Annotated in this window: 54 protein-coding genes and 2 pseudogenes (2 of these 56 running past the window's edge); 18 read left to right on the top strand and 38 right to left on the bottom strand. The window is 68.2% G+C overall.

Annotation, left to right across the window (positions count from 1 at the left end; genetic code table 11):
• A protein-coding gene (locus UA74_RS32910; RefSeq protein ID WP_198042732.1) for a hypothetical protein crosses the window boundary here: on the bottom strand, positions 1-178 show its beginning. It extends 746 nt beyond the left edge of the window; the window shows 178 of its 924 coding nt (coding positions 1-178); the start codon lies at positions 176-178; the stop codon falls past the left edge of the window.
• 594 nt (positions 179-772) lie between these two features.
• Here UA74_RS32910 and UA74_RS16325 point away from each other — a divergent pair.
• The 9 genes from UA74_RS16325 (at position 773) to UA74_RS31895 (ending at position 13778) form a co-directional block, all read left to right on the top strand.
• Positions 773-1768, top strand: a complete 996-nt coding sequence (locus UA74_RS16325; protein WP_075764780.1) for a hypothetical protein — start codon at positions 773-775, stop codon at positions 1766-1768.
• 200 nt (positions 1769-1968) lie between these two features.
• Positions 1969-2268: a pilin gene (locus UA74_RS16320; RefSeq protein ID WP_157442364.1), complete on the top strand. Its 300-nt coding sequence runs from the start codon at positions 1969-1971 to the stop codon at positions 2266-2268.
• Positions 2269-2353: 85 nt separating this feature from the next.
• Positions 2354-4420, top strand: a complete 2067-nt coding sequence (locus tag UA74_RS16315; RefSeq protein WP_075764776.1) for a hypothetical protein — start codon at positions 2354-2356, stop codon at positions 4418-4420.
• Positions 4417-5547: a PrgI family protein gene (locus UA74_RS16310; protein ID WP_075764774.1), complete on the top strand. Its 1131-nt coding sequence runs from the start codon at positions 4417-4419 to the stop codon at positions 5545-5547. Before UA74_RS16315 ends, UA74_RS16310 begins: the two co-directional genes overlap by 4 nt.
• Positions 5544-7430 carry a VirB4 family type IV secretion system protein gene (locus tag UA74_RS16305; RefSeq protein ID WP_075766179.1) on the top strand — a complete coding sequence of 629 codons (1887 nt, stop codon included), beginning with the start codon at positions 5544-5546 and terminating at the stop codon, positions 7428-7430. Before UA74_RS16310 ends, UA74_RS16305 begins: the two co-directional genes overlap by 4 nt.
• 33 nt (positions 7431-7463) lie before the next feature.
• Complete coding sequence (locus UA74_RS16300; RefSeq protein WP_075764772.1) at positions 7464-9989, top strand: type IV secretory system conjugative DNA transfer family protein; 2526 nt, start codon at positions 7464-7466, stop codon at positions 9987-9989.
• Positions 9990-10104: 115 nt separating this feature from the next.
• The gene (locus UA74_RS16295; RefSeq protein WP_075764770.1) at positions 10105-11154 is read left to right on the top strand and encodes a replication-relaxation family protein; all 1050 of its coding nucleotides are present in this window, start codon (positions 10105-10107) and stop codon (positions 11152-11154) included.
• A 288-nt stretch (positions 11155-11442) separates the two neighbouring features.
• Entirely contained in the window at positions 11443-12072 is a 630-nt protein-coding gene (locus UA74_RS16290) for a C40 family peptidase (RefSeq protein ID WP_318533253.1), read from the top strand.
• 956 nt (positions 12073-13028) lie between these two features.
• Positions 13029-13778, top strand: coding sequence for a hypothetical protein (locus UA74_RS31895; protein ID WP_157442251.1), 750 nt, complete (start codon positions 13029-13031; stop codon positions 13776-13778).
• Positions 13779-13792: 14 nt separating this feature from the next.
• Here UA74_RS31895 and UA74_RS33630 read toward each other — a convergent pair.
• Both UA74_RS33630 and UA74_RS31890 read right to left on the bottom strand, forming a co-directional pair.
• A pseudogene (locus UA74_RS33630) lies at positions 13793-14020 on the bottom strand (transposase); the annotation flags it as partial.
• A 714-nt stretch (positions 14021-14734) separates the two neighbouring features.
• Positions 14735-15070 carry a hypothetical protein gene (locus tag UA74_RS31890; protein ID WP_157442250.1) on the bottom strand — a complete coding sequence of 112 codons (336 nt, stop codon included), beginning with the start codon at positions 15068-15070 and terminating at the stop codon, positions 14735-14737.
• A gap of 384 nt (positions 15071-15454) precedes the next feature.
• Between UA74_RS31890 and UA74_RS16280 the strand changes: the two genes are divergently transcribed.
• Together UA74_RS16280 and UA74_RS16275 are read left to right on the top strand one after the other, a co-directional pair.
• Positions 15455-16189: a MarR family transcriptional regulator gene (locus tag UA74_RS16280; protein WP_075743889.1), complete on the top strand. Its 735-nt coding sequence runs from the start codon at positions 15455-15457 to the stop codon at positions 16187-16189.
• A 92-nt stretch (positions 16190-16281) separates the two neighbouring features.
• Positions 16282-16743 carry a hypothetical protein gene (locus tag UA74_RS16275; RefSeq protein ID WP_075741030.1) on the top strand — a complete coding sequence of 154 codons (462 nt, stop codon included), beginning with the start codon at positions 16282-16284 and terminating at the stop codon, positions 16741-16743.
• Positions 16744-17560: 817 nt separating this feature from the next.
• Here UA74_RS16275 and UA74_RS16270 read toward each other — a convergent pair.
• From UA74_RS16270 to UA74_RS31880, 9 genes are all read right to left on the bottom strand, one after another.
• Complete coding sequence (locus UA74_RS16270) at positions 17561-18040, bottom strand: hypothetical protein (RefSeq protein ID WP_075741029.1); 480 nt, start codon at positions 18038-18040, stop codon at positions 17561-17563.
• A gap of 387 nt (positions 18041-18427) precedes the next feature.
• Entirely contained in the window at positions 18428-18751 is a 324-nt protein-coding gene (locus UA74_RS16265) for a hypothetical protein (RefSeq protein WP_157434243.1), read from the bottom strand.
• Between the two features lie 404 nt (positions 18752-19155).
• Positions 19156-19971: a hypothetical protein gene (locus tag UA74_RS16260; RefSeq protein WP_075741027.1), complete on the bottom strand. Its 816-nt coding sequence runs from the start codon at positions 19969-19971 to the stop codon at positions 19156-19158.
• 172 nt (positions 19972-20143) lie between these two features.
• Complete coding sequence (locus UA74_RS16255) at positions 20144-20467, bottom strand: hypothetical protein (protein WP_157442249.1); 324 nt, start codon at positions 20465-20467, stop codon at positions 20144-20146.
• A gap of 46 nt (positions 20468-20513) precedes the next feature.
• The gene (locus tag UA74_RS16250) at positions 20514-22304 is read right to left on the bottom strand and encodes a VWA domain-containing protein (RefSeq protein ID WP_075764766.1); all 1791 of its coding nucleotides are present in this window, start codon (positions 22302-22304) and stop codon (positions 20514-20516) included.
• 40 nt (positions 22305-22344) lie between these two features.
• On the bottom strand, positions 22345-23514 hold the full coding sequence (locus UA74_RS16245; protein WP_075741024.1) for an AAA family ATPase: 1170 nt from the start codon (positions 23512-23514) through the stop codon (positions 22345-22347).
• Positions 23515-23610: 96 nt separating this feature from the next.
• Complete coding sequence (locus UA74_RS16240) at positions 23611-23862, bottom strand: hypothetical protein (protein ID WP_075743888.1); 252 nt, start codon at positions 23860-23862, stop codon at positions 23611-23613.
• 58 nt (positions 23863-23920) lie between these two features.
• Positions 23921-24097, bottom strand: coding sequence for a hypothetical protein (locus UA74_RS31885; RefSeq protein WP_157434241.1), 177 nt, complete (start codon positions 24095-24097; stop codon positions 23921-23923).
• Positions 24098-24236: 139 nt separating this feature from the next.
• Positions 24237-24383 carry a hypothetical protein gene (locus tag UA74_RS31880; protein WP_157434240.1) on the bottom strand — a complete coding sequence of 49 codons (147 nt, stop codon included), beginning with the start codon at positions 24381-24383 and terminating at the stop codon, positions 24237-24239.
• Between the two features lie 686 nt (positions 24384-25069).
• Here UA74_RS31880 and UA74_RS32905 point away from each other — a divergent pair.
• A complete protein-coding gene (locus UA74_RS32905; protein WP_198042731.1) occupies positions 25070-25504 on the top strand; it encodes a winged helix-turn-helix transcriptional regulator in 435 nt (144 codons plus the stop codon).
• On the opposite strand, the gene UA74_RS16230 is transcribed toward UA74_RS32905, so the two are convergent.
• The 12 genes from UA74_RS16230 to UA74_RS16175 all read right to left on the bottom strand — a co-directional run bounded on the left by UA74_RS16230 (position 25493) and on the right by UA74_RS16175 (position 36386).
• The gene (locus UA74_RS16230) at positions 25493-28351 is read right to left on the bottom strand and encodes a BTAD domain-containing putative transcriptional regulator (RefSeq protein ID WP_075764764.1); all 2859 of its coding nucleotides are present in this window, start codon (positions 28349-28351) and stop codon (positions 25493-25495) included. The two genes, UA74_RS32905 and UA74_RS16230, sit on opposite strands and share 12 nt — an antisense overlap.
• Before the next feature lie 50 nt (positions 28352-28401).
• Positions 28402-28881: a Tad domain-containing protein gene (locus UA74_RS16225; protein WP_232237284.1), complete on the bottom strand. Its 480-nt coding sequence runs from the start codon at positions 28879-28881 to the stop codon at positions 28402-28404.
• Positions 28878-29252, bottom strand: a complete 375-nt coding sequence (locus tag UA74_RS16220) for a pilus assembly protein TadE (RefSeq protein WP_232237849.1) — start codon at positions 29250-29252, stop codon at positions 28878-28880. Before UA74_RS16220 ends, UA74_RS16225 begins: the two co-directional genes overlap by 4 nt.
• Before the next feature lie 125 nt (positions 29253-29377).
• Positions 29378-29782: a TadE/TadG family type IV pilus assembly protein gene (locus tag UA74_RS16215; RefSeq protein ID WP_232237283.1), complete on the bottom strand. Its 405-nt coding sequence runs from the start codon at positions 29780-29782 to the stop codon at positions 29378-29380.
• Between the two features lie 91 nt (positions 29783-29873).
• A complete protein-coding gene (locus tag UA74_RS16210; RefSeq protein ID WP_232237282.1) occupies positions 29874-30095 on the bottom strand; it encodes a hypothetical protein in 222 nt (73 codons plus the stop codon).
• Between the two features lie 25 nt (positions 30096-30120).
• A complete protein-coding gene (locus UA74_RS16205) occupies positions 30121-31014 on the bottom strand; it encodes a type II secretion system F family protein (RefSeq protein ID WP_075764760.1) in 894 nt (297 codons plus the stop codon).
• Complete coding sequence (locus UA74_RS16200; RefSeq protein ID WP_075766175.1) at positions 31011-31883, bottom strand: type II secretion system F family protein; 873 nt, start codon at positions 31881-31883, stop codon at positions 31011-31013. The genes UA74_RS16205 and UA74_RS16200 overlap by 4 nt, the downstream gene beginning before the upstream one ends.
• A gap of 5 nt (positions 31884-31888) precedes the next feature.
• On the bottom strand, positions 31889-33307 hold the full coding sequence (locus UA74_RS16195; RefSeq protein WP_083683251.1) for a CpaF family protein: 1419 nt from the start codon (positions 33305-33307) through the stop codon (positions 31889-31891).
• Complete coding sequence (locus tag UA74_RS16190; RefSeq protein WP_157442248.1) at positions 33304-34119, bottom strand: chromosome partitioning protein; 816 nt, start codon at positions 34117-34119, stop codon at positions 33304-33306. Before UA74_RS16190 ends, UA74_RS16195 begins: the two co-directional genes overlap by 4 nt.
• A gap of 38 nt (positions 34120-34157) precedes the next feature.
• Positions 34158-34715 (bottom strand): SAF domain-containing protein, encoded by a 558-nt coding sequence (locus tag UA74_RS16185; protein ID WP_157442247.1) that lies wholly within the window; start codon positions 34713-34715, stop codon positions 34158-34160.
• Between the two features lie 253 nt (positions 34716-34968).
• Complete coding sequence (locus UA74_RS32900) at positions 34969-36003, bottom strand: hypothetical protein (protein WP_075764755.1); 1035 nt, start codon at positions 36001-36003, stop codon at positions 34969-34971.
• The gene (locus UA74_RS16175) at positions 35997-36386 is read right to left on the bottom strand and encodes a hypothetical protein (RefSeq protein WP_232237280.1); all 390 of its coding nucleotides are present in this window, start codon (positions 36384-36386) and stop codon (positions 35997-35999) included. Before UA74_RS16175 ends, UA74_RS32900 begins: the two co-directional genes overlap by 7 nt.
• Positions 36387-36855: 469 nt before the next feature.
• Here UA74_RS16175 and UA74_RS16170 point away from each other — a divergent pair, with 469 nt between their 5' ends.
• A complete protein-coding gene (locus tag UA74_RS16170) occupies positions 36856-37494 on the top strand; it encodes a prepilin peptidase (RefSeq protein ID WP_232237848.1) in 639 nt (212 codons plus the stop codon).
• Here the strand turns inward: UA74_RS16170 and UA74_RS32895 are convergent.
• Entirely contained in the window at positions 37450-37884 is a 435-nt protein-coding gene (locus UA74_RS32895; protein ID WP_075764751.1) for a winged helix-turn-helix transcriptional regulator, read from the bottom strand. The two genes, UA74_RS16170 and UA74_RS32895, sit on opposite strands and share 45 nt — an antisense overlap.
• Before the next feature lie 235 nt (positions 37885-38119).
• The gene (locus UA74_RS16160) at positions 38120-38704 is read right to left on the bottom strand and encodes a GGDEF domain-containing protein (RefSeq protein ID WP_157434236.1); all 585 of its coding nucleotides are present in this window, start codon (positions 38702-38704) and stop codon (positions 38120-38122) included.
• A gap of 203 nt (positions 38705-38907) precedes the next feature.
• On the opposite strand from UA74_RS16160, the gene UA74_RS16155 reads away from it, so the two are divergent.
• From UA74_RS16155 to UA74_RS16145, 3 genes are read left to right on the top strand one after another with little or no spacing between them, the layout of a single operon-like run.
• Positions 38908-39264 carry a helix-turn-helix domain-containing protein gene (locus UA74_RS16155; RefSeq protein ID WP_075764749.1) on the top strand — a complete coding sequence of 119 codons (357 nt, stop codon included), beginning with the start codon at positions 38908-38910 and terminating at the stop codon, positions 39262-39264.
• Positions 39261-39776 carry a hypothetical protein gene (locus UA74_RS16150; RefSeq protein WP_075764747.1) on the top strand — a complete coding sequence of 172 codons (516 nt, stop codon included), beginning with the start codon at positions 39261-39263 and terminating at the stop codon, positions 39774-39776. The genes UA74_RS16155 and UA74_RS16150 overlap by 4 nt, the downstream gene beginning before the upstream one ends.
• Positions 39773-40969: an MAB_1171c family putative transporter gene (locus UA74_RS16145; protein ID WP_075764745.1), complete on the top strand. Its 1197-nt coding sequence runs from the start codon at positions 39773-39775 to the stop codon at positions 40967-40969. Before UA74_RS16150 ends, UA74_RS16145 begins: the two co-directional genes overlap by 4 nt.
• A gap of 414 nt (positions 40970-41383) precedes the next feature.
• On the opposite strand, the pseudogene UA74_RS34280 reads toward UA74_RS16145, so the two are convergent.
• From UA74_RS34280 to UA74_RS31870, 10 genes and pseudogenes are all read right to left on the bottom strand, one after another.
• Positions 41384-41569, bottom strand: a pseudogene (locus tag UA74_RS34280) (helix-turn-helix domain-containing protein); the annotation flags it as partial.
• Between the two features lie 1300 nt (positions 41570-42869).
• On the bottom strand, positions 42870-44642 hold the full coding sequence (argS, locus tag UA74_RS16130; protein ID WP_075764739.1) for an arginine--tRNA ligase: 1773 nt from the start codon (positions 44640-44642) through the stop codon (positions 42870-42872).
• 272 nt (positions 44643-44914) lie between these two features.
• Positions 44915-45313, bottom strand: a complete 399-nt coding sequence (locus UA74_RS16125) for a hypothetical protein (protein WP_075764737.1) — start codon at positions 45311-45313, stop codon at positions 44915-44917.
• Positions 45314-45552: 239 nt separating this feature from the next.
• Positions 45553-46455 carry a radical SAM protein gene (locus UA74_RS16120; protein ID WP_075764735.1) on the bottom strand — a complete coding sequence of 301 codons (903 nt, stop codon included), beginning with the start codon at positions 46453-46455 and terminating at the stop codon, positions 45553-45555.
• A 401-nt stretch (positions 46456-46856) separates the two neighbouring features.
• Entirely contained in the window at positions 46857-48122 is a 1266-nt protein-coding gene (locus UA74_RS16115) for an AMP-binding protein (protein ID WP_198042730.1), read from the bottom strand.
• The gene (locus tag UA74_RS16110; protein WP_198042729.1) at positions 48119-48778 is read right to left on the bottom strand and encodes an SDR family NAD(P)-dependent oxidoreductase; all 660 of its coding nucleotides are present in this window, start codon (positions 48776-48778) and stop codon (positions 48119-48121) included. Before UA74_RS16110 ends, UA74_RS16115 begins: the two co-directional genes overlap by 4 nt.
• A 10-nt stretch (positions 48779-48788) precedes the next feature.
• The gene (locus UA74_RS16105) at positions 48789-50654 is read right to left on the bottom strand and encodes a hypothetical protein (protein WP_157442246.1); all 1866 of its coding nucleotides are present in this window, start codon (positions 50652-50654) and stop codon (positions 48789-48791) included.
• 109 nt (positions 50655-50763) lie between these two features.
• Positions 50764-51456, bottom strand: coding sequence for a 7-cyano-7-deazaguanine synthase (locus UA74_RS16100; RefSeq protein ID WP_075764727.1), 693 nt, complete (start codon positions 51454-51456; stop codon positions 50764-50766).
• Positions 51450-51773 (bottom strand): hypothetical protein, encoded by a 324-nt coding sequence (locus tag UA74_RS16095; protein ID WP_157442245.1) that lies wholly within the window; start codon positions 51771-51773, stop codon positions 51450-51452. Before UA74_RS16095 ends, UA74_RS16100 begins: the two co-directional genes overlap by 7 nt.
• Before the next feature lie 309 nt (positions 51774-52082).
• A complete protein-coding gene (locus UA74_RS31870) occupies positions 52083-52493 on the bottom strand; it encodes a recombinase family protein (RefSeq protein ID WP_198042728.1) in 411 nt (136 codons plus the stop codon).
• 375 nt (positions 52494-52868) lie between these two features.
• Here UA74_RS31870 and UA74_RS16090 point away from each other — a divergent pair, with 375 nt between their 5' ends.
• Positions 52869-53651 carry an aminotransferase class IV family protein gene (locus UA74_RS16090; protein WP_075764723.1) on the top strand — a complete coding sequence of 261 codons (783 nt, stop codon included), beginning with the start codon at positions 52869-52871 and terminating at the stop codon, positions 53649-53651.
• A gap of 68 nt (positions 53652-53719) precedes the next feature.
• Positions 53720-54661, top strand: a complete 942-nt coding sequence (locus UA74_RS16085; protein ID WP_075766171.1) for an SUMF1/EgtB/PvdO family nonheme iron enzyme — start codon at positions 53720-53722, stop codon at positions 54659-54661.
• Positions 54662-55002: 341 nt separating this feature from the next.
• Here the strand turns inward: UA74_RS16085 and UA74_RS16080 are convergent, their stop codons facing one another.
• Both UA74_RS16080 and UA74_RS16075 read right to left on the bottom strand, forming a co-directional pair.
• Positions 55003-56049, bottom strand: coding sequence for a tetratricopeptide repeat protein (locus tag UA74_RS16080; RefSeq protein ID WP_157442243.1), 1047 nt, complete (start codon positions 56047-56049; stop codon positions 55003-55005).
• A gap of 86 nt (positions 56050-56135) precedes the next feature.
• Positions 56136-57180, bottom strand: the 3' portion of a protein-coding gene (locus tag UA74_RS16075; RefSeq protein ID WP_232237278.1) for a cytochrome P450 family protein. It continues 113 nt past the right edge of the window; the window shows 1045 of its 1158 coding nt (coding positions 114-1158); its start codon lies beyond the right edge, outside the window; the stop codon is at positions 56136-56138.

Genomic DNA, 57180 nt, shown 5'->3' with positions numbered 1-57180 from the left:
GATCCCGGGGCGCGCTGGGGTGAGTGGTCGAGGCGGACCAGACGGTCGGCGGGATCGCGGGCATCCGTGTCGGCCGGGCGGCCTGCGCCCGGCGGCCCGCCGCCGTCGGGTGGGACGTCCGGGGCGCCCGGGTCAGGCTGGCGTGTCGCGGGGTGGGCGGGTGATCGGGTGAGTTCATGGGCTGCCTTCCACGGTGCGGGAGTGGTGTTTCGCTGACATCCCTGAACTCCGTGATGTGGACCTGTTTTCGACAGCCGATCTACGGTTTTGTGTCTCCCACCGTGTTCCCTCGGACTTGTCTGCGGACCTGACGCAGATGCGAACTAGGTGGGGAATTCGACGGCATAGCGGGAGAGATGCTGGTCTTCGGAATTCCGTCGCCACTATGAGCATGCGACGTGGTTCAGCTGCGCGGGACCGCTCAGCTGACGAGTCGATTCCGTGCCGGTTCTCGACGATGAACCAGTCCGCGTGAATCTTGGTCGTAGTGCAGTCCGCATCTGCCTGCCACGGCACTACGACAGAGCTACTACCGATCTACTACTGGGCCAGCAAGTAGCAGGTCATACGGTACTACCGTCGATTCTGGTGACGTCGTTCGGCAGAGGCCGACTGATCTTTGCCAGAGGTGCATGGCGACCTTCGCGGAGCCGGATGGTGATCTTTTCTGTTGGGGCGGTAGTAGTCGTGTAGTAGTTCGGTAGTAGGGGTGTAGTACCCGCTGTGTCTTGCTGTCGACGTCCTCTTCTCGTCGTCGACAGGAGCGCATGTCATGTCTTCTCCTCACTCGTTTTCTGGTCGTCGGTCCGGTCATTCCCACGTGGCGATGCCGTTGGACGTCGCACGGACGGCCTTCGACTTGTTGGTCACCGGGCCGCACCCGTTGTCGCTGGACGGCCGTCTGTTTTCCGGCTTCCCGAACCGGCGGGTGCCGTTGAACGAGGTGCGGGATCGGCTGCTGGCACGACGGTGCCCGCAGTCGGTACGCGATGCGGTGTGGGCGCACCTGGTGCTGTTGGCGCGGACCGACGGCGCGGCGTGGACGGTGGGCTGCGTCGGGGTCGGCCTGCCGGCCTTGTTGGGTATCGCGAGCCGGTTGTCGGCGCGGTTCGCCGGTGATCCCGCCGACATCCACGCTGCGGTGTTGACCGGGTTCCTCGCGGAGTTGCCTCGGGTGGATCTGCGTCGTCCTCGGGTGATGCTGCGGCTGCGGTGGGCCGCCTACCGGGCCGGGCACGCCGCTGTGCGCGAGGCCTTGGACGCGCCGCAGCCCACTGGTCAGGCCGTGCGCTCGGCCGCGCCGGTCCCGCCGTGGGGGCACCCGGACTTCGTCCTGGCGCGCGCCGTCGCCGACAAGGTGATCACCGCCGCCGACGCGGAGTTGATCGCCGCGACCCGGCTGGAGGGCAGGCCGCTGGCCGCGGTCGTCGCCGAACGGGATGCCTCCTACGCGACGGTGCACCAGGCCCGTCGCCGCGCCGAGCACCGGCTCGCGGCCTACCTCCTCCAGGACATCGACGACGCGGACGACGGCGGCGATCCGGCACGTCGGGTGGCCGACACCCTGACCGTCACCACGGCCGCCACCACCCCCACATCGTCACCGTCGGTGACACGACCGCGTTGTGGCTCGTCGGAGAAAACCGAGGCCGTTCGGTCGAAACGACGGCGTGATTCCGGAGTTCAGGTGCACGGGAGGCCCTCGAGTTCTCCCGCTTCGTCTTCATCGCCGTCGTCTTCGACACCGGAGGTCCCCCGATGCCTGTGAACTCTGCTTCCCGCGACTCGTGCGCCCCGCACCCGCACTCCGAGACGGTCTTGTCCGATCACCCTCGCCAGCGTCCCTCGCCGCAGCGCGGCCCGTCCCCGGCATGCCCTTCCGGCACGGGACATCCGAGGTCTGGTCGTCGCGCCCGTCGGCGCCTCCAGCGGCGGACGGGCGTTCGGGTGGCGGTGGTCGTGGTGTTGATGGCGGCCGGGGTGTTGCTGTTGGCGTCGTCGGCGGGTGCACGGGCGGTGCTGGTGGTGGCGCAGGCCCAGTCGGTGGATGCGGTGTTGACCAACGTTCGCGACTGGTTGATGGGCATCCTCGCGGGGCTGGCGACGGTGTTTCTGTCCGTCGGCGGTGTCCGGTATGTGATGGCTGCCGGGGATCCGGGAGAGGTGGAGAAGGCCAAGGGGTCGTTCAAGTCCGCCGGATGGGGCTACGGCCTGGCGGCGTTGGCGCCGCTGGTCGTGGAGATCCTCCGTGGGATCGTCGGGGTCTGAGCCGATGAGCCCTCGCAGCGCGGAATCCGCGCGTCCCGCAGACTCCCGGTTCTCTTCTGTCGAGCCGTCCCTGCTGCCTCGTCGTGTGTTGAGCCGCCTGGTGGTGGTCGCCGCGCTGGTGCTGGCCGGTGTGGGGGTCGGCGGGGTTCCGGCCGCAGCGCAGCTGCCGTCTCCGGACCCGCCGCCTCCGCCGTCGTGCGAGCTGCCCGACTACGACCCCGTCCTGTGCCTGCCCGACCCCGGCGACCCCGGCCCGGAACTGCCCGAGGACTGCCAGGTTCAACCTCCGGCGGCCCTGCCGCCGGAGTGCGTGGCACCTCCGGCGCCGCCGGAGCCTTCCCCCGAACCCGAGCCGTCGCCCGAGCCGGAGACACCGCCGCAGGATTCGGGGCCAGGCGAGGCGCCGGAGGAGGAGTCGGCCTGTGGGCTGACCGACATCGGCGCCTGTGTCACCGAGGCCGTGGACGACTTCATCCGCAGCGTGGTCGTCGACGCGCTGAACCCGTTGTTGGACCTGCTGGGGCGGACACTGTTGACGACCCCGACACCGGACTCCCTGCCTCGGGTGGGGGAGTTGTGGGAGTCCTCCTGGCAGATCCTGCTCGCCTCCTACGGGCTGCTCGTGTTGATCGCCGGGATCCTCATCATGTCCTACGAGTCCCTGCAGACCCGCTACACGATCAAAGAACTCATCCCGCGCATCGCGGTGGGATTCCTCGCCGGGGCGCTGTCGCTGTTCGTGGCCACCCAGGCCATCACGGTCGCCAACGCGCTGTCGGCGGCGGTGATGGAGGGCGGCGTCGAGGCGACCTCGGCGGCGGAGAACCTCGAAGACCTGATCCTGGGATCGCTGGCTGGCGGGTTCTTCATCATCATCCTCGGGCTGGTCCTGGCCGGGCTGCTCCTCGCGCTGCTGGTGACCTACGTGGTGCGGGTCGCGATGACGATCATCCTGGTCGTCGGAGCACCGTTGGCCTTGATGTTCCACGCCCTTCCGCACACCGAGGGCATCGCCAAGTGGTGGTGGAAGGCCTTCGGCGGGTGTCTGGCGATCCAGGTGGTGCAGAGCCTCACCCTGATCACCGCGATGCGGGTGTTCCTGGGCCCCGGCGGGTTCACCCTGTTCGGCCCCGACGGCAGCAGCCTCGTCAACCTCGTCGTCGCCCTGGCGCTGATGTACATCCTGTTCAAGATCCCGTTCTGGGTGATGTCGTCGGTCTCCGGCGGCGGGCGGTCGTTGATCGGCTCGCTGGCGAAGGGATGGCTGGCGTACAAGACCTTCGGGCTCCTCGGCGGAGGCGGCCGAGGACGCGGTTCGGGCTCTGGCAAGACCGGCGGGGCTCCACCTCCCGCTGGCGGCGGCAACCCGGCCCAGGCGGGTGGCGGGGTGTCTCCACCACTGGCCGGCGGGAGGTCCTGGTCGACACGGACGGCGGCGAACGGGCAGTACGTCCTTCCGCTGCCTGGGGTGCGGAAGACTCGACGATCCTCGACCAGCACATCCGGCCATGGGACGCCGTCCCCGTCGAACGCGGCGGCGTCGTCTGCGGTGGGGCAGCAGCTGTCCTTGCCGTTGGGGAAGGACTGGCCGGAGAACCGCCCCGTCCTGGGCCGAGACGGCCAGTACCGACTGCCCCTCGACGTCGAGCGGCAACCCGCGCCGCAGCCGGGCCACCAGCCGGCTGGGCCTTCGCCACACGGGCACGGGCGGCGCGGCGGGCGGCAGTTGGAGCTGCCGTTGGATCCGTATCAGGGCAACCGTCCAGACCGCACCGGCCAGTACCGCCTGCCGTTGGAGGGCGTCCACCGCACGTCGCGCCCGGCGGCGTCGCCTCCGCCCCGCTCCGCGCCTCCGCCGCCGCGTCCGCCGTCGCGGTCTCGGGTGCGGCAGCCGCAGCTGCCCTTCGATCCCTATCAGGGCACCCGCGCGGATCGCACCGGCCAGTACCGGCTGCCGTTGGACGGCGTCCACCGCACGACATCCTCCCCACCACCGTCGCCCGGTGCTGTTGCGCCCGTCTCCCCGCCGCCTTCCGCGCCGCCGCCTCGTCGCGGCCGTCAACTGCGGCTGCCACTGGATCTGCCGCGTACTCCCCGTCCTCCCGCACCGCCGCCGCGGCGCACCGATCCGAAAGGAGAGAGGTCGTCATGACCAGTCCCGTGCGAATTCCCGCCGACGTCGACCGTCCGGATCAGGTGGTCGGCACCTTGACCGCCCGTCAGCTGGCGATCCTGGCGGTGACCGGCATCGTCCTCTACGGCACCTGGACGTCGACCCGCGAACTGGTGCCGCTGCCAGTGTTCCTCGCCCTCGGGATTCCGATCGGTGTCGCCGCCGCCGTCATCGCCCTCGGCCGACGTGACGGCATCACACTGGATCGGCTGTTGGTGGCAGCGTGGCGGCAGCGCCGGACTCCCGCTCTGCGTGTGGCGGCACCGGAGGGGATACGTCCGGCGCCGGACTGGCTCACCGCTCGTGCGTCCTCCGTGAGCGGAAGCGACGCGACCACCCAGCCTGCGGCACCTGCGGAGTTGCGGCTGCCCGCTCACGGGGTCACCGATGCCGGGGTGATCGATCTCGGCCGGGACGGCCTGGCGGCGGTGGCGACCTGCGGGGCGGTGAACTTCGCGTTGCGCACCCCGACCGAACAGGAGTCGCTGGTCGCGACGTTCGGCCGGTATCTGCACTCGCTGACCGCCCCGGTGCAGATTCTGATCCGCGCGGAGCACCTCGACTTGTCCCCGCAGATCAGCGAGCTGCGTGAGCGTGCTCCGACGCTGCCGCACCCGGCGTTGGAGGACGCCGCGCGGGAGCACGCCGACTACCTGGTCCACCTCGACACCCAGGCCGACCTGCTGCGCCGTCAGATCCTGCTCATCCTGCGCGAACCCGTCCACACCACGACCGACCCGGGCCTGGGCGGTGCGTCCCCGACGGCGACCCTCACCGGGCTCGTTCGGCGTCGCAGTCCGACCCTCGAGGCGACGGAGGCGGCACGGCGGGCGGCGGAGGCGCGGCTGTTGCGGCGGGTAAACGAGGCCGCTGAACTCTTCACCCCGGCCGGGATCGTGGTGACGCCGCTGGATGCCGGTCAGGCCACCGCCGTGCTCGCCGCTGCCTGCGATCCCGACTCGCTGATCCCCGCCTCGGCCTCGTTGGCCGGTGCTGACGACGTCATTACCAGCGAGCCCACCCCCGACGTCGCAGAACACGATCCCGCTGCGTACGGCGACGCCGTGTCCGCCGAGGTCGACGACGGGCCGAGGTGGGCGGGATGAGACGTCCTCGACGTTCGCGCCGTCCTCGAGCCGACGCCTCCGGGTCGAGTGCCGCTGCGGCGGCCTTCACTCCGGAGTCGCTGGTGGTCGGCACACGCCATCTTCAGATCGGGTCGCAGTGGGTGGCGTCCCTGGCGGTGGCCGGGTATCCCCGCGAGGTGCATCCCGGGTGGTTGCAGCCGCTGGTGACCTATCCGGGACGCATCGACGTGTCGCTGCACGTCGAGCCGGTCGATCCGGTGACGGCGGCGAACCGGCTGAAGCGGCAGCTGGCGAAGTTGGAGTCGGGACGGCGGCAGACGGCGGAGAAGGGCCGCCTAGTCGATCCGCACGTGGAGGCCGCGACCGAGGACGCCTACGACTTGTCGGCTCGCGTCGCCCGGGGCGAGGGGAAACTCTTTCGCGTCGGGCTCTACCTGACGATCCACGCCGCCTCCGAGACAGGGCTGGTCGAGGAGATCGCCGCGATCCGGTCGCTGGCCGCGTCGTTGCTGTTGGACGCCAAACCCACCACCTATCGGGCGTTGCAGGGGTGGGTGACGACGTTGCCGATGGGTCTGGACCTGGTCGGGATGCGCCGCACCTTCGACACCGCTGCCCTGTCGGCGGCCTTCCCCTTCACCAGCCCCGACCTGCCGCCCGCAGATCCGACGGCCCCGGCCGCGCCGGCGGGGGTGCTCTACGGCGTCAACCTCGGCTCCCAGGGCCTCGTGCACTGGGATCGTTTCGCCCTGGACAACCACAACTCGGTGATCCTCGGACGCAGCGGCTCGGGCAAGTCGTATCTGGTGAAGCTGGAGCTGCTGCGCAGTCTGTATCGGGGCATCGAGATCTGCGTCATCGACCCAGAGGACGAATACGCCCGCCTGGCCCAGGCCGTCGGCGGCACCTATCTGCACCTGGGCGCCGACGACGTCCGCCTCAACCCCTTCGACCTGCCCGTGCACACCCGCCCCGACGGCCGCCGCACCGCACCGAAAGACGCCCTGCTGCGCCGCAGCCTGTTCTTGCACACCGTGATCGCCGTCATCCTCGGCGGCGAGCTGTCGGCGGCGCAGCGGGCCGCATTGGACCGGGCGATCACCACCACCTACCGGCGGGTGGGCATCACCGCCGACGCCCGCACCTGGACCCGCCCCGCCCCGCTGCTGATCGATCTGCGCGACACCCTCGCCGCCACCGACGACCCGGCTGCTCGTGACCTGGCGGCCCGCCTGCACCCGTTCGTCGAGGGCGCGTTCAAGCGACTGTTCGACGGTCCCACCACCACCCGCCCCGAGGGCCACCTGGTGGTGTTCTCCCTGCGGGATGTGCCCGACGAGGTCAAGCCCATCGGGACGCTGCTCACCCTGGATGCGGTGTGGCGGCGGGTGTCCAACCCGGCCATCCGCCGCCCCCGCCTGGTCGTGGTCGACGAGGCCTGGCTGCTGATGAAGGAGCAGGCCGGCGCGGAGTTCCTCTTCCGCATGGCCAAGGCCTCCCGCAAACAATGGGCAGGGCTGACCGTGGCGACCCAGGACACCGCCGACGTCCTTGGTTCCGAGCTGGGCAAGGCGGTCGTCGCCAACGCTGGCACCCAGATCCTGCTGCGTCAGGCGCCGCAGGCGATCGATGAGATCACGCGCACCTTCGACCTCTCCGACGGTGAACGCCAGTTCCTCCTCACCGCCGACCGCGGCCAAGGACTGCTGTCCGCCGGGACGCAACGGGTCGCGTTCCAGAGCATCGCCTCCCCGACAGAGCACCAGTTGGCCACCAGCAGCCCCGCCGAACTCGCCGCCGACGACGGACAGACCGACGCCGCCGTCGACCTCGGACCCGCACCTCAGGAGTGGCGGGACGGCGACTCCGAGGGCGAGCACCTGCCCCTGGACATCGACTGATCCCGTTCGACACCGTGGAAAGGAGGCATCCCCATGTCCACGCCTGCGCACCTCCGCCCGCCGGTCCTGGCGGCCGGCTGGGTCGGCGACTACCTTCGCGACCCCGGCGGCACCCTGCACACCGTGGTGACTGCCCTCGGCCGATGGGCTCTGACTTGGGGACCGATCGTCGGCCCCACCGCGCTCGCAGCACTCGCCGTGTTGATCGCCGTCCGGGTGTGGTGGCAACGGCGTTGCCATCGGCGGCTGGTGGTCGATGCCCGTGTGGTGACGGTGCTCGCCCCGCCCACCGTCGATGCCGCCGGCGGGCCTGCGCTGTGGTCGAACCTCGTCGGCCTGCTGCGCCCGGCCCTCGCTCGCCTGGTCGGGAACCAGCCGCACCTCGCGTGGGAGTACCTGTTCTCCGACGCCGGGGTTGCCCTGCGGCTGTGGGTTCCGGGGACCGTCCCGCCCGGTCTGGTCGAGCGGGCCGTGGAGGCCGCGTGGCCCGGCGCGCACACCCGCACCGCACCCGCCGGCCCGCCCCTGCCCGCAGTCGAGGCGGGACGGCCTCGGGTGCTGATCGCCGGGCAGCTGCGCCTGGCCCGGTCGGAGGCCCTGCCGATCCGAGCCGACTTCGACACCGACCCCCTGCGGGCGTTGATCGGCGCCCCCGTCGGCCTCGGCCTCGGGGAACACGCGTGCGTGCAGGTGTTGGCCCGTCCGGTGACCGGCCGTCGCGTCGCCCGCGCCCGCCGCGCGGCCCGACGCCTGCACACCGGCCTGGCCACCCACCCGGTCGGCCTGGCCCTGGACCTGCTCACCCCCGGCGGAACCCCCCGACGGCGCGCCACCTCCGCGACACGGCCGGGAGGGGACCCGCAGACGGTGCTGGACTACGCCGCGCAGAACCGCGTGGTGGTCGCCAAACAACGCGGCTCCCAGTACGAGACCGTCCTGCGCTACGCCGTGACCACCGACCTACCTCCGGAAGCCTCTGAGGAGGAGGTGCGGCTCGCTCGGCAGACCGCGCGAGGTCGAGCCCACGCCCTGGCGGCGGCGTTCGCCTCGTACACCGAGCACAACCACTACACCCGCCGCCGCCTCCGCAACCCCGCCCGCGTCGTGTCCGATCGGCGCCTCGGCCGAGGCGACCTGCTGTCGGTGCCCGAGTTGGCCGCGCTGGCGCACCTGCCCGTCGACGAGGCCACTCCCGGTGTGCAACGCGCCGGAGCCAAGGCCCTGGCCCCGCCGCCGGGCATCCCCGTGCCCGGCCCGCAGACCAAACCCCTGGGACTCACCGACAGCGGCCACCGCAGGCCCGTCGCGCTACGCGTGCCCGATGCCCGGCATCACCTGCACGTCCTCGGCGCCACCGGGTCGGGCAAGTCCACCTTGTTGGCGAACATGATCCTCGCCGACGCCGAGGCCGGTCGCGGCCTGCTGGTGATCGATCCGAAAGGCGACCTGGTCACCGACGTCCTTTCCCGCCTGCCCGCCTCGGCGGCGGATCGACTGGTGGTGTTCGACGCCGACTCCCGGACGCCACCGCCGTGTCTGAACCCCCTCGACGGCGGAGAGACCGACCTGGTCGTGGACAACCTCGTCAGCGTGTTCCGCCGGGTGTACTCGGCGTTCTGGGGACCACGCACCGACGACGTGATGCGCGCAGCCTGCCTCACCCTGCGCACCCAGGAAGGCGTCACCACCCTCGCCGACCTCCCTCGCCTGCTGTCCGAGCCCGCATTCCGCTCCCGCGTCGTCGCCGGAGTCGTCGACCCCGTCCTGCGCGGCTTCTGGACCTGGTACGACGAACTCACCGACTCCGGCCGCTCCCAGGTCATCTCCCCGTTGATGAACAAACTCCGAGGATTCCTCCTGCGGCCCTTCGTTCGCCGGGCACTGACCGCCGGACACTCCACAGTGGACCTAAGCCGGGTGCTCGACGGCGGGATCTGCCTCGTGCGCATCCCCAAGGGCACGTTGGGGGAGGAGACGGCCCGGCTGGTCGGGTCGTTGATCGTGGCCCAGTCCTGGCAGGCCACCACCGGCCGCGCCCGCACTCCGCAACGGGATCGCCGTGATGCGGCGATGGTCATCGACGAGGCCCACAACTTCCTCAACCTGCCCTACCCGCTGGAGGACATGCTCGCCGAGGCCCGAGGTTTCCGGGTGTCGATGACTCTGGCCCACCAACACCTCGGCCAACTTCCCCGCGACCTGCGAGAGGGCATCTCCACCAACGCCCGCAGCAAGATCTTCTTCACCGCCTCCCCCGAAGACGCCCGCGAGCTGGCCCGCCACACCGCCCCGAGACTGACCGAACACGACCTCGCGCACCTGGGCGCCTATCACGCTGCCACCCGCCTGGTGCTGCACGGCGAGAACACCCCGCCGTTCACCCTCACCACCAGCCCGCTGCCCCCGGCGATCCCCGGCCGCGCCCGCGACCTCCGACGAGCCCTGCGTGACCGGCCCGCCACACCGGCGACGACTTCGGCGCCGACGACCGACCCGGCGGGGCCACCACCAACGAGCGGCCCTCGACCTCACAGCACCGACCCTCGCCGGACCGGCTGAACGGATCAGATCCCGACCACGCCCCGACCATGCCGCCCGCCGCCCCGCCTCAGGTACCGGCACCGCAGGCGACACCCGACCGGTATCCCCGTCCCGTCTTCTTCGGAGGTTCGCTATGCCCACCGTGCCCACACAACGATCCCTGCGCGGGTCTCAACCGACCCGTGCGCGTCCGAGGATCGCGAACTCGACCGAACACCAGGCTGCGCTTGCCGCCCGGCTCACCGCGCGGGATCGGTGGCTGCTGCGGATGCTGCACGAGCACCGGGTCCTGACCTCACAGCAGATCACCGACCTGGCCTTCCCCTCCGGTCGCGCGGCCCGCCAGCGCCTGTTGGAGCTGTACCAGTGGAGCGTCCTGGACCGCTTCCAACCGTTCACCACCCACGGGGCCGCCCCGATGCACTACGTCCTCGCACCCGCAGGCGCCAGTGTCCTGGCCGCCGAGGACGGCTTGGACGTCAAAGACCTCGGCTACCGGCGAGACCGGGCCTTCGGCATCGCCTACAGCCTGCACCTGGCCCACACCATCGGCATCAACCAGTGGTTCACCAGCCTGATCAGCCGCGCCCGCCACGACCCGACCACCGCGGTGACCGCGTGGTGGTCGGAGACCCGCGTGGCCGCCCACTTCGGCGACCTCGTCCGCCCCGACGCCTATGGCCGCTGGCAGGCTGATGACCGCGAGATCGAGTTCTTCCTCGAATACGACACCGGCACCGAAGCCCTGGCCGTCCTGACCCGCAAGCTCCACGGCTACGCCCGACTCGCCGAGGCCACCGGCATCACCACCCCGCTCCTGCTCTGGCTGCCCACCACCCGCCGCGAAGCCGGTGCCCGCCGCGCCCTGACCCGCGCCCGGGCCGACCTCGACCACCCGCACCGTCTCCCCATCGCGACCGCCACTGCCGACCATCCCGACGCGACCCCCGCCGACGCGATCTGGCTTCCCCTCGACGCCACCGGAGCCGGAGCGCGGCGGGCACTCCACCACCTGCCCGACTCACGACACCACCAGAACAGACCGACGCCGACGCCCGCCGCACCGGAGACGACCACCGCCCCGACCGCACCAGCCCTGGTACTGCCGCCGCCCGACCCGTGTCCCCCGGCGCCCGGCATCGGCACGGACACTGCACCCGACAGGGACCGCCATGGGCGGTAAGACCGCCCTCGCCGGACTTGGCGCGCTCCTGCTCATCCCCGTCCTCATCGCCGCACTCCTGCACGGCCTGGCCACCACGTTCCTCGGCAGCTCCGACACCACACCAAGCCAGGCTGCCTTGGATGACATCCCCGGCGACTACCTGACCCTCTACCTCCAAGCCGCCCCGACCTGCCCCGGCCTCGACTGGCCGTCCTCGCTGCCATCGGGAAAGTCGAGACCGACCACGGCCGCGTCCCACTCCCCGGTGTCAACGACGGCGAGAACTACGCTGGGGCCGGCGGGCCGATGCAGTTCCTTCAACCGACCTTCGACTCCGTCGCCAGCCGCATCCCACCCGGCGGCGCCGCCCCGCCGTCGCGATACGACCCGCACGACGCCGTCCACGCCGCCGCCCTCTACCTCTGCGACTCCGGCGCCCCCGACGACCTCTACGCCGCGATCTTCGCCTACAACCGCGCCGACTGGTACGTCGCGAAAGTCCTCGCCCAAGCCGACACCTACTCCACCGCCCACGGCAGCCCCGACCAGGCACCCACCGACGCGGCGCAGACAGCGATCAACTACGCCATGGGACAACTCGGCCTGCCCTACGTCTGGGGCGGCAACGGCCCCGACGGCGGACACGCAGGCTTCGACTGCTCCGGACTCACCACCGCCGCCTATGCCGCCGCCGGAGTCACCCTCCCCCGCACCGCCCACACCCAATACCACGCCGGACCCCGGCTCCCCGACGACACGGCACTGCTCCCCGGAGACCTCGTCTTCTACGGCAACCCGGCTACCAAGATCACCCACGTCGGCCTCTACCTCGGCAACGACCAGATGATCCACGCACCCACCTTCGGCCAACCCGTCCAAATCGGCGCGTACCGCTGGGACGATGACAGTTATGTCGGTGCTCGCCGCCTCTCTTGAATCCTTCGGGAGGCTGCGCCGACGCTGATCGGAGGCGATTCCTGTGCTCAACCTTCGCCAACAATTGGGCTCGTCCTTGGGCGAGTTGAACGCCACCTAGCTCAGGTGCCGCTCATGCATGTTGATTGGCGATTGTCAAGAATCGATCTGAGTGTGGGTAAACTTTCACCCAAATGGCAGATTTTCCGTTACGGCCTGTTTTGGGGTGGCCATCAAGTTCCCTCCATGTCGCAATGTTGTGTCGTTTTTCACCACTATTTAGTGGAGTGTGCTACGGGATGGGCTCGAGTAACATTTCTACCTGTTCAAGAAGTCTCGATCGAGGTATGTGCGGGATGAAAGCTCCCGTGCGGCTTATGCATTCAATTCGAATTCCTGCACCTATGAGTTAGGATTGTTGATGAAGACACGCCTCGGAAAGCTGCTCGGCCTGGTATTGGTGCCCCTTTCGGGACTTCTTCTGTTTGCTTCCGGCACTTCTGCCTCGGTGGCGGATAACGTCGAGATCCTGGAGAAGGTGTCGGACTGCAACTTCAACTTGGATTGGCCGCATAAATCGGGTCATAGGCCCGGTTACGTGACTAGTAACGGCGTGATGTCGTGCAACACTGCCAAGGCGTATCTGGGAGTTGAGACTCATCTCTATAGGGAAACTACGCCAGGTTATTTCAGCCTTGTCGCGTCTGCCGAAGATGTATCTAATAGTGGCAGGGGCGTATATGCCGGAGCAGCTGCAGCGGAGCCCTGTAGGAGTGTTCGCTATCTGGCGAGGGCAGAGTTTTTGATGGTGGACCACAACGGTGTCAGGTACGAGCGAAGCCACGTAACACCCGCTCGATCGATTAGTTGCTAAGCTCCTGTACTATCTGATGCCGAGGTAGCCCTTCAGTCTCGGAAGTGCGACCTTGTAGTGCAATATTACGGGGCGTATCTGATCGTGACTGAAGGGACTCTGCGTGAGGAGTCAAGATTTCATTTCGGGTGCTTTCAAAAGCCCTATTCTGGTGGAGCTGTGCAAGCAATTTTTGGATGATTTCGAAGGCCTGCGGCGGTTGGACGATGTGAATCTTTATCATCAGATAACCTTTGCTGCAAGCCTCCGGAATTCGCGCGATGTGTTCCTGCCGCAGATTGCTCCTGAATTGGACGACGTGGCCGAACGGATTATGGGCCGCATGAAGGCGGGTTGGTTTGCGCGGACGGAATTGAGTAGTCCGCAATCCTGGTTCTCGAAAACAGGCGAAATCCGATCCGTTGGCACTCTGGATTCCCGGCTTGGCTCTGTCATATCGGAGAAGCCTCAAGGGGCGCTTTGGACTTCTTCCTACCTGCCTAATGGTGAGAGTTCCTGGGCAAGGAAGGAGCGTGCGGAATTTTCGAGAGAGAATAGAACTCTGTGGTCCGTCTACTTTCATGAGAGTGATCATTCAATCTATCACATTGATGCTCTCAGGGATTTTCAATGGCTTGCCTCGCAATATCCAGGTGATTCTCGAGGTGGTCGTATTTGTGTCGAATGGCGGGACGTCTCCGTCGATTTCCGCGCTGTCCATCTCACTGCAAGAGGGCTCTTGGCTACGCAGAATTTTCCGGTAGTTACATCGCTTGGAGTTGCCGAGCTGCGGGGTTGGGATGCGGAATCTACTGTATGGCTTCGGGATCTAAAGGACATTCGAGTGGTGCCGGTGGACGATTTGACGGAATAAAGGCCCGGCTGGTGTCAAGCAGTGGGTGCACCACCGTCGTTAAGTAGGAGGTTTTTGAAGAATTCAATGGGTTCGAGCCAGTCGAGTGTCTGGCGTGGACGGTTGTTGAGTTCGTCGGCGATGGCGTCGAGTTCGGCGTGAGTGCGGGTGGAGAGGTTGGTTCCCTTGGGGAGATATTGTCGGAGGAGTCCGTTGGTATTTTCGTTGGTGCCCCGTTGCCAGAGTGCGTGCGGGTTGTAGAAGGGGCGTCGATTCCGGTTGAGTGATTGCGGGGAGTGTAGATGCGTTCGCGCGGTGCCTGGAATCGGAAGATTGCGGTCCCGGGGCGATTTCCGCACGGACATCACGTGCGTTTACCGAGGGGAATGGGCATCGAGACGTATCGGGCTCGCACTCGGATCCGACGCGGAACTATAGGCAACGAGTCCCACTCGGGGATAGGTGGCACAAACCCGGTGCGGAACTCCTCGGTGGATTCTTTATTTCCACAAGCGTTGCAGATCGGCAAGCAGCAGTCTGAGATGGTGTGAGAGGTGTCGGGCCACTCGGGCAATCGTCCGCAACACCGAGGACACTGCCCATTGCCCACCCTCGACTGGATGGTCTCTAGTCGTGCCTCCACCTCTGGGACAGTCAGCAGTCCGTAGCCGAAGAGCGCAGTCCGCACGCAGTTAGTATGCATCGGGTCACTCTCACACGGTGGCGAGGTCATCGCGGGCCCGACGTTTCGAGAGCGTTATGGATCTCCCTCGGACAGGTGATCTCCGAACGTGAATCGAGTCGCGTTCGTCAGGTTGGGCGGCGGTGTCGCGTGTAGGGGACGCCGTTCGGCCGGAACCCGCGTGTATCCGGGTTCCGGCCGAGGAGTCTGATCGGGTGTCAGGCGGTGAAGATCGGCTCCGGGCGGCTGGCAGGAATGGTCATGGGTGCGTTGACGGTGTAGTCGAGGCGCAAGATCATTGCGGCGGTGCGTGCCGATGTGTCGTGGCCAGGTGTCGTCGAGACCGTGCCACATTGCGGCCTGTTCCCATACGCCCTGGTGGCGACCAGCAGCTCGATGTCGACGTGTGTTTCGGATGTGGTGGTGTGCACGCGGACGACGACGTCGCCGTCGACATCCTCTGCCGGGGGAACGTCTTGTTCCAGGCCGCTTCGAACAGGATCGGGTTGGCGGTCAGGCCCGGCGGGGTGGTGGCCACGTCGATGCAGGTGATCATCAGGCGCTCGTAGTCGGCGGGCATCCCCATCGGCGTCGGGGACACCACGTCGGGGTCGGCGTCGAACAGGACCACTATGTCCGGGGTCCCTGTCCCAGTTCGACGGTGTGAGCTGGTCGGTGATGGGCGGGGTCGGTGTGGTGGTCATCGGGATCTCCGTTCGCGGTCGGTTGTGCTGGTCGAGGTCGTACGGCGATGTGTATGGACGCGTGGTCGTGGCGCGCCGTCGTCAAGCCCGATGCGGCCGGATGTGACGGGACGACCGGGATGGCGCAATCGGCTATAGCCGCTGATCACGGACGTCTACATGAGACGGTTGTGTTGTGGTGTGGGGCTTGACTCGTCGCGGTGATGGAAGCGTTCATAGACGCGTAGCCCGTTTCGACCGGTAGCGCGCCGGGGGCTGCACCGCCCCCGGGGGCATGACCCGTAACCCCTCTTTACGAAGGAGTGGCCGTCATGCCCGACACCACGAACACCACCCGCCTGCACGCCGTTCCCGGCGGTCGCCGCACCGATGCGGAGCACCGGTTGTGGCGGGCGTTGCACGACAATCCCGGATCGACCGCCGCCGACCTCGCGTTCACCGCCGGCATCGGCCGGTCGACCGCGACGAAGATCCTCGCCACGTGGGATACGGAGGGCAGCGCCACGAGGACGGCCGGCATCGCCACCGGCGGTCGGCGCCCCGCCGACCGGTGGAGCGTCATCGACGTCGACGGACCCGCCGACACCGACACCGACGTCGAGCCGGACACGAACACCGACAGCGGGTCGGATTCCGATTCCGACGGCGACGGGGCGACTCCGTCGGGCGAGGAGGTGATGTCAGTCCGGCTGGCCGTCGTGCCCGACGCGCCGACCGACACCGCCGCCGACCCGACCCCCGCCGAGGCCGACGTTCCGATCGAGGAGGCGCCGCCCGCGCCGTCGTCGACCGACACCGCCCCTACGCCTCGGACCGGACCGACGGGTCGACTGGCGAAGGGCGCCCTCCGGGGGATGGTCGAGGACTACCTGACCGCGCACCCCGGTGAGTCGTTCGGGCCGGCCCAGCTCGGCAAGCGGCTGGGTCGGTCGGGCGGGGCCGTCGCGAACGCACTGGAGAGGTTGGTCGCCGACGGCTACGCCAGGCGGGTCGCCGAATCCCCGAAGCGCTATCAGGCCGTCGAGGGCGACGCGCCGACGGCGTGACCCCGAACGGCATCGGTGATCACGGCGGGTGCCGCCTTGTGGTCGGCACCCGCCGCCTGTCGCGACCGACAGGAACGGGAACGGAAGGACGGATGATGGATCTCCAGGCCACCGAGGATCTCGCGTTGGCGTTGACACGTTTCGACCTGCGGCGCATGCCCGCCCGGGTGTTGGCAGGGTTGCTGCTCACGGACGAGGAGGCGATCACGGCCGTCCAGATAGCGGGAAATCTCCAGGTCGGAAGCGGGTCGGTGTGGGCGGCCGTCGACGTGCTCGCCCAGCGTGGCCTGATCGAGGAGGTTCCGACACCGGGGACCCGATCACGGCGGTACCGGTGTCCGGACCAGGTCGGCCTGCGCCTGATGGCGACGTTCAGTACGGCGTTGCGGGTCATGGGGGATGCGGCGCGGCGCGGCATCGAGCACGTCGGTGCCGACGGGGTGGCGGGGCGCCGACGAATGGAGGCGTTGCGGACGTTCTGCGAACACCTGACGAGGGACCTGCCCGAAGTCCTTGATCGCCTCGACGAGGTGGATCGATCGCGGGCAGGGTAATACGGCGGAGGGTGTTTCGGGCGTGATCCCGGCGGATGACAGCGAGCCGGGATCACGCCCGTCCGGCTGTCGGCGGTGTTCGTGACGGTGCCGGGTCCGGCGGACCGATGAGACGGATCACGTCGCGGGCATCGGGTGGAATCCGTCGGCGATCCCGGCGCGACCACACGCGCGGCGTCGCCGGCCCGCGCCGGTGCGCCGGGCGGCTCGACCGGACGGACGGCGCCGCCCGGTCATTCGGGGTTGGGTCGGGCCGTCGACGTGCGCGCTCGGTGCGGTCCGGTAGTGGTGTGGTGGGCGGGATCGCCTCGCCCTGCCGACGTCGACGGCGCGGTACTGGGGTTCGTGTCGCCCCGGTCGGGGTATCGGCCCAACGCCTACGACCGGGCCGTGGTGTGCGGCCCTGCCCCGGACGGCCCGTTCGCCGTACGCGGGTCGTGCGTGCGGTGGCGCCTCGTCGGGCGCCGTGTCGCGGCACGGATGCCGCGATGGCACGCGCCTCGCCCGGAACCGTCGCGTGGCGGTTCGGCGGCATCGGCGCACCTTCCGGTTCCCGCCGTGTTGCACCGGGTGCGGCCACCGTCACGGGGCGGGCACGGGGCACCGGGTGTCATTGCGATGTCCGGCCGCACGCCCCGGCGCCGGTGACGTGTGGTCCGGGCGTCGGCGGTGTCGGTGACGTGCCTGCGAATGTGGTGGTTGCGGGTGTTGTCGACGTGAGCGCCTTCGGGCGCGGTGTCGTTTCGATGCGATGCGGGACACCGTTCGGCCGGAACCCGGGTTCGTGTGCCCGGGTTCCGGCCGATGAGTTTGCGGCTCAGTTGGTGTCGGTGTGTCCCGGTCGGGTCGACCTCGGCATGGGCCTGGCGGCGTCGCCGTCGAGCCGCATGATCAGGGAGACGGTGCGGGCGACGTATACGGGCCAGGTCGTGTCGAGTCCGTTCCAGACCCCGGCCTGCTCCCACCGGCCCTGATAGGCGACGAGCAGCTCGATGTCCACGTGCGTGTCGGATGCGGTGGTGTGCACCCGGATCACGACGTCGCCCTCGACGTCCCGGGCCGGGCGCAGGGTGTGCAGCCAGTGGGCCTCGAACAGGATCGGCTCGACGGTCAGGTTCGTCGAGGTGGTGTCCACGTCGACACAGGTGATCAACAGGCCCTCGGCGTCGGCGGGCATGCCCATCGGCGGCGGGGATGGGGGAACGTCGGCCTCGGTGTCGATCAGGGTGACTAGGCGGGGGTTGCGCGTCGGTTCGTCGGTCGTGGCGGTCGGCGTGGGTGTGGGTGTGGTGGTCATCGGGTTCTCCGTTCGTGTTGGTGTGTGTTGGGTCGGTGCCGTACGGCGATGTGTATGGACGCTTGGTTGCCGCGCCGACGTCAACCCGATGTGGCCGTGGCTGGCGGGAACGGCCCGTATGGCGTAATCCGCTATTGCCGCTGATCAACAACGTCCACATGAGACGGCTGTGGTGTGCGCCGCTCACGTGGCGGTGGTGGCCACGGACGCCCGTGTTCCGGGCGGGTATGCCGGTGGCGGCGGTGTGTCGGCACCGGTCGATATGGGAACGCAACGGGGCGTCGTCGGCCGTTCGGCGTGGCGCCGTCGGCGGGTGGGCGCGGTCATCGGATCGGGCGCGGGTAGTGCCACGCCGGGCCGGCCGGCGGTCGGTGGTGTCGCGACCGGTCAGGCGGCGGTGATGTCGCGCCAGGTGCGGTCTCGCCAGAACAGGACCCGGTCGTCGTCGTAGGCGTAGACGAAGTCGAACTCGTCGTCGAACCCGGGATAGGCCGCACCCAGCTCGGCGTCCCGCCATGCCGGGAACAGGTTGACCACGGCGCGGGTGAATGCCTCGACGGTGGGGGCGGTGAGAACCGCCTGACCTTCGGGGAGGGTGTTCATAATGTCGGGCGTCGGGCCGGGGTTGTCACCGGTCGAGGTGTACAGGACGACCGCGCCGAGGGCGCGGGCGTGGTCGCCGCGTCCGACGACGAACAGCGCCATTCCCATGATCGATAATCCTTCGGTGTGGGGGCCGGGTTGGTGTGCCGGGGTTCAGCGGGTGGCGTGCAGGGCGGCGGTGGCGGCGCGTCCGACCGCGCGCGGTGGCGGTGAGGTCGGTCACGGTGTGGACGGTCACCCCGTTGAACGGGGTGGCGTAGTCGCCGGGGGACAGCCACAACACGCCGCACCCGGTGGCGCGCAACCGGTCGACGCGGTGCTGTCCTGCGGCATGGGGTTCGTCCCGGAAGTGGCCGTCGGAGATCACGACCAACAGGCGGGCGGCGTCGGGGTCGGGCGTGGGGTCGCTGTCTGTGCTGTCGGGGTCGGTGCCGGCCGCCACCACAGCTGGCCGGTGCCCAGGACCACACGTCCTTCCGGTGGCGGCGCGGGGTGTGGGCGGGGGCTTCGGGTCAGGTTTGTGCGATGGTGACGGTTCCGATCGTCTGGGCACGTGCTTGTTGGGTGGCTTCGTCGAGGCATCGGACGATGGGGTGCAGTCGCCGGTCGGTGGGGTCGTCGGGGTGGTGCCATCCGAATTCGGCGATGGCGCGGTGCACGTCTTCCTCGGCCTCGTGCGGGCGGACGAGGGTGTTTCCGTTGGTGTCGCGGAGGTCGGCGTCGGTGTAGCCGTGGCAGTCGACCTGGAGTACGCGGGTGTCGGGGTCGAGGGTCATGGCGTAGCGGAGACGGACGCGATCGTGGGCCACGGTGGGGTGGTGCGCGCGGAGGGTGAGCAGGGTGAGGATCGCGGCGGCGACCTCGGGCAGCGGCCAGTCGGCGGTCGGTGTGTAGGCCCAACCGTGTACCCGGCCGGGTCGCGCGGCGTCCAGGTAGGAGGTGGCGGGTGTCGTCGCGGGGAGCATCGTCGGGAACATCGGTTCGGCGGCACCGAACTCGGTGGGATCGCGGCTGATGCGGGTCCAGGCCGATCCGAGGCGGGACATCCAGAGTCCGCCGTCCCAGGCGTAGGTCCAGCCGGTGACCGCGCTGGTCTCGTAGGGCCACGGCCATCCCCAGCTCACGGGGTGGGCGCCGAAAGGCTCGTCGACCTCCCTGTCGTGGAGGAGCCGGGCGAGGGTCGCGAAGTAGTCGGAGGCGTCGCGGACGACGTCGAGTCCGTAGCCGGGCAGTATCGAGGCGGGGTCTCCGTCGGTCGCGAGTGATCCGAGCCAGCGGGCGTCGGTTCCCCGCCCGAGGTAGAAGTCCGCCGCGTCGTTGTCGATCACGAGTGTTGGTCCTTCCTGTTCTTGTCGGGTCGGTGCGGGTTCGGGGGCTGGATGGTGACCGTTCCGGATCACGGGTTCCCCTCGGTCGTGGTGCGGGTGTGGGTAGGTCGTGGAGGTGGTCACCAACCGTCGGGTCGCATCCCGTGTCGGGTGAGCCAGGTGTCGAGATTGGTCACGTGGCGGTGATGTCGTGCCAGGTGTGGTCTCGCCAGAACAGGATCCGGTCGTCGTCGTAGGCGTAGACGAAGTCGAACTCGTCGTCGAACCCTGGATAGGCTTCTCCCCGCCAGGCGTCTCGCCATGCCGGGAGCAGGTCGGTCACGGCGCGTTCGAATGCGTCGACGGTGGGGGCGGTGAGGACCGCCTGGCCTTCGGGGAGGGTGTTCATCACCTCGGGGGTCGGGCCGGGGTTTTCGCCGGTCGGGATGTACAGGACGACCGCGCCGAGGGCGCGGGCGTGGTCGCCGCGTCCGACGACGAACAGCGCCATTCCCATGATCGATAGTCCTTTCGGTGTGGTGGCCGGGTTGGTGTGCCGGAGTTCAGCGGGTGGCGTGCAGGGCGGCGGTGGCGGCGCGTCCGACCGCGCGCGCGGTGGCGGTGGGGTCGGTCACGGTGTGGACGGTCACCCCGTTGAACGGGGTGGCGTAGTTGTTGGGGGACAGCCACAACACGCCGCAGCCGGTGGCGCGCAGCCGGTCGACGCGGTGTTGCCCTGCGGCGCGGGGTTCGTCCTGGAAGTAGCCGTCGGAGATCACGACGAGCAGGCGGGCGGCGCCGGGGTGGGACAGGCCGAGGGCGCCGTCGAGTGCGTCGAGGGCCTTGTCGACGGCTTCCCAGTCGTCGTCGGCGTCGAACTCGGTGACCTTGGCGGGTGCGGTTCCCGGGTAGACGATGGGGCGCACGTGGTTGCCGAAGATCACCGTGGCGGTGTCGGCGGGCACCCGGGTGTGGCGGGCGGCGTGGGCGAGGATCCACGCCGTCGAGGCCACGGGCCCCGCGAACGTGTCCATTGATCCGGACACGTCGCACGCGATGCCCAGCCGCAGCGGTGGTGCGGGAACGGTGGTGCGGGTGGTGCGGGTGAACGGCTCGGCGGTGGGCAGCGCCCCGGCGGCGCGTTGTGCGTCGGCGGCCAGCGCCCCGCGCATCCGCAGCCGCCCGGGCGGGGTCGCCGAGGTCGTCTTCGTGGCCACCCATTCCCGAATCCCGGCGGTGTTCAGCGCGCGTGCCATGGTGCGGGCGGCGGTACGTTCGGCGGCGGTCGGCGACCGGGTACCGGTCGTGGCGGTGCGCCCGTCGCGCGGCCCGTCGGTGGCGAACACCCGCTGGGCGACCGTGTCGGCGAGCGGGTCGGCGGCGGGTGTCGCCGTCGCGTCGGCGGGATCGACGGGTCCAGCCTCGTCCGCTACCGCCCGCGCCACCGATGCCAGGCTGGTGGTGATCGCCCTGGTGAGCGGCGAGGGCACCGGGGCGGCATCCGGGTCGGTTGCCATGTCACTGCCGTTGCCGTTGCCGTTGCCGTTGCCGTCGGGGTCAGGGTCGCCGTCGGGGTCGGGGTCGGGGTCGCCGTCGGGGTCGCTGTCGGCGTCGGTGCCGATGATCTCGCACCATCGGCGGCCGAGGTCGAGCATGGCCTCGGCGTCGTCGTCGGCGACGCCGAACGCCTCACACCACACCGCGCGCAACGCCGCGAGGACGTCCTTCCCGAGGACGGACTCCACGGCCCGCGCGACCGGTGCGGTTTCGGTGGCGGTCAGGACCCCGGCGTCGGTGCGTGCCAGCAACAATGCGGCGGCCTGTGCCGCGTCGTGGGCGGTCATCGCGGGACCGTGGGCGGGGTCGGCGGCCGGGAGGTCGGCGAGGATCAGGTTGATCGTCGAGGCGCGCAGCCAGTGTCGGTCGTCGGGGCGGCGCCGTAGGTGGGCGGCCTCGATGCGCGACTCTTCCAGCAGGGTGGCGGCGGTGGCGGCATTCGGTTTGGCGCCGGGTGGCGGGTCCCATCGGCTGTGGGCGGCGTGGGCGCATTCGTGGGTGAGCAGCCCCCAGGCGGTCGCATAGCGGGCGCGGTCGCCGATCCGGTGGGGTGTGGCGGTGGCGGGGTCGACGGCGCCGAGGTGGGTGCCGTCGACCTCGATCACGGCGTGGGCGTGGAGGAAACACGCCGGTCCGCCGTGTCCGGCCCCGGGGGCGATGGTGACCAGCAGGTCGTCGCGGTCGGCGATCACCGGGACCTCCTCGGTCATCGCGGCTGACAGGGTGAGCCAGCCGGGGGCGGCGGGGAACACGGCGGTGCCAGGGACGGTGGGGTCGCTGATCAGGTGGGTGGTCATGGTGACGGGTGTCCTTCCTCGACGGGGTCGGCCGGGCGTGTCAGATGCGGGCACCGAGGGCGAGCGGCTCCAGCGGTTTGCCGAACACCCCGCGCACCACCAAGCCAACGGTGTCGCGGTCCTCCTCCGGTGCGGCGCCGATGAGGTTCCCGGCGGCGGCATCACTGCCCAACACGTCGGCGATCCGCTGAAACGCGATCAGTTCACGGAGTTGCGGCGCCCACCCGACCTCACCGCGTGCCTGACGGGCGGCGAGGTTGCGCGCGACGCGCACGGCGCGCCGGTCGATCTCGAGCTGGGTGGCGAGGTCGTAGTCGGTGGACACCTGGATCTGTACGGCGAACCGGGACGCCAACGCGTCGGACAACACCGCGCCGTGAACACCGGGGTTGTGGCCGGCGATCGTGTAGAACCCGGGGGCGGCGTGCACGACCTCGCCGCCGTAGGCCTTCACGACGATCTCGCGGCGTCCGTCCATCGCGGGGTAGACCACGGCCAACACGGTCGGCGGGATCAGGGTGGCGTCGTCGATGAACAGGGGAAGGCCCGCACGCATCGCGCGGATCAGGGGACCGTGGACGAACACGTACCGGCCGTCGGGCGTCTGCGTGTACTCGCCGACGAAGTCGGCCACCGTGGTGTCACCGTCACCCGCGACGGTGATCAGATCCGGGAACGCCGCCTCGACCACCGACGTCTTCCCGGTGCCGGGTGGGCCGTACAACAACGCAGGCACCCCGGCCTCACGCAACCGGCGTAGCGCCGTGACGTCGGGCATCCCCGCGACGGTGCGCGGGTGATAGGTCTGCCCGTTCGGCCGTGTCACCGGCCCCGACACCACCCCGGCACCCGTGGCCGGCGCGGGCGGCGCCGTCGCGCGGGACCGACGCGGCGACCCCGAGCCCCCGGTGTGCGCCGCCGTCGCGGCGGCTGCCGTGGCAGCGTTGGCCCGAAACCGTACCGGTGTCGTCGACGTCTGCGCGGCCTCACCCCGGTCCACCAACACGGCCAAGGCGTTCGCGACCGCGCCGGCCGACCGACCCAACGCGAGGGCGACGGTGCGCGGCGTGTGATCGACCTCGGTTTGGTCGGCGAGTACGGCGGCCACCTGTCGGCGGAGCTCACCGCTGCGCAACCGAGCACCCGCCGGCCGGGGAACGGTCGCGGCGGATGTCGCCGACGGAACCGGTGGCGGAGGTGCGGTGGTCATCGCGTGTCGTCCTTTCGATCTCGTGCGGTGGGATGGCGAACGGGCCGAGGTGCGGGCGCCGTTCGGCCGTTCGTTGACGGCCGAACGGCGGCCGGTTCAGTCCTGGTCGCGTTGCCACCCCATGGCGTCGGTGGCGGTTTCGGGCAGGTATCCGATGTGGTCGCCCTGTCCGATCCACACCACCCCGGGGGCGTCGTCGAGGTCGTCGTCGCCAGGCGGCGTGTGGGATCCGGTCACCCGTTCCACGTCGTACTCGAGGGGCCAGGCGGGTTGGAACGCCAGACGCACCGACGCCTCCGGGTCGAACGCCGTGAGCTGGTCGATCAACATGCCGACGGTGAGCTTCATGATCACGAAATCCCTTCGGTCGTGGTGCGGGGGCCTCGGGTGAGGTGCCGGCGGCGAATCAGGAACGGCGATCCATGCGCCGCCACTCCCAACTGCACGAGAAGTGGAAGCTGTTGACCGCTTCCAGCGCGCGCTTCGCCTCGGCGATCCAGAGCTGCGGGTCGTCGTCGGGCTCGGCGAGCAGGCACCAATTGGTGGCGTCACGCATCTCGTTGAAGGCCTCGTTCATATCCATGACGTCGATCTCCTTCGATGAATTCCGGCGGTCGGGATTCGGGCAGCGTTCAGCGCGGGGTGTGATACGGGCAGGGTCGAATGTGCGAGGCACGGTGGGGGCTGTGGCGATACGGGTGGCGGTCGAGGCCGGTATTCGGTTATTCCGTCGAGTTCTGGTGGGATTCGGCGGCGGCGTCAGCCGATTCCTGGGTGTGTCCGTATTCGACCCAACCGCAGTAGCAGTACGCGGTCACCGTGTCGTCGGTTTCGGTGAGGGTGTCGGCGAAACACATGGTTTCCCCCATTCAATAATTGGCGGATCGCGCCGAGTGTGCATTCGACGTGCCATGATTGCGCGCCATTCGTGGATTTTCGGTGCTCTCCGTTCCCGTTGTTGTGATTTAACGATAGCTCTGTTGGTCGGCGAATGCAACCGGACGAACCCCGATTTTCATGACTCTTTTCGAGATTTTTCCGCCGCAATTCGCCATGTGTCCGAATGGGGGCGTGTGGCATTGTCTCCGTTCCGTTGTTTGTATTACCCTTGGTCGGGGGCGGTTTCCTTTCGCGGCATTCGATCCGATGATTCAATTGGTTAATTCGAAGGAATGGGGAATGAAGGGAGTATTCGGTGAAGTGAGGGCATGAAAGGTGAGTAGTGTCAGAAGTCGTGGGGAGAAGGCCGGTGAGGGAGGGGCTGGTCCCGCGCGGCTGCCCCGATGTGTTCACCTTCCTGTGCGGGGAGGACTCTGGGATGGCCGTGGTACCCCCGGCACGGGGTGTGACCTGGTGGTGGAGTCGTGTCGGGTGGTGCCGGCTCAGCTGGCTTCCCTGCTGGCTTCCCTGGTGGTATCCCGATCGGCATCCCTGCTGGTCTGGGCTGGTCATGATCGTGTGGCGGCGGGCTGTGCTCGCCGGGAGGATGACTCGTTCGGCCGAGGGGCGAGGATGTGGGTTCCCCGCAGGGGGTGGGCACGGGACGGGAGTGGCGATGAACGAGGCGGACGAGCTCTTCCTGTCGCGGTGGTATGCGGTGCGTTCGTTGCTGGGAGACAAGTGGGTGCCGGCCGTGCTGATGGCGGTGTCGGCTGGCCCTCTGCGGCGGGTGGAGATACTGTCCACGATTCGTTCGTATTCGCTGAGTGTGGAATGGTCTAATCGATTGGATGTCTTGCACGATAGCATTCTGACGAAAGTCTTGAAAAAGTTGACTGACGAGGGGTTGTTGACTCGAAGTCAGAAGTCTGAGGTTTTCCCTCCGCATGTCAGCTACGGGTTGACTCCGGCGGCTCGGGACTTCGTGTCGGCGATGAGTGCGGTCGTGGACTGGGCTGGTCGGCATGAGCAGGTCATCGTGCGGGCCCGCGCCGTCCGCGACGGTGTCGCCGACGTCGATTGGCATGGCGAGGCTGAGTCACAACGGTGACTCTCTGGTGCCGTCACCGCGTTGTGCCCGGTGAACGACTCTCTCCGTCCGCGTCATCTCGGCGATGGAATCGGGTGGCGTCGTGTCGCGGTGGTGTTGAAGTCGGGCGGCGAGATCGCGGGTCTCGGGGCTGGGGGTCTCGCCGATCTCGGCGAGGCGGGTCGTGAGTAATTGGAGTGTGCGGGCTATTGCCTCGGGGCGGTCGAGGCGGTGTTGTAGTCGCATGATGTCGCGGTAGAGCAGGTCATTGTGCGGATCGATGGTGCGGGCGTTCTCGAGGAGGTCGAGAGTCTCTTCGGGGTCGTGTGCGACGGTGGCGCGGGCCATTGCGGCGACTGCGTCCAGCGCGTCGCGGCGCGCGGCCTCGCGCACGGGTTCGACCCAGTCACCGACGAGGTCCTCGGCGAGTGGACCCGCATAACACGCCAGGATGCGGCGATCGGCGTCCACCCGGTCGCGGTCGGTGGCGGCCACACGTCGAGCCGCCACGGCTTCGCTGAACGTCCAGTAGTCGACGTCGATGCTTCTCGGGTCGAGGTGGTAGCGGTCGCCGCGCAGGACGACGACCTCGGTGATCGACCCGTGGGTGGCCTCACCGAGCGTTGTGCGCAGTCGGGTCAGTGCCGTGTTCAGGGCGTTGGTCGGCCTGCGCGGGGGACCTGCGGTCCAGAGTGTCGAGACGAGGAGCTCGCGGGAGACTCCCTGCGGGTGCACGGCGAGGAACACCAGGAGTTCTCGCTGTCGGGGTGACAGGTCCGCGAGGATCTCGCGGCCGGCCTGCTCGTCGGTCGCGTCGGGACGCCAGTGCAGGCGCAGCGCGCCCAGGACGACCAGGCGCAGGGGAACGACGGTCTCCTCGGCGGGGTCCGACGCCGCCGAGGTGGAGGTCGAGGGCTCCCGGGACGTCGACTCCGGTGCCGCATCGGCGTCGCTCGAAGGTGCCGGGTCGAGCGCGGCGGGCGGTGGTGCGGTGACCTCGAGCGCATCGACGTCCCGTAGACGGGAATCGTCGTCGGGGTCGTCGTGCTCGGGACACCGGTCGACCCAGGACGTCTCGGGGTCGGGGTCGGCGGGGTGGAACAGGGCGAGCAGGTCGGTGGCGTCCGACTCGGTGGTCAGGCGGAACATCCGGGTGCCGAGTAGTCGTCTGCCGGGCCCGGGGTTGGTCGCCGAGACGATGCCGTCGGTGGTGAGCGACGCGGTGATCCCGGCCGGCCACGACCCGAGGATGATCCCGACGATCCCGAGGTGACCGCCGTTGTCCAACGCGGCCTGCACCCGGCCGACAGCACGGTCCGGCACGCGCACCAGGAGCGCCAGCAGCGGCCAGCCGGTGGGCGGCGGCTCGCTGCGCAGACGCCGCAGGATCTCGGTGTCGACCTCGTCCAGCACCGCGTCCAGATCGGAGACCACCCTGAGACCCCCGTGGTGCCGACGGTGCCCGGGGTGGTGGTCGAGGAGCGCGGCCAAGTCGGGTGCGGCCAAGAGGACGCGGGTCGGCTCCTGGCGGACGTCCTGCGGCGCATGGTCGGTGAGCAGGGTGAGCAGCAGGGCGCGTGCGGCGGCGGGCGCGCCGACGCCGATCAGGCCGAGTCCTCGGGTGCGGGCCAGGTCCACGGCGATCTCGTGGCCGTCGCGCATTCCCAGCGGCGTGCCGTGGACATCGCCCGGCGGGTGAGTCTGTCCGGCTGCGGAGCCGAGGGCGACCTCCTGGCCGCCGAACAGCTTGTCGAGGTCGCTGCCCGCGGCGTCATCCGGGGTGTCGGTACGCAGGTGGGCGAGGTGCAGCTGGTAGACGACGGGAGCGACGGGCAGGACCTCACGACGGCCGCTGCCGGGCCGGTACGACCGACGGTGCCGACGCCGAGCGAGCAGCAACGCCGTGCTGACCGCCGCGGCCAGGCCGAGTCCGACGAACACCGCTGGCGGAGGCGCCGACGGTTGATCACGCGCCGATGGTTCCGGAGGGTGGTCGGTCGGCGGAGGCACGATGCCGGGTGGTGCTGTCGGGGGTAAGGGAGAGTCTGCCGAGTCCCGGTCCCGGTCTGGTTCTGCGTCGAGATGTGGCGGTGAGGGCGGCGCCGGCGGTGGTGCCGGGGTGTGGTCGGGGCTTTCCGGTGGGTGGCTGTCGGGTCGAGGGTGGTCGGACGCGGTGTGGTGGGGAAGGAGGAGTTCCTGTCCGGGATGGATCAGGGCCGGGTTGGTCAGGGCTCGCCCGCCGGGTTGACTGGTCCCTTCGTTGAGGGCGTAGATGTCGGGCCAGCGGGTCCCGTCTCCGAGGGTGCGTTGGGCGATGCGCCAGAGCGAGTCGTGTACGCCGTCCTGTGGTGCCCGCACGATCACGGTGGTGGGCCGGGCCTGTTCGTCCGCTGAGGAGGCAGCGTCCTGCATTCCGACGAGGGTCACCGAAGGCTTACCTCGGAGGTCGTCATCGTGCAGAGCTGCCACGACAGGAGCTGCGGGCGTCGAGGTCGGCGGTGCTCGTCCGCCGAGGACCGCGACGATCAGCACGCCGACCAGGACGGCGGCCACGGTGTGTCTCGGCCCGCCCCGTCCGGGGCGGCGGTGGACGCCGCCCACGGCGTGGACGGCGCTGCGGGCGACGTCGAGGAGGAAGACGCCCCAGGCCAGCCAGCACAGACAGGCCAGGACATCGAGGAGTAGTCCGGTGGTCATCGGGCTCAGCAGCATGTCCGGAATCTCGGCGAGGCTGGGCAGGCGGTCGGGCAGGGGCCAGCCGATGTAGCGAACCAGGGCCCACGGCACCCCGCAGAGCAGCGCGATCAACGCGGCCAGGGCGCCTGTCGCGGCGAGCAGCCTTCTGAGTTCGTTGCCGAGTCTGATCACATCGTGCCTCCGCCGCCTGACCTGGTGCGGGATGGACGGGTGGTCTGTTGTTAGGGCTGGGGGGCGGTGTCGCCGCGTTCGGGGAGTGCTGTTCCTTCGCCGCGCACAGGCAGCTCGGAGATCCCGATCAGGTTCAGCAACTGCGTGCGATGGGAGTCCGTGACGGTGACGGTGACCTCCGCCTCGGATGCGGAGACGACTCCGGTCGTTCCGACGCGGTCGAGGTGATCGTGGGCGTCGGCGGCGGCGCGGGCGGGTACGAGCCGCAGCGTCCCGCTGTCGCGGAAGGCCGCGAGGTCCAGTGCTTGCGCGCCGGCACGGGCAGCGGACTGGGCCTGACCGGCGGCGCGGACACTGGCGGCCAAGGCCAGGCCGCCGTCCAACGCCAGCCCGGCCAGGGTGAGGACGGCAAGAACGAGGGTGACGACGAAGGCGGTCACCCGGCCCTCCTCTCGTGTCCACCAGCCTCGCCACCAGGTGCGGACGCGGTCCCACCAGGTCGGGCGGGCATGTCGGGCACGTCGGCTCATCGTCTGTCTCCTGTCGTCTCGGTGGTGTCGGCGGCTCGCCAGGTGTCGACGACCTCGGTGGCCGACGCTGAGAGCGTTCGTGTCGGAACTCCCAGGAGGAGGGCGTCGCCGAGGTCGAGGGTGCAGGTCACCGTCGCCGTCACGGCACCGCCGGCGGTCAGCCCCGTGGTGTCGAGGTCGACGTTCGGCGACTGGCAGACCACGTCACCGGAGCCGAGGGTCTCTGTCACAGCGGTGCGCGCTGCTGTTCGCGCGCCAGCAGCCGACCGTTCGATGCTGGCTGCCCGCGCGGCTTGGTGGGCGGCGTCGTCGAGACGCAGACGGGCGGTGACGCCGCGGTGGATCACCACGGCGACGAACACGAGCAGCATGATCAGAACGGGTGTCAGCAGTGTGACCTCCACGGCCGCCGACCCTCGATCAGATCGCCACCAAGGGCCGGTCCTGGTGAGGCGTGGTGGTGGAGGTGTCCGGTCGAAGACCCGATCGTGGCGTGTCATCGGCTCGCCCCGCCGTTCCGCGCTCCCGGGACGGCGGGGACGACTCGTTCGACCGGGCCGCTGGCGGCGGCGCGGACGGGCAGGTGCAGGCCGGGGACGACGCTGGTGGCCCGACCGGTGATGCGTGCGGAGGCGAGGTCGGTGTCGCGGTCGACGTCGATGCTGATCTCGGTCAGGGTGGCGGTGCCGAGGGAGTCCAGGAGGCTGCTGGCGGCGTGGTGGCCCTCGGCGGCGGTGGCCTCGTGGATGCGAGCGGCGGCCAGGCCTCGGGAGGCGGCGGCCTGAGCGAGGTGGGTGGCATGCGACCACAGGGTGAACTGCACGATCAGCAGCAGCACGAGTAGCAGCAGCGGGGTTGCGATGACCAGCTCCACCGACACCGCGCCGGACTCACCGGACAAGACGTCGCGGACCCGTCGGCGGATCGGCCGTGGGGTCGAATTCGAAGCCGGGGCACAGTGCGCGTCGGCGTGTGGGGAGGTGTGCACGGGGTCACACGCCGAGGTCGATGCTGGTGGCACGGTTCATGACGGCGATGGCCAGGACGGCCAGGACGGCGATGGCCAGGGCCACCAGCAGCGCGGTCACGACGACGGTCTCGGTGGAATACCCGGCATCCGGGTCGCGGTGCAGCGCCTGCCACCGATCGCGCAGGCCCTCGGTGAACAGGTTGAGATAGGTGAGCATCGGTGTGTCTCCGTTTCTGCTGGTCACGGTTTCGGATAACAGCGGGAATCGGTCAGAGTCCGGTCAGGACGTGGGCGAGCGCGGGATAGCCGATGAACACCAGGAATCCCAGGAACAGGCACATCACGGGCAGGGACATGCGTTCGGTGGCGGCCTGGGCCGCGCCTTCGGCGGTGGTGAGTTGCCGGGTGCGCAGTGCCTGGGCTTTCGCCGCGAGGGAGGTGCGCACCCGGGCGCCTTCATGACCTGCCAGGGAGATGGTGGCGGCGAGTTCGGTCAGCTCGGTGATGTCGAGGTGCTCCCCGAGGCGTCGTAGCGTCGCCCAGGGGGTGCTGCGGATGAGGTGGGCGTCGGCCAGTGCCCGGCGGAGACGGGTGAAGGCGAAGCCGTGGCCGATGGCTGCGCACTGGTGCAGGGCGCTGTCGACGCCGGCTCCCCCGGCGAGGGTGATCCAGACCAGGTCCAGGTAGACCGACAGCGCGTGGCGGAACTCCTCGCGTCGTGCGGCGGCCTCCCGACCGACGCGCAGGTCGGGTACGACGAATCCGATCCCGGCGAGCACGACGGCCGCCACGATCGGCACCGGCCACGGCGGGGCCGCTCCGAGCAGGGCCAGCAGGAGATGCCCGAGCCCCGGGGTGAGCAACCCGAGCGCGGCCAGGACCGCCTTCTCCGCGAGGTGCCCGGCGACCGGCGTGTCCAGAACGGCCAGGTCACGGTGGAGCCGGGCTCCGGGCAGCCCGATGCCCCGCAGCACGCGCGCCGCCAGACGGCCGACGAGCCCGGCCCATCCCAGCCCGCCGTCGCCTCCGACATTCGGGTCGACCGGACCGCCGTCCGGGCGGTGCAGGAGTGTCCCCAGCGCCGGGCGTGGCGGGACGAGCCACAGGGCTATCAGCCAGAGCCCTAGGCCCAGGCCGATACCCAGGAACAGTGCCGCGGTCACGGGAGCACCCCGTGTTCGGACCGGGTGTGATCTGCGGTCGCGGTGAGGACGCGAGCAGGTTCGATGACGGTGGCGATCCGGGCCAGCCAGGCGAACCCGGCGCCGAAGAGCCCGCCGACGCCGAGGAGGACCAGCTGTCCGGTGGTGGTGTCGTAGGCGGTGAGGTAGTCGCGGTTGAGCACGACCAGGCCGATGGCGAAGGCCAGCGTGGTGCCGACGATGACGCGGATCGAGGTGCGAGTCCGGGCGCGTCCGGCGTCGATGCGCAGCCGCATCGACACCTGCTCCCGCGCCGCCAGCGCCAAGGACCCGAGGAGGTCGGCGAGTCGGCGGGCCTGCTGCTGTGACGCGGAGATCAGCGCGGCGATCACCAGGTCGGCGGTCGGGTCGGCGAGGTCGCCGGCCAGGTGCCGCAGGGCCGGTGCCAGTCGCTCTCCCGCGCGCAGCCGGGCGGTGAGCGCGGCGATCTGTGGTCGGATGGCGACGGGGGCGAGGTCGGCGGTGGCCAGGATCGCCTGTTCCAACCCGGCGGCGGCCGAGAGGGTGTCGCGCAGCTGCTCGGTCCAGGTCGCGATGCTCTCGACGCGGGCGACTCGCCGCTGGTGGTCGGGGTCGCGGCCGAGCAGTCGGGGCAGTGCGTAGCAGGCCAGCCCGGCCAGGACTCCGCCGACGACCCACCCGGTAAGCACCGACCCCGCGAGGGCGACGCCGACCGCAGGCACCGCGCGCCGCACCGTCGGCCCACGGTGTTCCCGTGCGGGTCGCGACGACCGGGGCGCCCGGTCGGGGGCAGGGGCGTGCCAGCCGGTGACGAGGAGAAGCACACCGAGGCCGAGGCCGATGCCGAGGAGCGCGGCCCAGGTGGTCATGCCGGTCACGACGTCCACGTCCCGCCGCGAGTGAGAACGTCGGGGTCCATGCCGACGGCGATCAGGTCTTCCAGGGTGTCGGTGGACAGTGCCCCGGCGACCGGTCGGGCGCGGCGGTCGGGTCCGGGCCGGTAGACCTCGTTGGAGATCACCTGGGCGCCGTCGGCGCCGACGACCTCGCGGATCGAGGACACCACCCGTGTCCGGCGGTCTGCGGCGTGGGCGAGGTGCACCACGACGTGCACGGCGGAAGCGACGAGCAGGTTTGTCGCCTCCACTGGCAGTCGTTCGGCGCCTTGGGCGGCGTAGGAGGCCAACCGGGCGAAGGCGATCTTCGAACTGGAGGCGTGCAGGGTGGCCATGCTGCCGTCGTTGCCCTGCGACATGGCGTTGCACATCGGGATCACCTCGGGGCCGCGGATCTCCCCGACGATCACCCGGTCCGGAGACATCCGCAGTCCCCACCGCACCAGCTCGGCCTGGGACACGGTGCCTTCGCCTTCGATGTTGGCCTCGCGGGCCTGCAACGCGGTGACATCCGGGTGCCGATCGCCGTCGGCGTCGAGACCGAGCTCGAAGGCGTCCTCGATGGTGACCAGGCGCTCGCGGGGGTCCATCTCGGAGGCCAGCGCCCGCAGCAGCGTGGTCTTGCCGATGCCCGTGCCACCGGTGATCAGGATGTTCTTCCGCGCCCGAACCAGCGCTCGGAGGAACTCGACGAGCCCGTCGTCGAGGGTGCCGCTCCTCCGGAGTTGGCCGAGGGTGGCGTGGCGATGCCGGTGGCGGCGGATCGACAGCGACGTCACCCCACCGGCGGTCAGCCCGGTCACCGCGAACAGCCGCTGACCGCCGGGCAACTGCACGTTGACCGACGGGGAACCCCGGTCGAAGCGGCGCTCCTCCGCACCCGAGCGGGCGGAGAGCAGCCGGACGAGGTCGGTCAGCTCCTCATCGGACCCGGCGATCGGACGGACTCGCTCCCGGCTCCCGTCGGAGTACTGGACGAACACCCGATCCCACGAATTGGCGTTGATCGTCTCGATGGACGGGTCGTCCAACAGCGGCTGCAACCCGGCCATCCCGAACACCTCGTCGAGGGCCTCCGCGACGACCCGCGCCTCGACGTCGCCCGGGGCGAGTGCCCGGTTGGCCATCAGCTCGGCTTCGCTGTGCGCCTGGACGGACTCGGCGAGGATCGCCTGAGCCAGCACCCGCCGCCCCTCGGGGGTGGACGGCACACCGGAGCGTTGCTGCTGGGCCGCGACTCGCTCAGGGAGCACCGTCGTCAGATCAGTACGCAGCCGACGACGCAGCCTGTCCACGACGCCACCACCAGGCGGTTCGTCGACGAACCCTGATGCGCGAGGGGAGGTCTCCTGTCGTCGGCGCTGTGACAGTGGCGGTCGGGAGTCGAAGGAGGTCATCGGGTCGTCCTTGTCGTCGTCAGATCCTCGGCGGCAGCCGCCAGCGGCGCGACCGCCTTTTCTGCGAGCGCGATCGGATGTCGCACTCCGGCCTGAACAGGTGCGGCATCGGGCCCGGAAGTTCGAGGGACGTCGGCGTCTCGGGTCGTCAAGGCTCGGGCGACCTGGTGGGCGACGCGAGCGAGCCCGGAACGGGTCACCGTCCTGCGGCTGGTGGGGCGTCCGCTGAGCGCTGCGGCGCTGCGCGGGTCGTGTGGAACCTGAGCCAGCACCGGGACGCCCAGCTCGCGGGTGACCTCGCTGCTGGAATGCCCCTCGCCGACGAGGACCAGCGCGGGGTGTCGGGACCATCGGCCCACGGTGGTCAGCCGCGCCGCGAGGTGGGCCAGCTCATCGGCATGGGCTCCGCTCATCAACAGCAACGCATCCGCCGCCGCCACCAGCGGCCACGCAGGCGACGCGGGATCCAGACGCCCGCAGTCGACGAGCACCACCCCGCCCGCCCGTCCCGCAGCGACCAGCACACCGGCCCGATCACGTGCGGGGGCCAGCGCGGTGACGGCCGCCCTAGCCTGCGCCGCGCCCGGCGGAGCAGCGACGACGGGCACTTCCGAGGGCAACGGCCACGCGTGCCGCCACACCAGCTCGGGATCGTCGTGGGTGCGCCCCGCCGCGGCGAGGCTGACCAACCCGGGTGAGGTCGGTAGTCCGAACCGCACCCCGAGGTCCCCGCCCGAGGGATCGCACTCGACGAGGACCCGCCGACACCCGCCAGGCCAGGTCGCTGCCAGCGCCACGGCGAACGTGGTCACCCCGGGAGACCCTTTGAGACTGGCCAGGGCGATCAGCATCACCGATCACCGCCCAGGACGACCACCGAGATCTGCCCGTCGGCCACGGCCGCGACCTCCCGTGCGTCATCGGACGCCAGTTCGACGCTGAGGACCGTCGTCGACGTCGTCTCCCGTGTGGTGACGCCGACGACCGTCGCCGCCCACGTCTCGGCGGCCCCGACGCCTTCAAGAGCCGACTCGTCGGGGGCTGCGACCAGGGACACCGCCGCCCCGGCGGCGACCTCCGGGGGAACGCGCCCGTCGGGCACCGCCACCGCCGTCATGGCTCGATCCGCCGCAGGCACCAGGACGGTGCCCACCGCGTCGCGGTGGAGCAGAGCACCCGCCGGGAGGCTGGTGCCCATCGGACGGCCGAGGACGCCGTCGACGGCGACGGCCTCGACCACCGGAAGATCGGGGTCCGCCCCGACTTGTACCTCGCGCAGGTCGGCGGCCGTAAGCACATGGCCCACCGACACCGGACGCGCCACCGCGAGCACCGCACGCCGCTCGCCGGCCGTGGTCCACATCCACACCGAACCGGCCGCGCACGCCAGGACCAGCACACCACCCACAGCCAGATGCGGCACACGCCGTCGACTTCTGCCCGGCGGCCGAGATCGCGGCCCCTTCCCTCCACTGGCCCAGTGCTCCGCCGATGCTGCGGCCGTCGAGGCCGATTCTTGCGTCGTGACGTTCACGAACTACCTCCAGAGGAGTGGAGTGAGGGACCCGTCGTCCGCCCGAGCAGCGACGACGAGAACGAGTAGAGGAGAGAACCGAGAAGTTGAAGCCAGCTCGGGGAAGCGACCACCGGCGAAAGGTCGCTCAGCCGGTGTTGAGGGCCTGGGACTCGGCGACGCGCACCGTGGTGGTCGCCTCGGTCGTCAGGTCGGGGAACGTCCCTCCGGCGCCGCCGCCGGACCAGGTGATCTCCCACCGCACGGTCGCGGTCAGGGGGAATTCCCGGTCGGGCTGGTGGTCGGAGGAGCTGCGGTAGACGTGCCCGCAGTCCGGTGAGGGGGCTTCGGGATCGCCGTCGGCGGGGAACGGGGTGCCGGGGCCGGTGCAGGTCACCGAAGCTCCGTCCCCGGTGGACCAGGTCGTCGACACCGGGCGGGCTGTCGCGGTGACCGACACGCCGGGAACCGACGCCGTCGCCGACCGCGCACCCCAGCTGGTCTCCTCCAGCCACAGCCACGTCGGCAGGTGCACGAGCTGGTCCCCGGTCGGGGACGTCGCGATGCTCGGCTGCGGCAGCCGCAGCTGGTCCCGCGCCAGCGCGGCCAACTCCTCCGGTGAGGGCAACAGCTCAGCGCCTGGTTCCTCGCCGTCGGGAATCCACACGGGCGGCCGGTACAGGGCGTCGCGGTAGCCCTCCGTGGAGCACTGCCACACATACCAGGCACCCGGCTCCTCCCCGTCCTGCACCGGAACCGCAGAGTCCGGAGCCCGGCTCGACACAGCGGCCCGCGAACGGTGTGCAGCCGGCACCACCGCCGGAAGCGTCGGGGACGCCGACGGGAAGACCGAGGCCGGGATCGCACCCGGGGGTGACTGGTAGTCGCTACGGACGTACTCGCACTCGGCCAGTCCGTCGTCCTCGCCGTCGCCACCGGGTGCGGGCGCCTGCTCGCCGCCGCCCTGTCTGTCCTGGGCCGGAGGCCGGGGCGATCCGGGCGAGGGGATGCCGGGAGCCGGGCCGTGTCCGTCTGACCCGGCACCGAGATCGCAGCCGGGCCGGGGGATCTGCCAGCAGTCGACGTCACGCCAGCCGTCAGCGGCGGAGGTGTGCGCCGCGCCGGTGAGCAGCAAGAGGGCAGCGGAACCGACGGTCACACCGAGGCGGGTCAGGTTCAGCATGTTCCCACCTCGTGAACGCCGAAGTCGGTGACCATCCAGTCGTGGTTCGGCTGGCGCTCGACGATCGCGTTGATCCGCCGTCGTCCACCGGGTTCGTCGTCGGCCAGCTGCCCCTCGGCGGTGTACTTCAGCCAGTTCGACCCGTCACCACAGTCGGTCACGATCACCGTCGTCGGATCGCCTGCGGGTTCGGCTGAGGAGACCGTCGGGTCGAGGATCGGTTCTCCTCGGGTGACCAGGCCGTTGTAGGCATCGGCGTAGAGGCCGCGGGTCAAGGTCGACAATGCCTGGCCGGTGGCGTGCGTGGCCAGGGCAGGGTCCTGCCAGTGCGCCGTCGTTCCCGCGGCGACGAAGGCAGCCCACATTCCTTCATACGCAGCCACCGCCGCTGCTTCAGCGTCGTCGTGAGGAGAAGGCGACGGGCTGCTCGTGGCAGAGGACTCCGGTGACGTGTTCGGGACCGTCGAGGATCGCGCCGGCGAATCAGCGGAATCAGTTGTGGTGCAGGCGGTCGCGGTGGCGACGGATAACACCGCCACCGCCAGGGCGGCCCAGCTCCGTGAATCGGGGACGAATCGGGGCTTCACTCTGACCTCCAGATCCGGGGGTATCGGGGATGGCATATCTCTACCGCCCGACCTGGCACTCACCGCAAGGTGAGTAAGAACGCGTATTGATGCGCGTATGGGCACCAGCCTCGACAATCACCCGAACGGAGTACACAATCGGTGACTGGTCACGGAATGCGTCGATCACTGATCTCTGCATTGTTGAACAAGTGCCCGAGAGGATCTTTTTCTTTTGTTCAGTGCGTGATGGAAAGTATGATCGAAAGGAATTGATCTCGTGCTGATGTGGTGGGGCCTCTGTGGCTGGACGCTGCTCGGCGCCGCCTGCGGAGTGGGCGGCAGCGCGGTGATACGACGGTTCTCGAACACCCGGCCGCCGACACGGCGTCACGGCTCGACCGGGCCGCTGGCCGTCGGGACGGCCCTGCTGTTCGGACTGTTGGCCTGGCGCGTCGGGGTCAGACCCGAGTTGCTCGCCTACAGCGCCCTGGTCGCCGTCGGGATGCCGTTAGCCGTGATCGACTGGCGGGAGCGACGCCTGCCGACGGCACTCCTGCTGCCCGCCTACCCGGTCCACGTTCTGCTGCTCGGTCTCGCCGCACTCGTCAGTGATGACCTGACGTCGTTCTTGCGCGCAGTGTCGGGGATGGTCGTCCTGTTCAGCGGGTATCTGGCCGTGGCCTTGTGCGCCCGAGGAGGGCTGGGAGCAGGTGACGTCCGGCTGGCCGGTCTCCTCGGCCTCGTGATGGGCTGGGCAGGATGGCCGGTGCTGCTGGCCGGAACCGTGCTGGGGCTCGTCTTCGCCACCGTCCAGGGCGCCGTCCTGATCCTGCTGCGTGGTGCCTCCCCGCAGTCGGCGATGCCGCTGGGACCTGCCTTACTCGCAGGGGCGGTCACCGTGCTGCTCATGGCAGGCGGGTGACAGGACGCAAGGCTGATCCGAGTGAGTCGGAGCAGCGTTCGCTGCGGTCCGGTGCGCGATCCACGCGGCGAGCGGCTGCATGACGACGATCAGGTCCTCGCCGAGCGGTGTCAGGCGGTACTCGACCGACGGCGGGAACACCCCGGTCTGCGCCCGGCGTTCGACCAGCCCGTCGTGTTCCATCCGCTGCAGGGTCCGGGACAGGATCCCGTCGTGCAACACGCCGGAACCGGTGGAGCGCCGGGCGACCTGGAGACTGTTGACCCGGCTCCGTAGTTCGCTGAAGTGCTGCGACTCACCGCGCAGGGCGACGAGGATGTCCGGCACCCACTCGCCCTTGATCAGGCTGCGGATGTTTCGAAGCGCTTGAAGTTGAAGCGGGGCATACACGAGGTCACCTTCATTGATCGAATGATGTGAGGAAGAGGCCGTGGCGTGCCCGACCGGGGGGTGTTTCCGGTCGGACACGCCACGAACAGGAGACCGACGTGGGGGTCGTCGCCGTCTCCTAAGGACCCGGCGGCGTCGCTGCGCCTGGAATTCGCGCGGCGCCGGGCGGACGTCGGGGTCGTCTGCCGGACCGGGTGGTGCAGGCGGCTGCGCCACGCGCACCGGAAGACTCAGATCAGCAGGTACGAATCCGGCAGCTACCCCGTCCGGCGGTCTTCGCCTCGTACAGGGCGTCGTCGGCCGTCGCCAACAAGTCGGCCAGCAGGGGCGCCGGAGCGCAGGCCGGTCGCACAGCCGCGCCGACCGACGCCGACACGGGCACCGCTCGCCCGAGGATCTCGACCGGGCGCGCGAGTACTTGAACGAGATTCTGGAGATCGACAGCGTCCCGTTCGGTCAGCGCCAAGAACTCGTCGCCACCGTCACCTCCCAGACGGCCGAGCACCGCCGTGGAGGGAAGCGATTCACGCAGGCGATGGGCCTGGGTACGGAGGACCACATCTCCGCCGCGATGGCCGAACCTGTCGTTGATTCGTTTGAAACGGTCCAGATCTGTGATCAACAGGAGGGCGTCGCTGCCGAGGTGCAGCAGCGCCTCGGCGGCCTGCTGGCCCCACGGGCCGCGCCGCAGGAAGCCGGTGAGATCGTCCCGGCTGAGTCGATGCACTTCTGCTTCCAGCGCCGCCTCGCGGGCGTGGGCGGCGGCGAGTGGGTCGTCGGGGGGTGTGTCCCGGGAATTGCGAGCCTCGACAGCGGTCATGATCCATCCCAACGGTTATGTACGGTTCAACGAAAATGGGTCCTCTTTCGTCGAGCGGCGTGTTCGCCTACTCTGTGGGTGTTGAGTGTTTAACGTGGTGAACACGCTGACAGGACCATAGGCATAACTCGCAACGCTGTTCAACGCATTGAACAGGAAGTCTGCGTGGATGTCACCCAGGTGGGTGATGCGAGGGTGGAGACATGACCACAGAGGAGCAGCTGGCCAACAAGTTCGAGCGACTGATCAAGGATCACATGCGGCGGGAGAAACTATCCGCACTGAGCATGCGAGAGCTGGCGAGACGGATGACCGACGCCGGGTATCCGATCTCCCACGGAACGCTGACCGGTATCCGTAACGGCCGCTCGACCATTGATCAACGGACCATGGATTCCCTGTGCGCGTTCTTCGGCGTGCCGGAGTCCTACTTCTGGTTGCCGCGTCGCCAGGCGTTGCTACTCGGGCGCCTGGCCGACCTCGACGACGCCGACCTCGCCGCGGTGGATCAGCTGATCAGCGATCTGCACTCGCGGCGGACGGGCCGGGCGGAGCGGTGAGGCCGCTGAGCCTGCCTGCCGCTCGGCGTCGTGCCGCCGACGTCCTGCGGCGGGTGACGCTGCCGTCACCGTGGTCGCTCGAGGACTTCATCAGCGGCATTGCCGCAGCGAGAGGCAGACCGATCGTCGTCGAGCCAGCCACCATGAGCCATCACGCGGTCCGAGCCACCGCGCTCTGGGTCGCACAGCCCGAGCTCGATCTCATCGTCGTCGACGACACCGCTTCCGAACTTTATTGTGAGAACGCGACGCTCCACGAACTGGCGCACATGCTGCTGGGCCATGAGGGCCTCCCCGTCCCACAGCAGGCGGGCGCACCCGCTCAACCGACCGAACCCACTCGCGTGCTGCATCGTCGGCATCACACCGACCAGCGAGAGCTGGAGGCCGAGACTCTCGCCTACGCCATCTGGCGAGCCGCCGGCCGCCGCCGCGCGCTCACCACCGCGCACACCGGGTCGAACCGGTTGCTCACCAGCGCGTTCGAATTCCCGGGAAAGGCTCACCGATGAGGGACCTGATCCAGCTCGCGGTCATCGCGGTGGTCCTGATCGCCGTCACGGCCAAGGCACTCCACCTGGGCCGTGACGGAACCAACAAACCCGCGGCCACCTTCATGCTCGCCTGTGCCGCCGTCCTCGCCTTCGGCCTCGTGCTCGAACTGCAGGCCGTCACCCCGCACCTCGACATGGCACTGGGAGATCGCTGGTCCTACGCCCTGCGTCACACCGTCGCCATCAGCTGCGCCTTCTTGTTGCGCTCGGCATTCCTCTGCTGGGTCTGGCTTCCCGGCGACTCACGAGATCGTCGTCTGCGCATCCACACCGCGATCCTGGTCGGCGTCCTCACCCTGCGTTGGGTTCTGGCCGGGCTCGGCACCGACGCGGACGCCGCCGCCGCACTCCAAGACTCGGCATGGACCGCCGCCCCCTACTCGGCTGCGGCGGTGCTGCTCTACATCGCCTACATGCTCTACTGCGCGGTCAGCGTCACCATCCTGGTGGGGATCTGGGCTCGCGATCCCGCCACCCGACCCTGGACTCGTCGAGGCCTGAGGCTCGTCGGCGTCGGCGTCGGCTTCATCGGCCTCTACCTGCTCCACCGCCTCACCTACCTGGTCCTAGCGCTGCTCGACGCGGCACCCGGGTACGACCAGTACCTGGCCGAGTGGGCGCTCATCGCCCTAGGCGCGGTGTTCACCAGCCTCGGACTGGCCACACCCCTGGTCGCCACCACCGTCCCGACCGCCATCCGGCTCCTGCGGGACCGCTCCGCCTACGGCCGACTCGCACCCCTATGGGCCGCCCTCGTCACCGTCCGCCCCGACGTGATCATGAACCTTCGGCCGAACTGGTGGCCCCCACAGCTCCACCAGATCTGGGACCGACTGTCCCTGGCCGGACTCGACCAACGACTGCATCACCGCGTCATCGAATGCTGGGACATCATCGTCTTCCTGCACCCGCACCTCGACGCCCGCATCCGAACACACACCTACCACCAGGCCCTCGCCGACGGACACGACCACGACACCGCCGACGCCCTCGCCCACACCGCCATGATCCACACCGCCCTCGAGCACTACCGCACCAACGCCGACCCGATCCCCACCGAACACCGCGCCCGCACCCTCGACACCCAGACCACCCTCGCCGCCAACGTCACCTGGTGGACCCGCATCAGCCGACACTGGACAACCGTCTGACCCTGAACCTCGAACGGACCCTTATCGACGCAGAGAAAACAAGGCTCCTGTCGACGGGCACCGGGGCTGGGCTGCGACGCGCTCCTGTCCGACCGGATGCGGTGCCCTTCGTAGTCGGGATCGATCGCAGCGGCCATCATCGTTCCGAACAGGGGGACTGAGTGATTCTCGTTGTCGGTAGCGGATGTTGTTCCGGTGCTTTCCGTGTCTCTTCGCGCCTGTGCCGTCTGTGCGGTGCTCAAGGGGCGAGTTCCTCTGTGATGCCTTCCCCTAGGGCCATACGGCGCGCATCGCGGACGCGCCGGTCGTTCTCGAGCGCAGAGATCTTGGATGCGGAGACGCGCAGCTCTCGTCCCGCCGAAGACATCTGTAGCAGTTCCGCAATCCGTTCCAAGGTCAGCCCTGCCGCATATCTCAGATCGACGAGGCTCTCCTGCCCATGAGTGGCCCCGTCAGGACGTCAGCTTCGCAGTCGAGCGCCGCAGCCAATCGTTCAAGACACGGCGGTGTGGGCCGGTGTCTGCCCTCCTCGTAGAAGAAGATCATCCTGGCTGAGGCCCCGACTCGCGCGGCCAACGCTCTGCGGGTGAACCCCAATTCGACACGTCGAGCCGAGAGTCATGACGGGTCGATCCCACGGAAAGGAAGAGGCATGTCTTCATAGAAGGTGAATGAAGAGTTCATTGCAAATGAAGCGTCCTGAACTGTGCGCATACGGTTGTATGGGTACGTTCGTTCGGGCGGTTTCATGCAGCCCGCGCTGCTGTGCAGCGCTGTTCTGACGTGGCGTAGATGCGCACGAGGGCGGTAGCTGGCAGGTGCGTCCAGGTGACGTAGTCCTTGGCCTCAGTAGCTTCGCCGACGCACTCTCAGTGCCACCGGACCCTCTCAACCGTTGGGGCGCCTCCAATCGAAAAGACGGAGCCGAATCACCCCAGAAGGTCGACCTACCGGTGTGCCTCATCGGAGCCCGCCATGTCCGTCGACTCCTGCTCGCCTCACCGGTCCTGGACCAAACGCAATTGGAAGCGATCCAGTCGGTTGCGGTTCTGCACGTGACATGGCGGACCAAAGCTTTTTCAGCATGTCATCGAGCGTGCCAGCTTCGTCCGGCGAGAGGTTTCCATCGTGTTCGTTCAACCAATCCGAGATTCGCTTGCGTCTGATTCTTACCTCAACCGCAGGAGGTACGGGAGTCCAGCGATCTCTCAATGGCTTTTCCCAATAGGACCAATCGATTGGCGTGCCTTTCCTTCCCTGTGAGTCGTGGAGCGACCGCAGACTCGAGACTGCGGACTTCAGCCTGCCGGTGTCGGCGAGCCGCAATGTAGGGTGCGAACCGTGTGATGACGTCACTGTCGCCTCCTCCGACTCTGCGTTCCTGAACTTCGCGCGCGCCCCCCACAGGTCGAGCTGGGTGGTCCGCTTCAACAGGCGTGAGATGTCGTGACGGAAGCTGACCAGCGCTGCCGACGCGACTAACGGCCAGGAACCAACCAAAGCTTGCGCAAATTCCAGTACCAGCTTCGTGATCTCCACGAGGACGATCGTAGAGATGATCTCGTGCAGGCCTGTGTATTGACGACTCATGTCACCTGATCGGGTCGTCTGTTGTTGACCCGGGTTGAGGAGGCCAACGTCGCCTTGCGGCTGCGGGATTGGTGGCCGGGTCAGCAGGACTCGCTCAAGACCGAACGGATCTGCGGAGGAGGGTGCGCGTGCAGTCCCTTCGGGCGCTCCAAACAAAGTTCGACGCTGCGATCGGTTCCTCAGGCGGCCGATGACACCGTCGTGCCGAGCTGGTACTACGGCCAGCAGCCAGCTCTGCACGATCTCGGGTTTCGTAGTCGGCAATCCGAGCCACTCGGAGTCGAGCCTGTCGATTCCGGACGAGGGAAGCTCAGAGGCGGTCCGGTGCGGCTATCCCGAGCAGGCCCAACCCTAGTTTCAGGGTGTCGCCGGTCGCTTGGGCGATGGCGAGACGGTTGGCCCTGATGGTGTCGTTCGGTGCCCGCAACACGGGGCATGCCTCGTAGAAGGTGGTGAACGCCTGGGCGAGGGCGTACAGGTACGCACACAGTCGGTGCGGTTCGTAGGTCTCTACGACCGTGTCCAGGACGCTGCTCAACTCGTCGAGGTGGATGAGGAGAGCTCGCTCGGCGGGTTCCAACGCCACATCGGTGTCCAGGACCGCGGACGCGCTGTGCTGAGCCTCGCCCCGGCGGAGCAGCGACCGGATGCGGGCGTGGGCGTACTGGAGGTACACGCCGGTGTTGCCGTTGAGCGACACCATCCGGTCGATGTCGAACACGTAGTCCCTGGTGCGGCTGGTGGACAGGTCCGCGTACTTCACCGCGCCGATCCCGATCTCGCGGGACAGCTGGTCCAGCGCCTCGGCGTCGAGGCCGGAGTCGCGTTCCTGGACGGTCGCCTTGGCGTGGGTGACCGCCTCGTCCAGCAGGGAGATCAGTCGGACTGTCTCGCCGGCGCGTGTCTTGAACGGCTTGCCGTCCTTGCCCAGCACCGAACCGAAGGAGACGTGCACCGCCTCCACACCGTCGGTGAGGTACCCGGCCCGGCGGGCTGCTTCGAAGACCATGCGGAAGTGCAGCGCCTGTCGCGAGTCCACCACGTAAAGGACCCGATCCGCGTCGAGGGTGCCTACCCGATAACGGATCGCCGCCAGGTCGGTGGTGGCGTAGCCGAACCCGCCGTCGGACTTCTGGATGATCAGGGGGACCGGTTTGTCGTCCGGGCTGCGGATGTCGTCGAAGAAGACGCACAGCGCGCCGTCGCTGCGCACCGCGATCCCGCGCTGCTCCATGTCCGTGACGACGTCGCTGAGGAAGGGGTTGTAGAAGCTCTCCCCGACCGCATCGTCGTCGGTCAGCAATACGTCCAGCCGGTCGTAGACCTCGTTGAAGTAAACCTTCGACTCGCGGACGATCTCCTGCCACCCGGCCAGAGTCCGCTCGTCGCCCGCCTGCAACTCAACCACTCGGCGCCTGCTGCGGTCGGCGAACTCGGGGTCGCCGTCAAACCGAGCCCTGGCGGCGCGGTAAAGCGCGTTGAGTCGGGAGATCGACTCGACCCCGGACGACGCAGCGCGGAACCCGTTCGCCTCCTCATCTTCCAGCTGGTGCTGGATCAGCATTCCGAACTGGGTACCCCAGTCACCGAGGTGGTTCTGCCGGATGACTTTGGTGCCGAGGAATTCCAGGATTCGCGCTACGGCGTCGCCGATGATGGTGCTGCGCAAGTGTCCGACATGCATCTCCTTGGCGATGTTCGGCTGGGAATAGTCGACCACCGTCGCCTTGCCGGTGCCGTGGAGACCAACCCCGAGCCGCTCCGCACCCGAGCGGGCGACAAGCTGGCCCAGGATCGCGCTGTCCGCCAGGGTGATGTTGAGGAACCCGGGTCCGGACGCCTCGCAGGAGACGATCAGGTCGTCATTCTCGAGCAACGTGGCAACCTTGGCCGCGAGGTCGCGGGGCGGTACCCCCAAGCGCTTGGCCAGCGGCAACACGCCATTGGCCTGGTAGTCTGCCCGGTCGGACGGTCGGATGAGCGGGTCTACCTCGGAGACGTCTGCGGCGTCAGGCAGCGCCGCGACGATGGCGTCTCGCAGTCGCTGCCCAAGGGTCTGCACGAGTGGTGTGACGGTGTTCATCCTGTTAATGCCTTTGCGTGTCGGGTGAGGCCCAAGGCAGGCTTGGCCAAGAGGTCGCGCAGGGAAATTCTGCCAGTCACCCGGGCTGCTGTTATCAGCAGCCACGGCGTCCGGCACGGCCAGGTCAGATCCGATCGGGTTGGAGCAGCGCGGCCCGATTGTGCTTGACCAAGGCCCGTAGTGGTCGGACGTCCAGAGTCAGTCTCGAATGTCGCCGTTGAGCACCTCGGCGCGAAGAACGACGCCCATCCGGGTGACCGGGCAAACCAGCCTCAGGTCCCAGAACCACTGTGTGGAAGCAGCGCGAGTCGCGCAACGCGCAGTAGATGTTCGGTGACCACGCCGAAGTCGCTCTCGAACACGGCGCCCTCCCGGTTGCCATCGGTGATCGCCAACAAGGCGCGGGCCCGGCAACCAGCGACCGCGGCGCCAGCCAACACCCATGCTGTTTCCAGGTCCACACAGTCGGCATCCAACCGATGGTGCCCGGCGCTGGAGTCCGCAAGGGAGCGGGCGGTGGCGACCGCGACGGTCGGAGCGATCGGAGCCGTGGCCCATGTCCTGCGCCCGGTGGTGCCGTCGTAGGCCACTGCACGGTCCGCTTCGACCATTGCCCCGACCACCGACGGTCCGCCCTGCCGCAGGGTTCCGCACGCTCCGACGAAGGTCACCGACGTCCCTGGTTCCAGGCAGAGAACCGCGTCGAGGCACGCGCTGCCCTGTGGAACCCGAACGACTGTGACTCCGTGCGCATCGGCGCGGGGCCACCAGCCCGGGGCCGGCGACGAGGCAGGGGCAACTGCCTCCAGCACCGTGGTGAACGGAGACAGAACCACCTGCGGTGCCGGGGCTTCGATACCGAACAAGGCGGTGCGTGCTTTGGCTCGCCACGTCGCCGAGGGGCGCGCGATCATCGTCGCTGGGCCAGGGTGGGCAGCGGACACGAGCGGTGCTCGGCGAACAGCAGGTTCTGCCCAGCCAAATCACCGGACATCGCGGCGAACGAGGTGCGGTGCAAGTTGCCGACGGTGAAGCGGGCCGGGTCCAGCTTGGCCAACCATGAGCACCCCGACACAGATCCGTCTGGGGCGACGTAGAGGACCTGGTCCCCGGCCGGGCACCCGGCCGGGACATCTTCCTTGTCTGGTTCGCCCATGCTGAAGTCCAGTTCGACGCCGTCCTTGCGGCACTTCTCGCGCAGGTCAACCAGCCGCCGCTCGACGTCGACAAGCTGCTCGCTGGTCAGATGCAGGTGAGGGTTGCGGACGGCGCGACCTGCGGGGAACACGGTGTTGACCACGATATTGTCGACGCCGACCTCGACCATCCGACTCACGAACTCCTCGACGCCAGCCACATTCGGCGCTGCGACGACATGGGAGACGCGTACGGCGAGACCCGCCCCGAGTGCCGCACTGACGGCGTCGACGGCCCGATCGTAGGAGGCGGGCTTACCACGGAGCACCGCGTGGGTAGCACGGTCCGCTCCGTCGATGCTGACGGTAACCCTTCGCATGGCTGTGCCTGCTAGCCTTTGTGCGAGTGCTGGCGTCAGGTGGTACCCGTTGGTGTTCACGAACACATCGGCCCGCTCCGAGTCCACAGCCTCGACGATTTCGGGAAAGTCCGGTCTGCTCATCGGCTCGCCGCCCGAAAAGAAGAACTCGACCACGCCTACCGCCAGCATCTCCTCGATCGCACGGCGGATCTCGGGCAGTGCCAGGTCTCGCTCCCTGCTGACCTGTGGGTCCGAATCAGTGCAGCAGTGCAGGCAGGCGAGGTTGCAGTATCGGGTGAGTTCCCAGATCACCATCGCGCCCTGCTCCGGATGTCTGAACCGGCATAGTTCGGTTGTCATTATGTTCTCCTCATAGTCGGATTGGCTGGCGATCGCATCAAGGTGCGCAGCGGTGGTTCTTGAGTACCGCAGCCGCCGTGTGCAGCGGACTGGATCCATTGCAGATGGGCGTCAGCCGAGGCAGATTCGACGTGCAGGAGCTTGGTGAACCGGCCTGCCCAAACCGACACCGCGCCAGCCGGGACGTCGGCGCCCACCGTCGACCCAGAGACGACCTACGTGGGCATACCGGCCAGCGCCCGTACACGCTGGCCGTGGGGCGGATGCAGGGACGGGCACCGACTCGACGCGAGCACCAGTGTCGAGTTCCACGACCGCCGCAACCACGTTGGATAGCAGCTGGCTGGCCCCGGCGGTCATGGGGTCCGCCGGGAGAGCTTGCGGGAGTGCAGCGACGTGTCGTCTTCCCCTTCGACGGTGATCCCTGCCGGGGAGAGCGCCAACTCGTGCGCCACCACGGACCGAATCCGTGACACGTCGCCAGCACTGAGCTCGCCGAGCACCTTGACGCGTACGCGGTCGGGGTTCGGATGGAGGACGAGTGCGCACCGAGCGCCGGTCACCTCGGCGACCATGTCAAGGGTGTCCCGCGGCCAGAATCCGTTGATCCGGTGGTCGTCGGCCCGGCCGAGCAGCCGCAATCGGCCCACCGGGCCGATGGTGCCGAGATCACCGGTGAGCATGCTCGTCCTCGGGCGGCCTGTTGTGCCGTCGGGCGCCACCTCGGTGCCTATCACCGGTGTTTCGAGCGCGATCCTGGGTTTGTCGTCGACAGCCTCGATCCAACAGCGCACGCCAGGCTGGGAGGTCCCCACCGTGCCGAGTGAATCTCCGCTTCCCTCGAGGTCGAAGTGGGTCAGCGATCCCGTTTCGGTGAGCCCGTATCCCTCACGCACGTCCGCGACAGCGTGGCGGAGTTCGCGGAGACCAGGCGTGCTCAGTGGCGCACCACCGGAGTCGACAAGGACATGGTCCGGCAGGCGACTGTCGGTTTTCGCGCTGTCGAGTGTTACGGGATTCGCCAGGACGACGACCCGGTCTGCTCGGACGGCGAGGCACGCGGCCTCAGCAAGCACCTCGTCCGCAGCGCCAACCAGTCGCAGCGCCGCGCCGGAGGCCGCAGCGAGGATGAGTCCGGCCACGAAGGTGAAGTTGTATGAAACGGGGAGACTCGTGACGATCACACTCGCAGCCGTGACACCGTAGGCGTGGGCGTACCAGGCCGCCAGTGTGTCGAGTTGCCGTCCGTCGAATCCGAATGTGGCCGCCGCGCGTGTGCTTCCCGAGCTGTAGAGGGCCACCCGCCATCCACCGCCGAAGGTTCCGATGCGCGAGGCCGGGCAGACTTCCCGCACCGTCCGCCCAAGCGCCACCAGCCCGTAGCCACACCCGCGCGGCAAGCTTCTCCCACCCGCAAGGGACGTCGGGACCAGGACGACCTGGTGATCACTATTCAACAGGTGGAGTGTGATCGCGGCTGTGACGTGCTGATCGTCTCCGGTCACCGCGATCCTGGTCGGCGCCTTGGGGAGGGTGATTCCATTGGCCCGCAGTGCTTCTCGAGCCAAGGTGAAACTATCGGTCTCCTCACCGCTGGACAGGGTGAAGCGGGTGTTCATCATGTCCATACCTCCACAGAAGAACCCGTGTCCGGTGGTGCGAGCAGTGATTCGGCGATCCGCGTCGCCAGCAGCCGGGCCGCCGTCGGTGGCGGTCGCAATAGGCGGTGCACAGAGCCCTGTTCCACGATCTCCGCCATCGGAACTTCCAGGGCAGCGAGCCGGACCAGGACCACGTGCAGAGCCGCATCGGCTGCGGCGTGACGCAGTGCCTCCTCGAGGGCCGCCTTACTCGCTGCGTAGACGGCGGTTCTGGCTTGCCGGTCGGACACCACGTCGCTGGACACCGCGATCACAGGAAGCGGGGGCGAGTCCATTTCGCGGCGGCTCAAGATCGCCCGCAGAATCTGCAGATGGGAGCGGCAGTTGACCCGCATAACCTGGTCGAACACCGCCGGGTCCACATCGATCGCCCCCTGCCTGCTGTCCACCCCGGCGGCGAACACGACCGCCTGGAAGGCCGCTGGCGCCCGACCGATCAACACGCACACCTGCTCGACTTCATTCGAATCGGCTAAGTCGACATGGTGGTGCTCGTCCTTCTCGCGCATCCCCGACGGTGCCCGCCTACCGACGGTGGTGGTGGACAGCGATGTCCGCGTCCATAAGGTCGACAGGATTGCCCGCCCGACGACGCCGGTCGCCCCGGTCACCAGCACGCGGGCACGCTCAGCCCGCCGCATGTATCCGGCCGGTCTGGGTGTTGAAGAACAAGGTGCGGACGATGAACGGGAGCTCAAGCACGGCAAGTAGTTGCCGTACCTTGTCCTGTTGGACCTCGTAGTAGTCCTCTAGGACGTTGAGGTGCGCTGCATGAGTGGAGACGGTGTCGAGGACCTCGGACACGATCTCGTCAAACCCCGAATCGAGGGCCTTCTGCGGATCCGTCACCTCGGCAAACGGCGAGTACAGCCGGGCAAGCTCGGCAACCTTCGCGTCATGATGGTCGTCACCATCGAGAACTCGGCAGGCCAAGGTGTGCACGTCCTCGGCGGTGGGGAAGCGGTTCATCGCATAGTCGTCGAACACGGCGGGTGCTGTCCGGTACACCAACAGAGCCGTCTCGAACAGGACACAACCTGACACCGGCTCGCCGTCGAAGGACTCGAACAGTTCGCAGAACGAGCCATCGGGCAGTCGCAGGAACAGGTTGCCGCCACGCGTAGCGAGTTCCGCCTGGTGGGGGCCAGTTCTGAGTCGGTGGAACAACACGCAGGTGATAGCTCTGACGATCGGGCTCGACTCCGGAATCAGGCTGAACGGCGTGGTGGGAAAATGATTCCGTAGAAAGTCGCGATATTCCGTCGGTCGCAGTGCCACCATCACGTGGTCGTCGTCCATCATCGGTGCCAGGACGGGTTCCGCCGCCTGTGCATCCGCGATCGAGCGGAGCAGAGCGGCACCGATCCGCGCACCGGCGACCTGGTCGATGTCGAGCTGCCGGTCGAGATGGATGTGACCGCACTCGACGGACAGAACGGCGTTCTCGCCGACGTCTTGCTGCCCCCACGTCTGTAAGGCCTTCTCAACCAGTTCCTCGACGGTTGACCGACTGATCGCGCTCGGCGCGACGATGCGCACGGTCGCTGCGTGATCCAGATCCCCCTCGATAAACACTTCTCCGCCGCGAACACCTACCCGCGTCCCGGGCAGGTCCAGCGGCACCGTGGTGGGATCTGGTCCGAAAACGTGGAAGACCCGGCTGATCGGCAGCAGCGTCGACGCAGCGGCGAACGCCTCACGAGGGACCGTCTCGGCGTCGTACGACCAAGCATGAACTTGCAACCGCTCCGGTTCGGGGCACTCCAGCAGCCGCAATCGGAGTTTGGTGGCCAGTCTCGCCTCCACCAGGTATGCCGCTACCGCAGCGAAGACGTCACGGGGTGGCAGGTAGACCAACAGCTGGCTGAAAAGGAAACCTATCTTCCTTCGGGTCCGCCGCCGATCACCCTCAATGATCAGCACGTGGTCTGTCGTGTTCTCCGGGAACTGAGCCAACACGTCGCTGCCGATATCGAATCGGCACGTCTCCGGGCGCCGACTCAGAGCCGGGGTGACGACTGCGGCGCTTCGTTGGGCGAGCCGCCCGCGCACAACAACCATGAGTTCAGCCAGTACCTTCAATGATACCGGAATCGCGTGCGAGTTCCGCAGGCGCTTGGTGTCTGGAACCGGTGTGCCGAAACCAGCGGTGCCGACATCGACGATCCGGGAAAAATGCACGAGCTCTTGTTGTAGTTCACGAGGGATCACGGCTGTCGTCCGCCGTTTCGGGTCCTGCCCATTGACGGCGAGACACACTGAATCGAAGAGCCCATCGACATCTCGGATCGCCGCGTGTAACTGCGGAACTCCCTGCGGGCCGTGGAGTGAGCAAAGGACCGACAGGCGCAGGATCAGTCGGACGACAAGATCCTCGACGACTTCCGGGTCCAATTCTTCCGATGTCGCATGGTCGATAGCCGAGAATCCCGCTAGAAGATCTCGCTTTATATCCGTCTTCTTGTTGTAGGAAGTGCTTAGAATCATGCGCATCCCCGTGTCCAGAGTTCCGTATCAATGGAATCTTGTTATCGGATCGTCCGATTGGTCGAACCCAATACCCCAGTCTGTAGAAAACTGGCAGGCGCCGGTCCCACCCGCATTACTGCCTCACCGCGTAGCGCGTCGGGTCGGCGACGTCGGCGGCGACAAACGCCTCGACACGCTCCACGCAGGTTGCGCATGTCCCGCAGTGGACCGTCCCTTCTCGATGACAAGACCAGGTCTTATCGAAGGGAACGCCAAGTGAGAGGCCAAGCCGAACGATGTCGACCTTGCTCTGGTGCAAGAACGGGGCCAGGACGGCGAAGTCGTCAGCGAGGAATCCCTTGTTGTTCCGTCGTGCGACGTCCGTGAAATCGACGAAGACCTGCCGACAGTCCGGGGAGACCGTGGGGGACACGCTGTGTGCGCCGTAGGCCACGGCGTCCGCCTGCTTCACCACGGCAAGGCCGATGGCGATGTCGAGCATGATCGGGGTCCGGTTGGGCATGACGGTGTTGTGCCCGTCGGGAACGGTGATGGCATCGCCGGCCGACGCCGACCCGCGCAGCACTGTCGCCAGACTGGTCAGGTCGACGACGTGGTGCTCAACGGCCAACAGCTCGGCGATCTCTGCGGCATGGTGCAGCTCGACTCGTTGCGGTCGGCCGTAGTCGAAGGACAACATCGTCACGCGGGAATGGCAGGCGGCAAGCCAATGTGCCAACACCGTGGAGTTCAATCCACCGGAGGTGACGAGCACTGCATGCCGAGGTGGATGGCGTTTGGGGTGCGGAGCGGGCACCGTCACCATTCCTTCGAGGAATCGGCGATCGACCGGCAGGCCGCGATCACGATGCTCTGCGGTGGGAGTGATCCCTTGAGGGCAGTGTCGCCCCACCATCGCGGTTCTCCAGTGCGAATCTGGGCGGCGGGCAGGGTGAGCGGGGTACCCGGCGGAACAAGCCGGACGCCCAAGCGAATCAGCTCTTCCTGAGTCGAGGGCCTTAGTGGCGTCGGTGGCCCCGTGAGCAGCGTGCACTCCGGATGGCCGTCGGCGCGCAGAATCGGCGCCCGCATGAGGCGCACGGTGAGGAAGGCGTCGACCTGCACGGCCAAGTCTGACGGCATCGTCACAGCGGACACACCGTCAGCGAGAACGAGTCGACTGGGTCGCATCGGGCTTGTGACCGGTACGGCTTTCAGGGGCTGGGTCACGTCAGCAAGCACGAGAGGGGAAACCATCTGTCGCGGCTCCTTGCTGTTGGGAATAGGGTGGCGGGGTCGGAATTATTTCGATGAGCTTTCGACGTGCCGATAGGTCCAAGCCGTCGGCTGCGATCGGTGAAAACGCCGGGACAGCGACTTGATCCGTCATTCCCGCCGCCGATGCGCCCTCGACTCACACGCCTGGCCTTGCTTTCAGAACAGTTGTCAAGACTAATCACTGCAACCCGAATACATCACCAGCACGTGTGCGCCGGTCTGAATCTCCAACATTTCTTTCATGAGAAGCCGCGCACTAGCCATGAATGCGAGGTGCTGGAGAGCGGGTACGACGACATGGTGGGCCTCACCGTCGCTCAGAGCCTTGACCAGTGACGAGAAGCCTGCCGATTGAGTTCGGTCGCGATCTACATAGACTCGCACGAGGGTAAACGCTTCCCTTTGTGCGAAATCTGCTACCTTTCGTCGCAAATTCTCGACTTCACGACTAGACGCGGAAAATGAGACGCGCAGATAGCCGAGCAGCGGGCGCTCAAAGGAATTGCTGGTACTGTGGACGACAGGGCTGGCGACGGGCATTTCGGGGTTGCCTGCGTCGCCAGCCCTGCCAGTATCGTCGGGCATGTCGCATTCCCGCAAGATCGTAGTCCTCGAGCGAAAAATTCGGGCACGGTCAAGCTGGTTCGACCGCGGCGCAAATACCGACGTTGTGTGTAGGTTCGTTGAGCACGATTGCGCCAAGCGGAAAGATCCTCTCGATCGCGGTCGGCTCATGGCCGACGATGCAATTGACGTGCATTCGCGATCATCTGTCATCGTCGACGTTCTCCCAACCACATTCGAGAATTTCGAGCTGCCTAGGTTTCACAGTATTCCGGCAATCCCGACAGGTGGGAACTGCCTCAACGCCCCCGGAACGCCGAACTTCCGCCGAACTAACGCCGACCCTCGACGGTGCGGGTGGCTGCTGGGGCGAGCTGAGGTGGAAGACTCGTGCCCATGACGGAGCTGAACGGCGCACCCGCTGACCTCGACCAAGTGAAGGCGCTGGCACTGAGCAACTATGGCCACTTCACCTCGATGCGGGTTGAGGACAACCGGGTGCGCGGTCTGTCGCTCCATCTGGATCGGCTCAGGCGTGACTGTCGGGTCGTCTTCGATGCCGAACTCGACCCGGACCGGGTGCGCACCCTGGTGAGGAAGGCGGTCGCCGACTGGACCGAAGCCGTTGTCGTCAGGGTCACGGTCTTCGATCCGTCACTCGAACTCGGTCATCCCGGCGCCGCAGCCGAACCCCAGGTGCTGGTCACAACTCGTCCCGCGGTCGCACAGCCGTTGCCCCCGATACGGGTGCAGGCTGTCCAGTACCAGCGTGAGCTCCCTGCGGTTAAGCACGTGGGGCTCTTCGGGTTGGTGCACCAGCGGCGAGCCGCCCAGCGCGCCGGCTACGACGATGTCGTGTTCACCAATAGGAAGGCCCAGCTCTGCGAGGGCGCGACGTGGAACATCGGGTTCTTCGATGGTGAAAACATAGTGTGGCCCGACGCGGACGCCCTTCCCGGCGTAACCATGGCCCTGCTCAACGAGGTCCACAACGGGGACGTCGACACCGCCTCGATCGACCTGGCGCAGCTCTGCGAGATGAAGGTTGCCTTCGCGACCAACGCCGCCATCGGCGTGCGTCAGATCAGCGCCGTCGATGACACCGAATGGCCGGATACACATCCCATCCTCGATGTTCTGCGCAAGGAATACACCGACATCGCAGCCGAGCCGCTATAACGTCCACGCCCTTGTAGCCCACCGACTACCCTCACCTACGTAGCGTTTCGAAGGAACTGTGGGTGGCGATGACGACGGTAGACCGGTGGTCCGGCAGAGACGTTCGGGCGTTACGCGAGGCCAAGCGGATGAGCCTCCGCCAGTTCGCCAAGCATCTTGGGATCAGCGACCGGATGGTGTCGAAGTGGGAGGCGGGCGGCGACTCGATCCACCCGCGTCCTGTGAACCAGGCCGCGCTCGATACATCCCTCGCCCAGTCCGCGCCCGAGGAACACGCGCGGTTTCAGCGCATCCGTAGCTGCACCGTGACGCCGGCCCCACGAGCGGACTACGCCGACCAGACGCGCGCAAAGGACGACAACCACGTCAGGCACCCAGGTGATGGCAAGCTCATGACGTTGGTCGACGGTGGCGTCTTTCTCAGCGGTCCGAACGACAAGCCCGCCTGGCTTCCCGCTTTCTACATCGATGTGTACCCGACAACGAACGCCGACTACGGGCGGTTCGTGGCCGCCACGGGTCACCGTCCGCCGATGCACTGGACCGATGGCCGCTGTCCCGATGACTTGCTCGATCACCCGGTTGTCTTCGTCACCTGGCGTGACGCCACTGCTTACGCGGCATGGGCGAACAAGTCCCTGTCGAGCAGTCAGCAGTGGGAGAAGACCGCACGCGGCCGATTGGGCAGCACCTATCCCTGGGGCAACGCGGCCACGCCAGCGAAGTGCAACGTCCGCGAGAACGGTCTAGGCAGCACTACGCCCGTTGACCGATATCACAGCGGGACCAGCCCATATGGTGTGTACGACATGTGCGGCAACATCTGGGAGTGGTGCTCGACCGAGACCGATCCCGGCCGATACGAATTGAAGGGCAGTGCGTTCACGAGCTCCTTCGACCGCGCGACACCGTCAGCGTTCAACGACGCCTCTGCCGACATGTTCGATGACGACACGGGCTTCCGCTGTGCAACTCCCGCTGAAGATTTGGGCAAACTCCTACGCCGGTGACGATCAAGATTCCTGTGGCGAGATCGCGTCGTCCGGCGGCGGAATCGAGGGCGGTCAGGAACTCGCTGATCCGTGTGCGGTCCTTGGTATCCGCGCTGCGTGCTGTGCTGTTTGACGTTCCCGGCAATGGGCGCGTGGTGACGACGGGGCGGTGCACCTGGGGCCTGGAACGCTGCGGACGGCGCGTACAGCGCCGCCCGCAGCGGGTGGCCCGGACACCGGTCGAGGGAGGCGGGTGTCTGGGCCGCTCCAGCTCACCAGGGGGGACCGGCTGGCTGGTGAGCTGGAGAGCGGGTGTTGTTTCGTTTGTGGCCGGGTCCGGGAGTGGTGTGGCCGGAACGTCAGGTGGTGGGTGCCGTGCCTGCGGCGGAGGGCGCCGGGGTGAGTTCTCGGGCTCGGCTGCGGTGGAGGGCGGCGCGGTGTCGGTCCTGGGTGGTCTTGTCGTGATTGGTCTCGGTGTCGTCAGGTGGCGGGTCGGTGTGGAGAGTTGTGGCGGCGCGGCGTTCGAGTGCGAGGGCGAGCTGGTGGTGGCAGGTGGCTTGGTAGTGGCTGCCGAGTTCTCCGAAGACGGTGAGGGCTCGGGTCAGCTCGGTCACCGCTTCGTCGTGTCGGCCGGTGAGGGAGTAGAGGGTTCCGAGAGGCTCGCTGATCTGCGCGTGGTCTTTGGCGTCGCCGGTGGCGGCTAGGAGGTCGCGGGCGAGGAAGAGGTGGATTTCTGCCTGGTCGTAGAGGCAGAGGTCGCGCAGGATGAGGGAGAGCACCCGGTGTCGCATGGAAGCGCCGCGCGGGGTCCCGCCCTGTTCTTCCAGTCGTAGAGCGGCGCGGAGGAAGTCCAGTGCTTCGGTGAGGCTGCCGTGTGCGCGGGCGAGTTGGCCGTGTTGGGCCTGAGCGGTGGCTTGGAGCATCGGGGAGTCGAGCTGGCCGGCGAGTGCGGTCGCCGCCGGTAGGAGGGTCTCGGCGGTGTCGATGTCGCCGAGTTTCATCCGGGCCGCGATCTCCTTGAGCAGGAGATTGGTCTGGCCGAGTCGGTGTCGACGGGTGTGTTCGGGGTCGTCGGTGGTGTGGGCGGTGCGGGCGGCTGCGGCGGCGCCGTCGGCGAACACGGTGGGCGAGACCAGGTGGCGGTGATGCAGGAACAGCGGCCACAGCGTCTCGGCCAGTTGCCAGGCCAGGTCGTCGCGGTGGTGTGTGGCCGAGTCGAGTGCTTCGCGGAGGGTGTCGTAGTCGTGCGTCAGCCAGTTCAGGGCTGCGGCGGCGCAGTCGAATGGACCGGACTCGTCCTGGATCTCGGAGAACACGGCTCCGAATCGGGGGGCGTCGGGCAGCAGCATCAGGTAGGCGTGCGCGGCACGGGGCAGCATGCTCGTCTCGATCACGTGGAGATCCACGATGTGCTTCTTCTCCGTTCACGGGGTGGTAGCGAGGCGTCGGTGGACATGACGAGGTACGAGGGCGGTGCGTCGGGGCTGGGTGATCAGTGGCCGTCGGGGCTGTCTCGGGGTGTGGGGATGACGGGGAGGGTGTGGTGTCCGTTGGAGATGAAGGACTCTGAGGGCTGCAGTTCGTCGGGTGGGACGGCGAGGGCGAGGTCGGGGAATCGGGTGAACAGGGCGTCGAGGGCGATGGTGGCTTCGAGTCGGGCCAGGGGTGCTCCGAGGCAGTAGTGGGTGCCGTGGCCGAAGGCGAGGTGGTCTTTGAGTTCGCGGGTGAGGTCGTATCGGTGGGCGGAGTGGCCGTGGTGGTGGGGGTCGCGGCCGGTGGCGGCGTAGGCGGCGAGGATGGCGTCGCCTTGGCGGATGACGATGTCGTCGTCGAGTGGGATGTCTTCGATGGCGTAGCGCAGGGGGAGGTTCGCGACGGGGGCCTGCCAGCGCAGGGTTTCCTCGATCACGTCTTTCCAGGTGCGGTCGCCGCGGCGGAGGAGGGCGAGTTGGTCGGGGTGGGTGAGTAGTGCGGTGATGGCGTGATCGAGGAGGTTCACGACGGTCTCGTGCCCGGCGACGAGGACGAGCAGCAGCGTGTCGGCCAGCTCCAGCTCGCTGAGCCGGGAGTCGTCGGCGTCTCGCGCGGCGATCAGATCCGAGGTGAGGTCGTCGCCGGGTGATGCGCGGCGGGCGTCGATGAGCTCGGTGATCACCTCGTATTGGAAGGCGCCGACGGCGTGGGCCTCCTCGGGGGTCGAGGCGGTGGCGAAGATGCCGTCGACCACTTGGCGCAGCTTCGGCCGGAGGTCGCCGGGAACACCGAACAGCCCGCAGATGACGTCGATCGGCAGCGGGTAGGCGAAGGACTCGCGCAGGTCGATCACTGTTCCGGCCGGGGCGGTGGCGATGTCGTCGAGCAGGCGGTCGGTGATCGTCGAGATCCAGGGCACCAGGGCGCTGATTCGCCGAGGGGTGAACGCGGTGGAGGCCACGCCGCGCAGGCGTGAGTGGTCGCCGCCGTAGGAGCCGAACATGTTCCGCCGCCCGACCCAGGCCGCCAGGATCGAGTCGAGGGTGATCTCGCCGTCGGCGTAG

This window comes from Actinoalloteichus fjordicus (assembly GCF_001941625.1).
Lineage (GTDB): Bacteria > Actinomycetota > Actinomycetes > Mycobacteriales > Pseudonocardiaceae > Actinoalloteichus_A > Actinoalloteichus_A fjordicus.
Note: the sequence above shows the minus strand (reverse complement) of the source record. Positions and strands in the feature narration are given on the sequence as shown.

Bases quoted from the DNA above. Each gene is read 5' to 3' on its own strand.
- argS (WP_075764739.1), bottom strand. From the start codon at position 44,642: ATGAACACCGTCACACCACTCGTGCAGACCCTTGGGCAGCGACTGCGA.
- UA74_RS16105 (WP_157442246.1), bottom strand. From the start codon at position 50,654: ATGCGCATGATTCTAAGCACTTCCTACAACAAGAAGACGGATATAAAG.
- UA74_RS16100 (WP_075764727.1), bottom strand. From the start codon at position 51,456: ATGGTGACGGTGCCCGCTCCGCACCCCAAACGCCATCCACCTCGGCAT.
- UA74_RS16240 (WP_075743888.1), bottom strand. From the start codon at position 23,862: ATGAAGCTCACCGTCGGCATGTTGATCGACCAGCTCACGGCGTTCGAC.
- UA74_RS16090 (WP_075764723.1), top strand. From the start codon at position 52,869: ATGACGGAGCTGAACGGCGCACCCGCTGACCTCGACCAAGTGAAGGCG.
- UA74_RS16245 (WP_075741024.1), bottom strand. From the start codon at position 23,514: ATGACCACCGCACCTCCGCCACCGGTTCCGTCGGCGACATCCGCCGCG.
- UA74_RS16275 (WP_075741030.1), top strand. From the start codon at position 16,282: ATGATGGATCTCCAGGCCACCGAGGATCTCGCGTTGGCGTTGACACGT.
- UA74_RS16265 (WP_157434243.1), bottom strand. From the start codon at position 18,751: ATGGGAATGGCGCTGTTCGTCGTCGGACGCGGCGACCACGCCCGCGCC.
- UA74_RS16155 (WP_075764749.1), top strand. From the start codon at position 38,908: ATGACCACAGAGGAGCAGCTGGCCAACAAGTTCGAGCGACTGATCAAG.
- UA74_RS16160 (WP_157434236.1), bottom strand. From the start codon at position 38,704: ATGACCGCTGTCGAGGCTCGCAATTCCCGGGACACACCCCCCGACGAC.
- UA74_RS31885 (WP_157434241.1), bottom strand. From the start codon at position 24,097: ATGGATATGAACGAGGCCTTCAACGAGATGCGTGACGCCACCAATTGG.
- UA74_RS16310 (WP_075764774.1), top strand. From the start codon at position 4,417: ATGACCAGTCCCGTGCGAATTCCCGCCGACGTCGACCGTCCGGATCAG.
- UA74_RS16270 (WP_075741029.1), bottom strand. From the start codon at position 18,040: ATGACCACCACACCCACACCCACGCCGACCGCCACGACCGACGAACCG.
- UA74_RS16120 (WP_075764735.1), bottom strand. From the start codon at position 46,455: ATGGTGATCTGGGAACTCACCCGATACTGCAACCTCGCCTGCCTGCAC.
- UA74_RS16095 (WP_157442245.1), bottom strand. From the start codon at position 51,773: ATGCCGTCAGACTTGGCCGTGCAGGTCGACGCCTTCCTCACCGTGCGC.
- UA74_RS16280 (WP_075743889.1), top strand. From the start codon at position 15,455: ATGCCCGACACCACGAACACCACCCGCCTGCACGCCGTTCCCGGCGGT.
- UA74_RS32905 (WP_198042731.1), top strand. From the start codon at position 25,070: ATGAACGAGGCGGACGAGCTCTTCCTGTCGCGGTGGTATGCGGTGCGT.
- UA74_RS16220 (WP_232237849.1), bottom strand. From the start codon at position 29,252: ATGCTGCTCGTGTTCGTCGCCGTGGTGATCCACCGCGGCGTCACCGCC.
- UA74_RS16305 (WP_075766179.1), top strand. From the start codon at position 5,544: ATGAGACGTCCTCGACGTTCGCGCCGTCCTCGAGCCGACGCCTCCGGG.
- UA74_RS16320 (WP_157442364.1), top strand. From the start codon at position 1,969: ATGGCGGCCGGGGTGTTGCTGTTGGCGTCGTCGGCGGGTGCACGGGCG.
- UA74_RS32900 (WP_075764755.1), bottom strand. From the start codon at position 36,003: ATGCTGAACCTGACCCGCCTCGGTGTGACCGTCGGTTCCGCTGCCCTC.
- UA74_RS31880 (WP_157434240.1), bottom strand. From the start codon at position 24,383: ATGGGGGAAACCATGTGTTTCGCCGACACCCTCACCGAAACCGACGAC.
- UA74_RS16200 (WP_075766175.1), bottom strand. From the start codon at position 31,883: ATGACCACCTGGGCCGCGCTCCTCGGCATCGGCCTCGGCCTCGGTGTG.
- UA74_RS16085 (WP_075766171.1), top strand. From the start codon at position 53,720: ATGACGACGGTAGACCGGTGGTCCGGCAGAGACGTTCGGGCGTTACGC.
- UA74_RS16170 (WP_232237848.1), top strand. From the start codon at position 36,856: ATGTGGTGGGGCCTCTGTGGCTGGACGCTGCTCGGCGCCGCCTGCGGA.
- UA74_RS16290 (WP_318533253.1), top strand. From the start codon at position 11,443: ATGCAGTTCCTTCAACCGACCTTCGACTCCGTCGCCAGCCGCATCCCA.
- UA74_RS16325 (WP_075764780.1), top strand. From the start codon at position 773: ATGTCTTCTCCTCACTCGTTTTCTGGTCGTCGGTCCGGTCATTCCCAC.
- UA74_RS16225 (WP_232237284.1), bottom strand. From the start codon at position 28,881: ATGAGCCGACGTGCCCGACATGCCCGCCCGACCTGGTGGGACCGCGTC.
- UA74_RS16255 (WP_157442249.1), bottom strand. From the start codon at position 20,467: ATGGGAATGGCGCTGTTCGTCGTCGGACGCGGCGACCACGCCCGCGCC.
- UA74_RS16145 (WP_075764745.1), top strand. From the start codon at position 39,773: ATGAGGGACCTGATCCAGCTCGCGGTCATCGCGGTGGTCCTGATCGCC.
- UA74_RS16295 (WP_075764770.1), top strand. From the start codon at position 10,105: ATGCCCACCGTGCCCACACAACGATCCCTGCGCGGGTCTCAACCGACC.
- UA74_RS16250 (WP_075764766.1), bottom strand. From the start codon at position 22,304: ATGACCACCCACCTGATCAGCGACCCCACCGTCCCTGGCACCGCCGTG.
- UA74_RS31870 (WP_198042728.1), bottom strand. From the start codon at position 52,493: ATGCCCGACGATACTGGCAGGGCTGGCGACGCAGGCAACCCCGAAATG.
- UA74_RS16300 (WP_075764772.1), top strand. From the start codon at position 7,464: ATGTCCACGCCTGCGCACCTCCGCCCGCCGGTCCTGGCGGCCGGCTGG.
- UA74_RS16195 (WP_083683251.1), bottom strand. From the start codon at position 33,307: ATGACCTCCTTCGACTCCCGACCGCCACTGTCACAGCGCCGACGACAG.
- UA74_RS16115 (WP_198042730.1), bottom strand. From the start codon at position 48,122: ATGATGAACACCCGCTTCACCCTGTCCAGCGGTGAGGAGACCGATAGT.